Genomic DNA, 54,033 nt, shown 5'->3' with positions numbered 1-54,033 from the left:
CTAACCGTCGTATTGATGCTATGGGGAGCTGCAGCACAGGCCGTCGAACTGATATACTGGGAACGCCTACCCCTCGCGGTCCCTCTGGTCATCAATCAGGAACGAGTGGTCTTTATCGATGAGGATGTTCGAGTCGGCGTGCCCTCAACCCTAACGGGCAAGCTGCGCGTGCAATCAACCGGTGGCACGCTGTACCTGCGCGCATCGGAAGCCATTGCGCCGACTCGACTGCAACTGCAATCGGTCGCAACGGGCGAGATCATCCTGCTGGATATCGCGGCCACTCCCGGCGATCAACCGCTGGAGCCCGTGCGTATTCTCAAGAATGCTCAGGTGCAAACTACCGAGGCTGAATCTAGCAGCGTCCCTGTTCCAGAACGCACGCCGATCCCGGTCGCTTTGACGCGCTACGCCGCGCAAAGCCTGTACGCGCCTCTGCGCACCGTGGAGTCCCTGCCCGGTGTACGCCGCGTCCCGCTCAAGCTGCGCACCGAACTGCCAACCTTGCTGCCGACCGAAAACGTGTCCAGCACACCTATCGCCGCCTGGCGACTCGGTGATTATCGGGTGACGGCAGTGAAGTTGCGCAATCGTGGTTCAGAGACGGTGCAACTCGATCCGCGTCGGCTTCAGGCCAAGCTGTTCGCCGCGACCTTCCAGCATGCTTTCCTCGGACCGATTGGCAGTGCCGAAGACACCACGATCGCCTACCTCGTCACCCGCGGTGCCGGCCTCGAACAAGCCGTGCTGCTCCCGCTCGTTGCGCGAGGTGCAGATGATGAAAGCTAACGCCTTGCTCAAATGGCTGGTACCGGCTGTGCTGCTGGCCGTGGTGCTGATCATCCTGAAAACCTGGGTCGCGGGTAGTAACACTCCCTCCCCAGAGAACCCAGTTGATCAGGGCAATATTCATTTATCCGCCGAGCAAGCCAAGTCGCTCGGCATTGCTGGCGATACCCCACGCGACACGGTCGCCACCCTGGTCGGGCAGGTGAAGGCCATGCGCAGCGACATGCTCGGTTTGAAGAAACACAACGATTCACTGCAGACGGAGAACAACCGCCTGCGCGAGCGGGAAAACAGCGTCGATTCGCGTATCCAGACGGCGCTTGGCAGCGTGACCCAGCAGGTCGACGAAGGCCGCCGCCAAGCCAACGAGGCCCGACTCAAAGCGGAACAAGACAGTCGTCAGGCTCGCGGTCTGCTGACGCAATTGCAGGATCAGTTGTCGGGGCTGACCGGCAAAGGCAAGGATATGCCAATCGGATTGGGGCTTGAGCCCGGCGACGGTGCTCAGTTTGAAGGGCGGCACTCTGCCAATGATGCGCTGCAGTGGATTGAACCCTCGGATGCTCTGTCCACCAACGCCCGAGGCAAAACCAAGACCTCCCCCGCACTGAGTCTGCCTACCGCCTTCAACTCACTGGAAGGCTTGAAAGATAACACTATTGATCGCAGCCAGAAACAGCTAGGGGCAGTCACCAAGGGTGAGCGTGACCCGACACGATCCGCTGATCGTACCGAAGGCGCGAAGCCGGTCTACACCATTCCCGAAAACGCGACATTGATGGGCTCGGTCGCCATGACCGCGCTGATCGGCCGAGTCCCGGTGGACGGCACAGTGAATGATCCCTATCCCTTCAAGGTGCTGGTCGGTCCGGAGAACCTGACTGCCAACGGCATCGACCTACCGGACGTCGCGGGGGCCGTGATGAGCGGCACAGCCTCCGGTGACTGGACCCTGTCTTGCGTACGCGGACAGGTCGAGTCGATCACCTTTGTGTTTACCGATGGCACCATCCGCACGGTGCCTCAGCCGAAGGCGGTAGCCAGCCGCAATGCCTCCACCACCCAGAGCTCAAACACCGACAAGATCCGCGGTGGACTCGGTTACCTGTCCGATCCCTATGGCATTCCTTGCATTGCCGGCGAGCGCCGCTCGAACGCCCAGCAATACCTCAGCAGCCAGAGCCTGATCACTGCCGCCGGCGCGGGTGTCGCTGCCTTGCTCGGGAATGAGCAAAACAACAGCAGTGTGATCAGTTCGGGCGGCAGTACGCTCGGAGTCACCAGCAGCAGTGGCAATAGCGCACTGAATTCAATTCTCAGTGGTGGGGTCAGCGACATCCGCGAGTGGGTGAACAAACTGTATGGCGAAGCCTTTGCTGCCGTGTACGTACCACCTGCAGCACAGGTCGCACTGCACCTCGACCATGAGATAACCATCGACTACGAGCCCAAGGGCCGGAGCGTTCGCCATGAAAAAGACCATGCTTCTCTGCCTGACCTGGATTAGCTTGCTCTGCTGGGTCCTGACGGGGTGTTCCACCGACAAGGAAACGCTTCTGCCCCATGGCGAGCAAACCATGCTGGACATCTGGAACGGCGCCGCTTCACAAGGCACTCAGCAGCAACTGTTGGAGGCTCGGCAACAGTTACGCCGCCCGCTGGCTCAGGCATATTTCTCTTCTTCTCTCCAGGAACCGTACACTCGCACAGCGACGAATGAGATCCGCAACCTGTTCCCTCGCCTGCCCAATCCCGATCTAGTGCTGTACGTGTATCCGCACCTGAGCGGTACCGAGCAAGCACCGGTCCCGGGTTACTCAACCGTCTTTCCGTTCTACCAACGAGTGCAGTACGCATTACCTGGTGAACGTCAGGAAGACTTGTAGTGCGTACCGGCGATTCGGGCAACCGCACTCCCGCGTGGAAAGCTTGGCGCAACCCGTCGCGCCCGCGCGTGACCTTAGCCGATGAAACCGCACTGTATGCGCACAACCCCAGCTTCACCGATCACCTGCCTTGGGTCGAGTACCTCGACACTGAGCAGTGTTTTCTGCTCGATGACAATCGTTCGGTGGGCGCGGTGTTCGAGTTGCTGCCCATCGGCACCGAAGGGCGCGAACCCGATTGGCTGATGGCGGCCCGCGATGCCCTCGAGGATGCCCTGCAGGATAGCTTTGACGAGTTGGATCAAGCGCCTTGGATAGCGCAGTTTTTCTGCCAGGACGACAACGACTTCACCCCCTATCTGACCCGACTCACCGACTATATCCGGGACAGCGCGCGAGGCACGGTCTTCACCCAGGCATATTTGGAGCTCAGCCGTCGTCATCTGAAGGCCATCACCAAGCCCGGTGGTCTGTTTGAGGATAAGGTGGTTACGCACCTATCCTGGCGTGGCAATAACCGACGGGTGCGCCTGGTGATCTATCGCTGGCTTGAGTCTGACGCTGAGGAGACGGGACTCACTCCAGTGCAATCCCTGCAACAGGCTTGCGAACGTATCCGTGCTTCGTTGCAGGCGTGCGGGGTGCAATCAACGCGAGTCGATGGTCGAGGTCTTTATGCCTGGTTATTGCCCTGGTTCAATCCAGCCCCCAGGCTCACCGATGAAGCGCCCGAGGAGTTCTACCGCTGCGTGGCCTATCCAGAGTCGGGCGACGGTGAGTCGCTGGAACTGCCCTTCGATCATGACTTTGCCGAGCGGCTGTTCTTCAACGAACCGCGTTCGGATGTGCAGCACGGACTCTGGTTTTTCGACGATCAACCCCACCGGGTGATGGTGGTGGACAAACTGCGGCGGGCACCATCGATTGGTCAACTCACCGGCGAAACCCGCAAGGGTGACGCGGTGAATGCCCTGTTCGACCAGTTACCTGAATGCACGGTGATGAGCCTGACCCTGGTGGTCAAGCCGCAGGACGTGCTCGAGGACCAATTGAACCGCCTGGCGCGCAAAGCCATCGGTGAAAACCTGGCCTCGACCCAGACCCGCCAGGATGTCGAAGAGGCTCGCGCGATCATCGGCCGTCAGCACAAGCTGTACCGGGGAACCCTGGCGTTTTACGTGCGCGGTTATGATGAACTGCAACTGCACCAGCGCTCGGTCAGCCTGGCTAACGCCCTACTAGGTGCGGGGCTGCAACCGGTACGTGAAGGCGACGAGGTCGCGGCCTGCAACAGCTACCTGCGTTGGTTGCCGATGGCTTACAACCCGGCACGCGACACGCGCAACTGGTACACGCGCCTGATTTTCGCCCAGCACCTGGCGAACCTGGTTCCGGTCTGGGGCCGCAGCACCGGCACCGGCCACCCGGGCATCACCCTGTTCAACCGCGGCGGCTCGCCATTGAGCTTCGACCCATTGTCACGCCTGGATCGGGCCATGAACGGTCATCTGCTGTTGTTCGGCCCCACCGGTGCCGGCAAGTCGGCGACCTTGGTCACCCTACTGATGCAGGTCATGGCCGTGTACCGCCCTCGCCTGTTTATCGTCGAGGCCGGCAACTCATTCGGCTTGCAGGGAGACTACTTCGCGACACAGGGCCTGTCGGTCAACAAGGTCCAATTGAAACCTGGCGCCTCGGTCAGTCTCGCCCCGTTCGCCGATGCTTGGCGCCTGGTCGAGCAGCCGGATCAGGTGGCGAGTCTGTCGATCGATGAGCTGGACGATGAGGTGGTAACCAGTCACGAAGACCAGCGCGATGTTCTCGGCGAACTGGAAATCACTGCCCGCCTGATGATCACCAGCGGCGAGGCCAAAGAAGAGGCGCGCCTGAGTCGAGCCGATCGCAGCTTGATCCGCGAGTGCATTCTCGATGCGGCGCAGACCTGCGTCGCGGCGGGTCGCCAGGTACTGACCCGCGACGTACGCGACGCCTTGCTGGGCGTCGCCGCCGACCCGCACTTGCCGGAGAAACGTCGCGAGCGTGCCCAGGAAATGGGCGAGTCCATCGACCTATTTTGCCAGGGTTTCGAGGGTGAACTGTTCGATCGCGAAGGCACGCCTTGGCCCGAGAGCGATGTGACCATTGTCGACCTTGCCACTTACGCGCGCGAAGGCTACGAGGCACAGATGTCCATCAGCTACATCAGCTTGATGAACACCGTGAACAACCTCGCCGAGCGCGACCAGTACCTGGGCCGACCGATCATCATGGTCACCGACGAGGGTCATATCATCACCAAGAACCCGTTGCTGGCGCCGTTCGTGGTCAAGGGGACGAAGATGTGGCGCAAGCTCGGCGCTTGGTTCTGGCTGGCGACGCAGAACCTTGCTGATTTTCCCACGGCTGCGCAGACCATGCTCAACATGATCGAATGGTGGATTTGTTTGAATATGCCGCCCGCGGAAATCGAAGAAATCGCACGGTTCAAGAAGCTTTCACCGGCGCAGAAAGCCCTGTTGCTCTCCGCCAGCAAAGAGCCGGGGAAATACACCGAGGGAGTGGTGCTGTCGAAAAAGCTCGAGACGCTGTTTCGAGCCGTGCCACCCAGTCTTTACCTCGCCTTGGCCATGACAGAGCCCGAGGAAAAAGCCGAACGCTGGACACTGATGCAGGAGAATGGCTGTTCGGAGTTGGAAGCGGCTTACCGGGTAGCTGAACGGATCGATAGCGCACGAGGAATAGAGCCCATATAAGGGAGGTGTGGCGCTCCCAGCTTTGGCCAATCCGGCAGCTAGCCGTTGGACACCTTTTCAACGTAGGCATCCATGAACCAGTCAGGGACCTCATCAACCTTGAACTCAAGGTCCGTCCCATCCGTAACTTCGGCCAGCAGCACCAGATCGGCACCGGAGTTATCGAAGATGTAGGCCCGGTCCGAAGCAGCAATAGCCACAGGCAGCAGGCTCAGGCAACGGCCGTAGCGCTGTACAATTTTTTCTGTGGGAACTGGGTGCCCACCTGCCGCGACACGGTTCCTGACCCTGTTGATATTGATGTCAGGGTCTTCAGTTGCCACAAAGTACAGGTAGGTTCGGTATCCAGACTCTCTTGCCTTGAGCATAAAAGCGATTTTGTCGTCGCTAGACATCACCGTTTCGAAGGTGAAAGACAGCTGGTCTTCGAGGAGCTTGTTCCGGATGAAGTCAGAGAGCACGGAGGCAAAATAGGAGTTCATCGCGACCGTCTGGAAATTCAAGCCGTTGCTGCTAAAGCCTATGTTGGTCGCCTCCTCATCGAGCCGGGCAGACCTGACCAGCCGATGCTCCCTAATGAAACCGAGGACCTCATCACCCTCAACTTCCAGTTGAAAATCACTGAACTCCAGACGACCGCTGTCTTTGGCAGCCTTCTCGATTTCATCCGGGTTAATGTAGATACCGATCAGGTGGGAAGGGATGGCACTTTTCATCGTGCTCTTGCCGGAGCCGTTGGGTCCAGCAAAGACCCTCAACCGAGGGACAGTCATGAGCAACGGCGCACCTTAATGACGCCACCCAGAGTCACTTTGTGCTTGGGCTTGGCCACCCGAATGACTTTGTGCTTACCGTCAGCAGTCGTTTCAACAAGCATGCCGTTCATGATTTCCATCACACTGCGGCCGGCAGCCAGGGCGTTGATATAGGCGGTATTGATGGCGCCTTCAGCCATGACCGGGATCTTATCCTCCAGTCGGCTCACCAGATCGTCACTCAACACTCGTTTGGCTTTCATATCGCGCTCCACGTTCTCAGAGCGTGCAGAATCTGCACTTAATCAGAATCTTAGCTACGTAAACCTGTTTGTAACAGGGCGAAAGCTACTTCTGTCAGCCTCCATTCTAGAGGAATGGCGTCTGGAACCATACCTTTCAAGAGATTTTCACGTTCGATGCATGACCGGTGGCATTTGAAGCAAGTGCCGCCCTTGGTGCAGCGCCCAAATAAGGGAAGCACAATCCCCCACCGAGTTGTTCAGCCGGTGGAAAAAACGCGCCAGCGAAGCGGCAATCGTTCTTAAACTGCATGGTCTGTGTCGATGCAGCCAGGTTGAGTGCAAACGGGCGATCAAGACGATGCAATCGCCCATAAGCAACAGGGTTACTGTGACACGCTCCGAAGCCGTTGCTGAATTCTCAACAGAAAACCGGCTTCGAAGGCATCTTGGCAGTCACCGACAGGAAAGGTCTTGCGCGTTTGCGCCAGTTCCCACCACAAAGGAATATCGGTCGTTGCCTCAAGCCAAGCCTGGGCACATTGCACACCACGCTCGATCATCGGCGAAAATTCGCTGCCCCAAGGTGTCAGAAGATTTGGGCAATCATCCGCCGCGGGAATTGAAATGTAGTTTTCGTCCATACGCACCCTAGATTTCTGATTTTATTGTTAGACACTGGACCCAGCCTCGAAATCTTAACGACACCAAATGAACGCTCGATAACAGGCATGGGCACCAAATGGCCTAATTCAATGCCAATGTAGACTATATCCCGTGGATTGAGAGTCCCTCAAGGCGCAATTTGCGCGCATGACTCAAGACTACGAACAACTTCGTCTGCAACTGGCGGAGAACATCCGCTGGATGCGGCGCGTAAAGAACCTTACCCAGGAGCAGCTGGCGCTCATGGCCGAGGTGGATCGCACCTACGTCAGCCAAATCGAACGATGCGCGGGCAACCCCTCGCTGTTGGTCCTGTGCAAACTCGCCAATATTTTCGAAATCACAACAGATCAACTACTTGTAGACCCCGATACGCTGCGCAGCTCCCTTCACGTCAAATAATTGTCCCAGGCCTCACAAATCCGATAGATCCGCCTTCATAATTCCCACTGACAGTCTTCAGTCCCTAACCGAACCTGCCCAGGCCATACACCGAGAGCCTGGATAATGCCTGTTGCCTGCTCGTCACTTCCGCCCACAAAACTACGGCCCTTGGCGCTAAGCATTCTGCTGGCGTGCGGCCCAAGCATGGCGCTGGACACCGTCAGCATCACCTCCTCCGTGCTTTCGCCAAACTGTCTCGAATACAGGGTCGTCGGCATTTGTTTCTGGCTCCTCTGCACGCCCTTCGGCTGCACAGTCAAAACCTCGACCAAGGTTCGTCATTTCATTCCTGAACTGGTCGTCTCGAGCTACGCCACCACCGGCAATAACCCCTGGACCGAGATGACCACCCTCTCCGCTCCCATCAGCGGTGCAGAAGGTGGCGGCAACCTGATCACGCCGAACGCCCGCCGCGACAACCTGCCTCGATTCAAGAACGTTGATGGCATCGGCCACCCCGGTGGCTGGGTCGCAACGCAACTGGCTTCGCAATCCGGCTATGCCTGCGCCAGCGGTGCAACTGCATTAATGCCTTACTACCTGAGTACCCTGGACTCACTGGCCTGGCGCCATGGCATCCCAGAAAGTTTCTACCCCGAATCGCTCATGCCGGGGATCCGTGAAATTGGTCGTCAGGTCTCGGGAAACATGTGGGGCAACGTTTATCCCCGGCAGGGCTTTCTGGTACAGCCCGACGATTTCAAGGCGGCCGCAGTCATGGCGCAACGCGCCGGCGATGTGATTACCCACAACTGGCAGCCGCATGTGTACTTACCACTCACGCCCGCCAAACGCGACGGCTACTGGCCGCCTGGCCCGATCGTTGAAAACGACGCTTCGACCCACAAATGGCAATTGCTCTACCCCCAGGTGCAGCCCACGTGCGCCATCTTCCCCAGCGATCCGGTACAGAGCGCGGATGGCGGCTACGCCTGGTCGCTGTGGCGTCCCTATAGCTGCTGCAAACGTGAGGGACAGACCTTCCTGTTCAGCATCGACTTCGAAGGAGGTGCTTCATGAGTCGGCTTCTCGCGCGGCCCTGGTTGGGCACGATGAGTCTGTTGCTCTGTGGACTGCTCGCCATTGCCACACATGCCTACGCCGCCGAGGGCGATTACCGTCTGGGTACTCAAGGTGAAGTACTCGACGACCGAGTGATGTACACCATTGGTGGCGGCTCGGCAGTCGGCTCACCGAGCTCGCTCTACCGACCCAGTGGTCTCGGTGTCGGCGGGTCATGGCGAGCGAACATGATGTGCGGAAACATGAGCCTCACCAACACCCTGCAAAACCAGCTGAACGGCGTCACCGAAGGTTTCCAGCAGATCATGGGCAGCATCGTGCAGAACGCGACCCAAGCCGTGATGTCGCTGCCGGCGTTGATCATCCAACGCGCCAACCCCGGCCTCTATGAGTTGTTGAGCAACGGGGTGATGCAGGGGCGTATCGACTTCGACCGCTCGAAGCTGACCTGCCAGGCCATGGCCGAGAAGATGGCGGACAAGGTCGGTCAAGCCGGCTGGGGCGCGCTGGCCAAGAACCAGGAGATGCAGGGCAATCTGGAGCAAACCGGCGGTGATGCGGTGGCCGCGGTGAAAAACACCGAGGCCCATAACGGCAACAAGGGGGTGTCCTGGGTCGGCGGCTCGAAGGCTGGTGGTGATGGGCAGACGCCCATTCGGGTGACCGCCGACGTAGTGCGCGCGGGCTACAACCTGCTGCATAACCGGTCGATGGATGACAATGCCTCGATTAGTAATAGCGATTGCCTGGGTGGGGCCATTTGCCAGACCTGGGCTTCGCCCCAGGAGGAATCCGAATGGGCCGTTCGCGTGCTGGGCGAAACTGAAGTCACGACCTGCGATACCTGCGAAACCCTGCGTGCGACCGCTGGCAGCGGATTGACGCCGCTGATCCAGGAGGCCTACAGCGAACGTCTCAAGGCCCTGCAAGGGCTGCTGTCCGGCTCACTGTCGCCTACCCCTGACAACCTGGCGAAAGCCTCGAGCCCTATGCTGCCGGTAACCCGTGGCGTAGTCGAAGCCCTGCGCGACGACCCCGATCAGGATCTGTTGGCGCGGCGCCTGGCCAGTGAGACGGCCTTGTCCAGTGTGCTCGACAAAGCGTTGCTGCTATTGCGTACTCTGCTGGCGGGCAGTCACGAACCGAACATCGCCTCAGCCGAGCCGGCTCAGAGCGCCTTGACGAAAAACATCGACGCTCTAGAGCGCGAAATACGCCTGCTACAAACCGAACTGCAGGTCCGGCAGATGCTCGCCACCAATACCGCCAGCCTGGTGCTCGATCGGCATGCCGGCGGTGCCGATGCTTCGCGCACCGTCGAGCAAGGCGACCCTGAGCCGGGCCGGCTCAATGACGCTGACGCCAGGCGCAAGTGAGCCATGAAACGCTCACCGCTATTCACTTTGCTTTCGAGCCTGGGGATTGCCGCGGTGATGATCCTGACCGCCGCACTGGTCGCATGGATCGGCCGCGCTGCGCTGAGTAGTTTCGAGGCCTGGCAGCACGCATTCGAATCCGCACGGCCTTATCTGCGGTGGTGGCGCGCTCTGCTCTACGCCGCCCTCTTTGCGCTCTGGTGGGATCTGCTTCGGCGCTACCGACATCGGCCACAGGATCAACTGCGTGTGAAGTGCATCGGGGCAATGGGGATCGTACTCTTTACCTGTGTAGAGCTCACCCGACTGTGAGGTCACCACCATGCTCATGAGCACCAACAGCTACCTGGAGTTTTACCTCTCGCTGCTGGCCTGGATCATCAACAACGGCCTCTGGAGCGTCCTGTCCGACACCGGGCTATTCGCCGCGCCCTTTGGTGCAATCATCTTGCAGGAATGGTTGTCGGCCCGTCAGCAAGGCGCAGATGAAGGCTACAAGGGACTATTGTCGGTACCGCGGATTGAGAACCGGTTGTGGCTGGCCTACATCGTCGTGTTGTTCGGCTGCGCGCCTGTCTTTCCGTTGAGCCTCGCCTCAATGGCACTCGATGATGCGGCCAGCCAGCGCTGCGGAGTCAGTGTGGCTAAGCCAGCAGAAACCGCCTGGGGGATCACCTTCAATACCATCGGTGAACGCTCCGCCAATGTGCCGATCTGGTGGTTTCTGGTGCATGCCTTGAGCAAAGGCGTGACCGCCGCGGCCACCGCTTCCATCCCCTGCGCACCGGATATCCGGCAGATGCGCATGGAGATCGACAGTTCGCGCATCGACAGCCAGGTACTGCTGCAGGAAGTCGCCGACTTCACTCGCGACTGCTATGGCTATTCCCGTTCTCGGTTGTTCACCGACCGTCCGCAGTTGGACAAGGCACAAAGTCACGACGTGTCCTGGATCGGCTCAAGCTATTTTCTCGACACACGGGGCTACTACGATACGGATCGCTCACGCACACCGCGAGTCAGCTGGCCGTATGACGAAAGCCGCGATGTCTCCTTGCCTCGACTAGAAAATGGTGCGGGCTACCCCACCTGCAAGCAGTGGTGGAGTGATAGCGGTGTTGGGTTGCGCGAGCGCTTGATCCAGCAGGTTGACCCCTCGCTGCTGACTCAGATGAAAGGTTGGTTGACTGGTCGTTCGAGCAACGAGATCGAGGATGCCACCTTGCGCGAACTGGTCAGCCCGCGCCAGCAATCGATGTCCATGTCGCCCGGACAGGTGTACCAGGACTATGGCTCTAGCGCTCGTGGCGGCTCGATCAATCAGGGGCTCAATAACCTGGCCACCAACACCGGGCTGGCCCTCGGCTCCTTCAGCAACTTCCCGGCGATGAATGCGCTACGCGCCGCTCTGCCAATGGTGCAGGCCTTCCTGATCATGGGCGTCATCATCAGCTTGCCGTTGATCCTGTTGGTCAGTACTTACCAGCTGAAAACCGTCATGACGGTGACGTTCGCGCTGTTCACGCTGCACATGTTGAGCTTCTGGTGGGAGTTAGCACGCTGGGTCGACTCCAGCATGCTCGACACCTTGTACAACCAAGTTTCGACTTCCAATCAAGTGTTGTTATCGCTTCCCACATCCGGCTTCATGGAGGGGACAGTTACGGCGCAGGTAATTGAGTATGTGATGGGGGCGATGTTCATCGTGCTGCCGATGGTTTTTCTAGCCGCCATGAGTTGGGCCGGATATAGCGTAGGTTCCATAGCAGAAGGCATGTTAGGAAAAGGGACACTCAGTGCACAAAATGCGGGTTCGAAAGGTACTGATGCTCTGATTTCTGCAGGTACTTCAATCAGAAAAAGCTAACGACAACCCACTAATGCTCGTCCAGGTCAGGCTGTCCCGGTGCACGATTGAGTTCGTACTCACCATAAGGATCGCCGAATGCCTGAGCCCCGTAAAAGTCATTTGAGGCGTTGGTTCGGCGATGGACGATTACCCAATACAAACCCATTAGAGTCATCAACGACAGGAACAGCCAAAAACTTACAAAAAGCAACGCTCCCACCATAGTGAACTTGGCGATCAGAAAGCTCCCGCGAACGAGTAAATTACCCGCAGGCACACCTGCCACCATCGCGCGCTCAGCTAAGCGGGTCTCGAATGCTTTCAGTATGCGATACCCGCGCTTTATCGATATGCCACAGGTATATGCCCAGCGGTGGGCGCGGGAAATCTGAACAGGGTTCTGCGTCGGCATGGTCTCGCCCTCTTCTGAGCGTTTTCATGGTTGAGACAGGAGTAACAGCCTACTACTGAAAACTGTCCGTGCCTGACCGCTTATCAGTTTGCCCAGTCGAAAAATCTTCACTGGAAGACAGAAGACAAGCCCCGTAAAACAGCTTCTCTACAGTGATTGACCCATGTAAATCGTCCGGTTAAATACTAGGTACGGATCGCTGTTACCGACAGCACCCTTCCCAGATAGTCAGGACCTTCAAGACTACGTCACCTCGGTGATGGTTCTCCCCAAGTGCGATTAGCGTTCGGTAGCTCGCACGGTCACCGTTTCTATGGTGATGAACGCCTACTGCTCTCCTGAGTGCCTTTCGAGCTCTGCTCGCCAGGCAAACCTTCTTGTTTTTCTTCAACCCACCGCGGGGAAATTCTTTCCCGCACGGGACAGGTTTCTTCGCGCTTTCAGCGGAGGCACACCATGTCCGACTCACTTACACCGGAAGCACTGAGCACCCTTCAGTTGCCAATTGTGTTCACTCCTGGCGCTTGGCAACGCGCAGTACTGCTCGAGCTCTCAGGTCACCCTGAGAAGTTGCCGGTCGATCGGCTGAGCTACGTATTGCGCGCAGCCTTCGAGGCTCACCTGGCGTATCCACACGAGCCACATATGGTGTTCGAGGTAGCCCACATCGCGTCAACGGGTCATCCACACCATGACCTGTTACTGAAATTACGCCTTGGCCTGCTCCAAGAGCCGGACCAGCCTGACGCCTTGCTGATAGCTCTTGTAGGAGAGTACCAGCGCTAAACGCATACGACCGTGCTCGGCGCCCACACCCACATGCGGACGGTATGCAAGTCCTGCATCAATCCAACCCATCACCCACCGGGGAACCCTCCCCGACGGGCACGGCGTTCCTCCGTTTTCTCTCGAGGAAAATGCCATGCGCGATATCTACCAAGACGTGACTGACAAGATCGTTACTGCTTTAGATCAAGGCGTTGCCCCCTGGATCAAACCCTGGTCCTCAAGTGGCTCAGCTTACGCCGGTCATCATCAACCCTACCCCATTAACGCCATCACGCAGCGCCCCTATTCAGGGATCAACTTGCCGCTGCTCTGGGCTGAGGCCAGGTTGCAGGGATTCACTCAAGATCGTTGGTTGACCTTCAACCAAGCCAAAAAGGCCGGTGGGCACATCCGTAAGGGTGAGCACAGCACTCTGGCGGTGCTCTACAAGCCGATGGAGCGCGAGGAACAGACCGAGTCAGGCCAACCCCTACTTGATGAACATGGTCAGCCCAAGGTCGCTCACTTTGGCATTCTCAGGACGCATTTTCTGTTCAACATCGAGCAAACGGAGGGACTCGAAATGCTCAATGAAACCCTGCTCGAGACGGAACAGAGTGATCCCTTCCAGCCCAACAGCGCTGCGGAAAATCTGCTGTTAAGTTCGGGTGCACACATCGTTCATCGATCTGCAGACGAAGCCTTTTACCATCCGATCAGGGATCTCATCCAACTGCCGACAAAAGCGCAATTTCACGATGAAGGTGGGTACTACGCCACCGCGCTGCATGAGCTGACGCACTGGACCGGGCATCATTCTCGGTTGCAGCGCGAAGGTGTGACGTCCGCCTGTCCGCTCGGCTCGCCAGGCTACGCGTTTGAGGAGTTGATCGCCGAAATGGGCGCTGCGTTTTTATGTGCCTACACCGGTATACAGGGAGAGTTGCGGCACGAGGGCTACATCGCCTCCTGGCTCGGCCTGCTCAAGGCTGACAAACGCGCGATCTTTCGCGCCAGTGGTCACGCCCGAAGCGCCTCTGAATATGTACTCAACCTGGAGCAGCAACTGAAGCGAGCGGTCTTGGACGACTCACTCTGCATGAACGATGGAGCTTAATCGTTACCTCTCCGCTGCAAACGCTTCACAGGGTCCAACACGAGTTGGGCCCTTTTTTCTGCGCCCAGCCCCCCATGCCGCGGGGCTCTGATGCAAAGAGTCAGGGATGGGCACACACCCGCAGAATGTCATTCCGCATCCAGGTTCTGCGCCAGAAAATCCACCAGTTCGAGCGGGCTTCGGCTATCGATCACCTTGTAGATTAGATCGCGTTTACTGCGCGGCAACTTCTTGACCACGCTCTTCGCCGAGGCCCTGACGGCTTCGTCTGTCCCATGGATACGTGCCGCGAGCAGCAGCACGAGCGTGGCGTCAGTGAGGTTCATGGCAAGACCCAAAAAATATGCACCGCAGTGTACCGACTCTTTTCTTTTCCGTACTAGCCCCCAACAAAACGATGTCTAGCAAAATCAATATCCCGATTGCCGCACAAAGGGACACGAGCCAAAAGGACGGGTAAGGGTTGGAAGGGAATGGGCACTCAAGGGTAAGAGCGCTATCCGAAAAGGCTAAAAGGCCACTGACCCAGCCACTTCCCGGAGGTCACGATGCTCAGTCTGTTTCGCCACAAAAGGCAGAAGCCCCCTCCGCCACCGACCGTCAACGTCGCCGAAGGTTACCTGTCCATCGAGTCAGCCCATACCCTCTTAGCAGTGGAGCACCGCCGCCAGTTGCTCGATCGCATCTGGCAATACACCGCCCTCTCCCACGTCCAATTCACCCAGCTCTACTTAAATCCGATCCATCGCTACGCCGAACAGGTCCAGCAACTCCCGGCCAGCGAGACGCACCACCATGCGTATCTCGGCGGGATGCTCGACCATGGCCTGGAGCTGGTCGCTTGCAGTTTGAAACTGCGCCAGTCGTATCTGCTTCCCACCGGCGCCGCACCCGAAGACCAGTCCGCCCAGACCGATGCCTGGTCGGCGGGTATTGCTTATGGCGCCCTGCTGCATGACATCGGCAAGATCGCCGTGGACCTGGTGGTCGAACGCCAGGATGGCCGTCTTTGGCATCCTTGGCAGGGTTCCCTGGATCAACCCTACCGTTTTCGCTACCTCAAAGGCCGCGACTATCACCTGCACGGCGCCGCCGCAGGCTTGCTCTACACCCAGATTCTCGACCGCACGATCCTGGACTGGCTCAGTGGCTTTCCGCCGCTATGGGCCAGTCTGCTGTATGTCCTGGCCGGTCAGTACGAACGTGCTGGCGTGCTCGGTGAGTTGGTGATGCAGGCCGACCGTGTCTCCACCGCGCAAAACATCGGTGGCAACCCAAGCAAGGCGCTGCAGGCCCCGATTCATTCGCTGCAACATCACTTGATCAGCGGACTGCGTCATCTGGTTCAGCACGAGCTGAAACTCAACCAGCCAGGTGCCGCAGGATGGCTGACCCAGGACGCACTCTGGCTCGTCAGCAAGACGGTCACGGACAAGCTGCGAGCCTATCTGCTGTCGCAATCGATTGAGGGCATTCCCACGTCCAACATTGCCGTGTTCGACGAACTGCAGTCGCATGGTCTGGTCGAGTCGACTCCAGAAGGCAAAGCTATCTGGACTGCGCTCGTGGCGCAGGGAAACTGGCAGCAGAGATTTACCTTTCTGCGCCTTCAACCGGCGTTGATTTGGGGGAGCGAAATTCGGCCTGAGGCCTTCAGCGGAACGGTGGGCGTTATAGCTGATGACCACTCGAATGACACTTCGGCATCACCACCGGCGCCGAAGATTGTCAGTACAGGATCGCGTCAGAGCTCTTCGCCGAGAGATCCCATGCCGATGGAAGATACCGACTACCTCGGAACTCTGCTCAATATGTTCGAGTTGGAGGAGCCAGAGGACAGTGACTCGCCGTCAGAAAGCCCGCCCAAAACCTCCCCCCTCCCATCGGATGACCCTGGCCAGGCATTCCTAAATTGGGTCAGAGAAGGCATCCAGAATCACAAGCTGATGATCAATGACAGCAAGGCTAAAATCCACACGGTGAGCGGTACTTTGTTTCTAGTAACACCGGGGCTTTTCCAACGTTATGCCCAGGAGTTTCCGGGCATCTCAATGGGGGCAGACTCCCAAGGTGAAGAATGGCGTTGGGTGCAGAAGCAGTTCGAAAAACTGAAGATCCACAAGAAGCGTGACAACGGCTTAAACATCTGGATATGCAACGTGCAAGGGCCCAGGAAGAAATCGACTTTGAAGGGGTACCTGATTGGGGAGTCGACGTTACTTTTACCATCGATACCACCAAACAACCCTTTCCTCGCGGTTGATGATGGCTAGCGACCTAGCATCGATAGCCCAGGTCCGACTGGTTTCTTGGGTATTGCTTTGGCAAGAAAACGTCCAAGATCCCTCTGTTTTTTGCCACCTACAATTCAGACTGCCGATCTTTCAGTACATGGAGCTCATTTTAACTGCACCTCGTGCAAGATCGGGACACGCTTTCGAGGGTGGCCACAACATCCTCCACCGACCTGTCTGCCCTTGCTTCTCTTGCTGCAGGCGAGGACACCTTGAACAGCAAAGTGCCGCGATCTTCTACACAAGAACTGTTGCTGATGGTTTCATTCGCTGACGCAACAGACCGGCACCCTGGATGGCTCAAGCAAACAGCGCCACGAGCAAGGAAACAACATTCACCGAAAGGACTCAGCAATGAGCACAAAACGCCAATACAGGACATTTGACAAGCAAAACGAAGCCTTGGATTTCACCTTTTCCTACAATGATGAAGAGACCGCAGCACTGCACGCACAGTTGAACAATTCGAGCGCTATCACCGAGAACGAATTGCGCCGCGTATCTCTGTGGAAATCCAACAGAGTACTCTCGGTACCGCCTGCAACCCTTGAAAAACTCAATGCCCTCGCGACCACCCCAGATATTTCCCTGAAAGATCCACTCGTAAAGGACGTCATCGACCAGCTCGTCCTCGCACAGGGCATCGGCTTCCCGATGGCGAGTTCGATACTCAAGTTCATCAGGCCAGACCTGTTTCCCATCATCGACGTCAGAGCCTACAGAGCATTGACTGGCACAAAGCTTTACTACGGGACCTACAACTACAAGAAATACATCGCCTATGCCGAGCAACTGAGTGACCTGGCCCGGCAGCTTAATCGCCCGCTGAGGGAGATTGACGAGCAGCTGTATTGCTATGACGAAAAATATAACGGAAAAATCTGAAACAGCCTTGATCGCCCCACAGCGAGCACAATGAATGGATGCAACGCTTAGCCCGCGCACTCTGGGAAAAGCCTCAGCTCAAAGCACGCCTTGAAATACGCCTGAAAAAGTGACCGCAATGGACGCGACGCGGACTTCGACGATTCAGCGGTCGCAACCTCGGTGTCTCAGGGCCTGACGACAGCAGCCAGCAACCCCCGTTGAGTCAAATGCTCAACCCGACGAAAAAGCCAGATTGCCCGGATCAATACAAAGCAACTGCTGGTCGCCAATGATCCAAACCAGGCTAAGTCGCCGACATCGGTGCCTCGGTGCCACAGATAATTCGCTGAAATATGCCGAGTCAATGCGGTGCCTCACAACACTCCTCCAGATGTCGAAGCCAACTAGATCCAGAATATCCGTGGGAGTAAATGTAGGGGTATTTTTTCGGACATGAAAAAGCCCAATCGGTGAAGATTGGGCTAAGTCATTGAATAATATGGTCGGGACGGAGTGATTCGAACACTCGACCCCTAGCACCCCATGCTAGTGCGCTACCGGACTGCGCTACGCCCCGACTAGGCGTGTTACTGGGTTCGCTTCTTAACGAAGCGAACCGGAATATACCGCAAGCTTTTGAAATGTGGAAGTATTTTTAAAGCTTGAATCATTTTTTCAGCACCACCAGTACATCTTCCAATTCGGAGATCATCTGGCGGATCAGTTGCTTGTATTGGGTGGTGTCGTCTTTGGCTTCATCACCGGACATACGCTGGCGTGCGCCGCTGATGGTGAACCCCTGGTCGTACAGCAACGCGCGGATCTGTCGGATCATCAGCACGTCCTGGCGCTGATAATACCGACGGTTCCCGGTGCGTTTGACGGGGTTGAGTTGAGGAAACTCCTGCTCCCAATAGCGCAGCACGTGCGGTTTTACCGCACACAGTTCGCTGACTTCACCGATGGTGAAGTAGCGCTTGCCTGGGATGACGGGTAGCTCGTCGTTATGACTTGGTTCCAGCATAAGCCTCAACTCGGGCCTTCAACTTCTGCCCTGGACGAAAGGTGACCACACGGCGAGCCGTGATCGGGATTTCTTCTCCCGTTTTTGGATTGCGGCCAGGCCGCTGGCGTTTGTCTCGCAGGTCAAAATTGCCGAAACCGGACAATTTGACCTGTTCGTTGTCTTCCAGAGCGTGTCTGATCTCTTCAAAAAACAGCTCGACCAATTCCTTGGCCTCGCGCTTGTTCAGACCCAACTCTTCGTACAGACGTTCCGCCATCTCAGCTTTCGTCAAAGCCCCCATACGTCACTTCCTTAACGTGGCGTTCAACCTTTGTTCGAGCGAGGTGAGGATATTTTGCGTCGTGGTATTCACCTCATCGTCATTAAGAGTGCGCGATGGATGCTGCCAGGTCAAGCCAACTGCAAGGCTTTTTCTATGCGGATCAATGCCTTTACCCTGATAGACGTCAAATAGCCTGAGGTCTGTCAGCCATTCCCCTGCATTTTCACGGATTACATCCAGAACCGCAGTGGCGGCGACTTCACGGTCGGCGATCAGGGCCAGGTCGCGACGCACTTCAGGGAAGCGCGACAACTCGCTGAATTTAGGCATCTTGCCCGACGCAACTTCAGCCAAGACTAGCTCAAACACAAAGACTGGACGGTCCAGACCCAAGGTTTTCGACAGTTCTGGGTGAATGGCGCCCACGAAGCCTACCAGGCGACCTTCACGCTCTATACGTGCAGTCTGGCCTGGATGCAAGGCTGGGTGGCTACCCGACACGAACGTAAAGGCGTCCAACGCACCGGCAAAACCGAGCACCGCTTCCACGTCTGCCTTGACGTCGAAGAAGTCCACGACCTCACGGCCTTGCGCCCAGCCTTCCGGCAGACGGCTGCCGCAGACAACACCCGCCAGCATCGGCTCTTGCTTCAAGCCATCGAGCTGGCCGACGAAACGCAAGCCGCTTTCGAACAGACGCACGCGGTCTTGCTGGCGGTTCAGGTTGTGGGAAAGTGCCTTTACCAGGCCCGGCCACAGCGACGAACGCATGGCAGCCATATCGTTGGAGATCGGGTTGGCCAGCAGCAACGGCTCAACGCCGGGGTTGAACAGTTCGAACTGCTTTGGATCGATGAAGCTATAGGTCACAGCTTCCTGATAACCACGGGCCACCAGCAGGCGGCGCAGTTCAGGCAGGTGCGCACGCGCTTCGGCCTTGGGTTGCGGTGCCAGGCGTGCTTGCGGATAGCGAACCGGCAGGCGGTTGTAGCCGTACAGGCGCGCCAGCTCTTCGATCAGGTCGACTTCCAGGCTGATGTCGAAGCGATGGCTAGGTACTGCAACTTGCCACTGCCCTTCCCCGCCCGCAGAAATACCCAGGCCGAGCGCGGACAGCAGTTGCTCGATTTCAGCCGGCTCGATGACCAGGCCGAGCATTTGCTCAACGCTTTTGGCACGCAAGGTAATCGGTGCAATCGACGGCAGGAACTGTTCGTTGACGGTTTCGGTAATCGGGCCGGCTTCACCACCGGTGATTTCCAGCAGCAGGCCGGTAGCGCGCTCCATGGCTTCACGGGCGAGTTTCCAATCCACGCCACGCTCGTAGCGGTGCGACGCATCGGTGTGCAAGCCATAGGAACGAGCCTTGCCAGCGATCGCGATCTGGTCGAAGAACGCGCTTTCAAGGAATACGTCACGAGTGGTCTCGGATACACCGCTGTGCTCACCACCCATCACGCCGGCAATTGCCAGGGCGCGAGCGTGGTCGGCGATGACCAGAGTGTCGGCACGCAGGCTGACTTCCTGGCCATCGAGCAGCACCAGCTTCTCGCCTTCTTCGGCCATACGCACGCGGATGCCGCCATTGATTTCGGCAAGATCAAACGCATGCAACGGCTGGCCGAGTTCCAGCATCACGTAGTTGGTGATGTCGACGGCGGCGTCGATGCTGCGTACATCGGCACGACGCAGGCGCTCGACCATCCACAGCGGGGTTGGCTTGGACAGGTCCACGTTACGGATCACACGCCCCAGGTAACGCGGGCAGGCGTTTGGTGCCAGTACCTCAATCGAGCGCACTTCGTCGTGTACCGCCGGTACGGCAGCGACCACTGGACGAGTGACAGGTGCGTTGTACAGCGCGCCCACTTCACGGGCCAGCCCAGCCAGGGACAGGCAGTCGCCGCGGTTGGGGGTCAGGTCGACCTCGATGCTGGCGTCTTCGAGTTCCAGGTAAACACGGATGTCCTGACCCACTGGCGCGTCGGCCGGCAGCTCCATCAGGCCATCATTGCCCTCACCCACTTGCAGCTCGGCCTGGGAGCACAGCATGCCGTTGGATTCAACGCCACGCAGCTTGGCCTTCTTGATCTTGAAGTCGCCCGGCAACTGGGCACCAATCATGGCGAACGGGATCTTCAGGCCCGGGCGCACATTAGGCGCTCCGCACACGACCTGAAAGGTTTCCGAACCGTTGCTGACCTGGCAAACACGCAATTTGTCGGCATCCGGGTGCTGCTCGGTGCTCAACACCTCGCCCACCACCACGCCACTGAAAACACCGGCGGCCGGCGTAACGCTATCGACCTCAAGACCGGCCATCGACAGGCGAGCAACCAGCTCGTCGCGATCTACCTGCGGGCTTACCCAGCCACGCAGCCATTGTTCACTGAATTTCATCCTGCTCTCCTAAAGATTCGTTACGACTAGCGAAATTGCGCGAGGAACCGCAAGTCGTTGTCGAAGAACAGACGCAAGTCGTTCACGCCGTAACGCAGCATGGCCAGACGCTCAACGCCCATGCCGAAGGCAAAGCCCGAGAACTCTTCCGGGTCGATCCCGGACATGCGCAGCACGTTGGGGTGAACCATGCCGCAACCCATCACTTCCAGCCAGCCGGTCTGCTTGCACACGCGGCAGCCTTTACCGCTGCACATCACGCATTCCATGTCGACTTCGGCGGATGGCTCGGTGAACGGGAAGAACGAAGGACGGAAACGTACCGCCAACTCTTTTTCGAAGAACACCCGCAGGAATTCCTCGATGGTGCCTTTGAGGTCGGCGAAATTGATATCGCGATCAACCAGCAGGCCTTCGACCTGGTGGAACATCGGCGAATGGGTGATATCCGAGTCGCTACGGTACACACGGCCTGGGCAGACAATGCGGATCGGCGGCTTGTTCGCTTCCATGGTGCGGACCTGTACCGGCGAGGTATGGGTGCGCAGCAGCATGTTGGCGTTGAAATAGAAGGTGTCGTGCATCGACCGGGCCGGGTGATGGCCTGGGATGTTGAGCGCCTCGAAGTTGTGGTAGTCGTCTTCGACCTCAGGGCCTTCGGCAATGCCGTAGCCGATGTGGGTGAAGAACTGTTCGATACGTTCCAGAGTCCGGGTGATCGGATGCAGACCGCCCGAGGCCTGGCCACGACCAGGCAAGGTCACGTCAATGGACTCGGCGGCGAGCTTGGCCGCAAGATCGGCCTCCTCGAGCGACGCCTTGCGCGCATTGAGAACCTCTGTGACACGCTCCTTGGCGACGTTGATCAGCGCACCGACTTGCGGACGCTCTTCAGCGGGCAGATTTCCCAGGGTCTTCATCACCTGAGTCAATTCACCTTTCTTGCCAAGGTAGTGAACCCGGATTTGCTCCAGGGCATTTACATCTTCAGCGCTTTGCACAGCCTCAAGGGCTTGGGCGACGAGCGCGTCCAGGTTTTCCATGTACAGACTCCAGATACAAAATAGGGGAAGAGCTTGAAGGCTCTTCCCCTATTTATGACGTTTACCACCTTGGGCTACAGGAGTAGCCCAAGGTGACTGTCGGGGGTACTTAAGCCAAAGAGGCTTTAGCTTTCTCGACAATCGCAGCAAACACCGCTTTTTCGTTCACGGCCAGTTCAGCCAGAACCTTACGGTCGATTTCGATGGACGCTTTTTTCAGGCCAGCGATGAAACGGCTGTAGGACAGACCGTTAACACGTGCACCAGCATTGATACGAGCGATCCACAGAGCGCGGAACTGACGTTTTTTCTGACGACGGTCGCGGTAGGCGTATTGGCCTGCCTTGATTACCGCTTGCTTGGCAACACGGAATACGCGTGAACGCGCGCCGTAGTAGCCTTTAGCAAGTTTCAGAATTTTTTTGTGACGCTTACGGGCCATGACGCCACGCTTTACACGAGCCATGAGTTACTTCCTCTATTCTTGAACCAAAATTAACGAAGGCGCAGCATGCGCTCGACTTTTGCCACGTCAGACGGATGCAGCAAGCTGCTACCGCGCAGTTGACGCTTACGCTTGGTCGACATTTTGGTCAGGATGTGGCTCTTGAAAGCGTGCTTGTGCTTGATGCCGTTAGCAGTTTTCAGAAACCGCTTAGCAGCACCACTTTTAGTTTTCATCTTTGGCATGTTCGGTACTCCGCATTCAGTTGATAAACATAATCAGAAGGCCTGCCGTGCCCTGTTGATTACTTCTTCTTTTTCGGGGCGATGACCATAATAAGCTGGCGTCCTTCCATCTTAGGATGCTGTTCGACCGAACCGTACTCCAGCAGGTCAGCTTCAACCCGCTTGAGGAGTTCCATCCCCAGCTCCTGGTGGGCCATCTCACGGCCGCGGAATCGCAAGGATACCTTGGCCCTGTCCCCATCACTCAGGAAACGTACCAGGTTGCGCAGTTTTACCTGGTAATCCCCTTCCTCCGTCCCTGGACGAAACTTGATTTCTTTTACTTGAATCTGCTTCTGGTTCTTCTTCGCTGCGGCAACCTGCTTCTTCTTTTCGAAGATCGATTTACCGTAGTCCATCACCCGACAAACAGGTGGGATTGCATCGGCGGAGATTTCCACCAGGTCCAGCTTGGACTCTTCTGCAATACGAAGCGCTTCATCAATCGAGACGATGCCAATCTGCTCGCCATCAGCGCCAATTAACCGAACCTCGCGTGCCGAGATATTCTCGTTGATCGGGGCTTTCGGTGCAGCTCGTTTATCTTGTCTCATTTCACGCTTAATAATAATTACTCCGAATCTGGGCGACCACGCCGGGAAACCGCTTGCGCGAGGAACTCAGCGAACTGGGCGACGGGCATCGAGCCCAGGTCAGCACCTTCACGAGTACGCACAGCGACAGTCTGCATCTCGACTTCCCGATCTCCGATAACCAAGAGATAGGGAACCTTGAGCAAGGTATGCTCGCGGATTTTAAAGCCGATCTTTTCATTTCTCAAGTCGGACTTGGCACGAAACCCGCTTTCGTTGAGAGTTTTTTCAACTTCAGCGGCAAAATCTGCCTGTTTATCAGTGATATTCATGATCACTGCCTGGGTCGGAGCCAGCCACGCAGGGAACGCGCCCTCGTAGTGCTCGATCAGGATACCGACGAACCGTTCGAACGAACCGAGGATCGCCCGGTGCAGCATAACCGGGTGTTTACGGCTGTTGTCTTCGGAGACGTATTCGGCTCCCAGACGGATCGGCAGGTTAAAATCGAGCTGCAGGGTACCACACTGCCAGACACGGCCAAGGCAATCTTTGAGCGAGAACTCGATCTTCGGACCGTAGAAGGCGCCCTCACCCGGCTGCAGATCGTACGCAAGGCCCGCACTGTCGAGCGCAGCGGCCAGTGCCGCTTCGGCGCGATCCCATAGCTCGTCGGAACCGACGCGTTTTTCCGGACGAGTGGACAGCTTCATCTCGACTTCGGTAAAGCCGAAATCGCGATAAACGTCCATGGTCAGCTTGATGAACGCTGCGGACTCGGCCTGCATCTGCTCTTCGGTGCAGAAGATATGGGCGTCGTCCTGGGTGAAGCCACGCACTCGCATGATGCCGTGCAGCGCACCCGATGGTTCGTTACGGTGGCAGGCACCGAACTCGGCGAGGCGCATCGGCAACTCGCGGTAGCTCTTCAGGCCCTGATTGAATACCTGCACGTGGCATGGGCAGTTCATCGGTTTGATGGCGTAGTCGCGGTTTTCCGACTGGGTGGTGAACATGTTGTCGGCGTAGTTGGCCCAGTGCCCGGATTTCTCCCACAGGCTGCGATCAACCACTTGTGGAGTCTTGATCTCCAGGTAACCGTTTTCGCGCTGCACCTTGCGCATGTACTGCTCAAGCACCTGGTACAGGGTCCAGCCATTCGGGTGCCAGAACACCATGCCCGGCGCTTCTTCCTGAAGGTGGAACAGGTTCAGGCGCTTGCCGATCTTGCGGTGGTCGCGTTTTTCAGCTTCTTCGATGCGCTGGATATAGGCGGCCAGTTGCTTCTTGTCAGCCCAGGCCGTGCCGTAGATCCGTTGCAGTTGCTCGTTCTTTGCATCGCCGCGCCAGTAGGCACCGGACAGCTTGGTCAGCTTGAACGATTTGAGAAAGCGCGTGTTCGGCACGTGCGGGCCACGGCACATATCCACGTATTCTTCGTGGTAGTACAGCCCCATGGCCTGCTCGTCCGGCATGTCTTCTACCAGACGCAGCTTGTAGTCCTCGCCACGTGCAGTAAATACGTCGATCACTTCGGCACGCGGGGTGACTTTCTTGATGACGTCGTAATCTTTTTCGATCAGCGCGTGCATGCGCTGCTCGATGGCCGCCAGGTCGTCCGGAGTAAAAGGACGCTCATAGGCGATGTCGTAATAGAAGCCTTCTTCAATGACCGGGCCGATCACCATCTTGGCGGTTGGATACAGTTGCTTGACCGCATGGCCAATCAAGTGCGCGCAAGAGTGGCGAATGATCTCCAGCCCCTCTTGATCCTTGGGCGTGATGATTTGCAGGCTGGCGTCGCTGGTGATCAGGTCGCTGGCGTCAACCAGCTTGCCGTCGACCTTGCCGGCCACGGTGGCCTTGGCCAGGCCAGCACCGATGGATGCGGCGACCTCGGCTACGGAAACCGGATGATCGAATGAACGCTGACTGCCGTCGGGAAGAGTAATAGTTGGCATGGCGCCTCCTCTCCTAGTGGTGACCCCTACCAAAGGTCACGTGGGTTGGGATGAGCCAGTACAAGATCCAACACCAGGCCGCTCAATAATGAACGCCTGCCTTACAGCGGCAGGAGCCTTTCGGCCAACCGATAATCGAACCAGAGTGACTGGAGTGAACAAAAAGAACCTGGCAAGGCGGCAAATGGCGCGCCCGGAAATAGCCAGGCAAAGATGCTAGCACAGATGAACGGTCATCGCGTTGGTCAAGCGCTGGGTAAAGAGCAATTCATGGCTTTATAGCTGCAAAAGTGAACTTGAGCTGTACGCAGGGCCTCAAAGCCACTGAGAATCGCCGTTCGTCCTCGACCCAAAGGAGCATCCCATGATGCGTTTTACCTCTACCCTCGCTGTCGCCGCTACCCTGAGCCTCCTTTCCCTCGGCGCACAGGCTGCAGCCCCTTCCAACTGGCCAGCTGGCGCCCGTGACGCCTTCGTCAACGACTGCAGTGCCGCCGCCAGCCAGAACGTGGACGTCAAAACTGCCAAAGCCCACTGTGAATGTGGCGCTGACAAGATCAATGCCGAATTGAGCACTGCCGAGATCAAGGAATTGATGACCAACCAGAACGCCAGCCCGGAGCTTAAAAACAAAGCGGTCGCGGCTATTTCGTCCTGCAAAGTGGTGAAGAAAAAGTAAGATTGGCTGACGATTCGACGGTCATTTCGCTGAAAAAACAGCCTGAAAACTGCCATTTCACACAAATTATGCAGGTTTTACGGCTTTTTTTAACAGCTGATATTTCGTCGCAAAGCCCCGTAAATCGGGGCTTTCAGCCCAATGATGGATCAAACGCAAAGCGATTGATTAGCAAACAGTGCCTTGGGGGGGCTCCCAAGCCGAACATTTCGACTATGATAGCCCTGTGTGCCCAGTTGGCCTGAGCAGCACAGCACTACTGAAAATATATGTTTCTTGGAGATACACCATGTCTAATCGCCAAACCGGCACCGTTAAATGGTTCAACGATGAAAAAGGCTTCGGCTTCATCACTCCTCAAGGTGGCGGTGACGACCTGTTCGTACACTTCAAAGCTATCGAAAGCGACGGTTTCAAAAGCCTGAAAGAAGGCCAAACCGTTTCCTTCGTGGCTGAGAAAGGCCAAAAGGGTATGCAAGCTGCACAGGTTCGCGGCGAGTAATTCTCCGCTGAGCTAAAAAAACCCCGTCCATGTGACGGGGTTTTTTATGGGCGATGCAAAAGCCGTATCAGCCGCAGTTAACCCGGTTGATCACCAGATTGTCGTCGGTGTTCAGGTTCAGGCGGTCAGAGCGATACTCCAGCGTGACCATGTCGTTGGGCTTGAGGATGCGTGCATTCTGCGCGCCAGCACGCGTGCGTGCCTGCTCCAGCAACTGGGGCGAGGCTTTCTGGCCGATGGCGAACTCTGCGGCCTTCGACTCACAGCGGCTATGACCGGCATCGGTCACAGTTGCAGCTTTGCCTGGCTCAGAGGCACCCGGGGTACTGCAACCCGCCAATGCGAGCGCAGCCAACAAAGTACCGAATGATGCGAGCTTCCAAGGCATGAAGCCTCCTATGATAAAAAGTGGACAGAGATCGTGCGACAGCATTCAAAGCGATTGGTTTCAAGACGTTAACCGCCTGCGGGCAAGTCTGCCTGAGTCACGACGTGCAATCGCTCGGTGAATCGTGACTAGATATGAACGTATTCAGTAGATATCGATGTAGTCCGACGAAGGAGTAGGCCAATTCTGCTTCAGCGCGTTGAAAATCTGCATGACCCAGACGTCATCGCTGGCCGCCACATTGCCGACATAGCCGGAACCTTTGGCCCAGGTCTCCAGGCGAAACACCAGGCCACCGATATCAGCCCCCCCCACTACGCCGGAAGAAATGTAGGCGATGCCTTCTTTGGTCACCCGCAACTGGGTATGTTCGTCGTCACTGGCGCTACCAAGCAATTGCCGCACGGCGTCCAGCGTCAGGTTGTCGGGCTTGTTCAAATCGATTTGCACGCGGTGTTTTCCGGCCATTTAACAGGCCAACAGTGTCGCACAGCCGCTGCTTCATGCCTAAGTAGCAGTGCCAAATGCCGTACAAAATGCTTAACTGCGCCCCTCTGGAACGGCGTTCCAGTGCATTGCCCTGCATTTTTCAGCCCGTGAGATTTCCATGACCACCGTAACGCTTCAAGCCGACATCAAAGCCAAGTGGCCCCAAGGGCAAAGCTCCTACAGCCCCGGAAGCCCGGAAGAACTGGCGATCATTGGTATCGACCTGCTGGTCAAGGAGCTGGGCACCCAGGCGGCACAAGCGTTCATCGGCCAGATATTCGAGAAATACCCGGCCGACTACATGGGCGCCCAAGAGCGCGAATAGAACCGGGCGACGAGCGCCGCCCGCTCACTTACTTCAGACGCGCCAGGCGCTCGGTCAGCAGATCGAAGAAGCCCTGGGCGTCGCCGTTCTCGACCCAGAACACATTCTTCTCCTGCTTGAGACCGTCGTACCAGTCGACGATGGTCTGGCCGAAGGTCGGGCCTTCGCGGCTGTCGACCACCATATTGGCCTCACGACCGCTGAACAGCGAAGGCTTGAGCAGGTACGCCACCACGGTAGCGTCATGGACCGGGCCACCCGGAATGCCGTAGTGCTCCATATCGCCTTTGACGTACTCATTCAGAATACTGCTGACGACCTTGCTCGCGTTGTTGTTCAGATCCGCAATCTTCTTCAGGCGGGCGTCGCTGGTGAGGACTTTATGGGTCACGTCCAACGGCAGGTAGGTCAACTTCACACCGCTTTTGAGCACGATCTCCGCCGCCACCGGATCGGCGAACAGGTTGAACTCGGCCACTGGGGTGATATTGCCGCCGTTGAAGTGGGCGCCGCCCATCACGACCACTTCCTTGATGCCCTGGGTGATTTCGGGCGCTTGAGTCAGCGCCAGTGCCAGGTTGGTCTGCGGGCCGAGCATGGCGATGGTGATGCTGTGCGGCTTGGCGCTGCTCAGGGTCTTGATCAGGTAGTCGACTGCATTGCCTTCGGCCAGGCCTTTTTTCGGTTCATGCACCGTGACGCCCGAGATGCCTTCCTTGCCATGGATATTCTCGGCGTAGATCGGTTTGCGCAACAACGGCGCTGGCGCACCTGCGTACACCGGGATGTCCTCGCGCCCTGCCCACTCGCGCGCCAGGCGCGCGTTGCGGGAGGTCTTGTCCAGGCGCACATTGCCGGCGACGGTGGTCAGCGCACGAATGCTCAACTCCTCCGGCGAGGCCATGGCGAACAGCAAGGCCACCACGTCATCGGCACCCGGGTCGGTATCGATGATCAGGTCGATTTTTTCCGCCGCTTGGGCGCTTGCAGCAGTGAGCGCGGACAAAAGCAGAACACTCCGGAACAGGTTTTTCAGGGTAGGTAGACCACGTTGCATAAAGCACTCCTTGTCATAGGGGGGACGCTAGAACGTTACGCCGGACACCAGCGCGATATTGCAGTACGGCTGGCACTCGCCAGTGCGCACAACAGCGCGGGCATTGCGGCTCAATTGCTTGAATTGGTCATGGCTGAGCAGGCGTCGCTCGCCCAGTTCAGCTTGCTCTGTGAGCGTATTTAACGAGGTCAGCGCGGGCGGCTGCTTCAGCAGGATCTCTTCTGCCAGAACATGGCTTTCCACCTGCATTTCGCTAAGCACGATGCGCAAGGTGCTGATGAAGTCCGGGATGCCCTGGGTCAGTGCCAGGTCGATCAATTCGACGCCGGGAGGTACCGGCAGGCCGGCATCGCCGATGACCAGAATGTCACCGTGGCCCAGGGACGCGATCACGCGCGACAGGGCGATATTCAGCAAAGGTGTCTTTTTCATGCAGGCACAAAACCTTGTACGTCGTGCAGCGTAGGAATGGAAGGCTGAGCGCCGGCGCGGGTCACTGACAACGCCGCCGCCACCTGGCCAAAACGGATCGCCCGGGCTTCGCTCTGGCCCGCGGCCAGCGCGGCGGCAAAGCCACCGACAAAGGTATCGCCAGCAGCGGTGGTATCCACCGCCTTGACCTTCGGCGCCACCAGGTGCTCAAAGCTCTTGCCGTCGGCAAACAGCGCGCCATGGGCGCCCAGGGTGATGATGACCTTGCCGGCACCCGCCCGGATCAGCGCGGTCGCGGCGACCTTGGCGCTGTCGAGGGAGTCGACCGTCACGCCGCTCAGAGCACTGGCCTCGCTTTCATTGGGGATCAGATAATCGATCGAGGCATACCAGTCAGCGGGCAACGGCCCGCTTGCCGGGGCCGGGTTGAGGATGACGGTCTTGCCCAGCTCGCGACCCCGCTTGAGCGCATACCCAACGGTTTCCATCGGCACCTCAAGCTGGCAGATGATCACGTCTGCCGCCTGCAGCACAGCGTCGCACGTTCGCAGCGACGCAGGCGTCAGCTCACCGTTGCTGCCGGCCACAATGACAATGGCGTTCTGGCTGCTATCATCGACCACGATCAACGCCACACCGCTGGAGCCATCCACGGTGCTGACTGCCTGGCAATCGATCCCTTCCACCAGCAGCGCATCGCGCAATTGGCTGCCATAGGCGTCGGTACCGATGCACCCCACCATTGCGACACTCGCCCCCAGGCGTGCCGAGGCGACGGCCTGGTTGGCGCCCTTGCCGCCGGGCACAGTGGAGAACGTCTGGCCGATCAGGGTTTCACCGGCACGCGGCAAGCGACTGGCGCGGGTGACCAGGTCCATGTTCAAGCTGCCTATTACCACTACTTTTGCTGGCATACATCAGTACTCATCAATTCGGTTCAGCGGTATTGGGCGAACACATCAGCCAATGGCGCGGTCGACTCACGCAAAACAATACTGGGCGTCACGATACGTTGATCGATCGGCAGTTGGGGTGTTGCTATTCGTTGCAGTAATAATTCGGCCGCAGTCTCACCCAACTGCAGGATCGACTGGCCGACCGTCGTCAGCGCCGGATAGACGTAGCGCCCCATCTGGATGTCATCGAAACCGATGACCGACAGCTCGCCCGGCACCCGCACATTGCGCTCGGCGGCGGCGCGCAGCACGCCAAAACCAATCATATCGTTGCTGGCGAAAATCGCGCTGGGCGGGTGTTGCGATAATAACTGTACAGCTGCGGCATACCCGCCCGTGCTGGTGAAATCGCTTTCCAGGGTACGACTAGCCAACACCTCGATGCCCGCCTCGCGCAATGCACGCTGGTAACCCGCCAGGCGCATCTGCGCCACGCGGGTATGCCCAGGGCCGCCGATACAGGCGATGTCCCGGTGCCCCAGTTCAAGCAAGTGCCGGGTCGCCAGGTAAGCGCCCTCTTCGTGATCGATGCGCACCAGGTCCACATCAATCCCATCCAGCGCCCGGTCGACAATCACCATGGGCGTGCGCACTGCACTCAAGCCCGCGGCAAGGCCACTGTCATCGCCGCCCACGGATGTCACGATCAAGCCGTCGACGCGCTTTTCCAGCAACACGCGCAAGTAACTGCGCTGTTTCTCTGCGTCGTCATCCGAGTTGCAGAGGATCACGCAATAGCCATTACGCTCGCAGTAATCCTCGATACCCCGAGCCAGTTCGGCAAAATACGGGTTGAGGCTATTGGGCACCAGCAGGCCGATGGTGGCCGTGGTCTTGGCCTTGAGCGAGCGTGCGACGGCGCTGGGCACGTAGTCCAGTTGCTTGATCGCCGCCTCGACCTTGATGCGTACCGGCTCGCTGACTGGGCGCGTCTTGTTCACCACATGGGACACGGTGGTGTAGGAAATACCTGCAAGCGCTGCCACATCCTTGATCGTTGCCATGGTTCAGCCCCGCCGACTGGCGCGCTGGCTGCGATAAGTATCGAGGACCACGGCAATCACGATCACGGCGCCGGTAATGATGCGTTTAGTCGGTTCCGTCGCGCCGATCTGTGCCAGTCCGGCGGCCAGGACCGAAATAATCAACACCCCGAAGAACGTACTGATGACCGAGCCACGTCCGCCCATCAGGCTGGTGCCGCCGATCACCACGGCGGCGATCACTTGCAGCTCCAGGCCCGAACCGGCATTCGGGTCCGCCGCTTCCAGGCGCGAAATCTGGAACAGCGCCGCCACACCGGCCAACAGGCCCATCAGGCTGAACACCAGAATCTTGTATGGCTTGGGGTTAATACCCGCCAGGCGCACCGCTTCTTCGTTGGTACCGATGCCGATCAGGTAACGCCCGAACACAGTACGGGTCAGTACCAACTGGGCCGCGATGATCACCAGCAAGGCGATGATGAACGACGGAGAAATACCGAAGGCAATCGGGTTGGACAGCCAGGCAAACGAGTCACCGATATAAGCGGTGCGCGAGCCCGTCATCTGGTAGGCCACGCCGCGGGCCATCTCCAGCACGCCGAGGGATACGATAAATGACGGAATGCGCCAGGCCACCGTGATGGAACCGGTGATGGTGCCGGCCAACGCCGCGCAGCCCATGCCCAACAGAGCGGCAGGCAACACGCTCCAGCCCCAGCCCAGGATCGCCACGCTGACTGCCGAGGCCGCCAATGCCAGTACCGATCCCACAGACAGGTCGATGCCGCCAATGATCAGGATGAAGGTCATGCCCACCGCCAGCACCATCAGGTCTGGAATCTGGTTGGCCAGGGTGCTGAAGGTGTCATAGGACAGAAAGTGATCGCTGAGCATCGAGAACAGCGCAATCATCGCCAGCAAGGCACCTGCCAGCCCCAGGTAAGTACCCAGGCCATAGAAGTTGCCGCCAGTTTTACCGGGGGAAATGTTTGTTTTCATAGGGTATTCCTAGGCGCGGCTTCGTTGAGCAGCGCATCACGTTTCTGATAGCCGGCAAAGGCGGCGGCGAGCAATTCGTCCTGGGTCCAGCTGTCACGCTCGAAGGTCTCGATCAGCCGCCCGGCGGACAACACACCGATGCGGTCACAGATCAGCATCAGCTCACGCAGGTCACTGGACACCACTACCAGCGCTTTGCCCTGACGGGTCAATTCACCGAGCAAAGCGTAGATGTCGAACTTGGCACCGACGTCGATACCACGGGTGGGCTCATCGAACAGCATCACCGCGCAATCGCGCTCCAGCCAGCGGCCAATCACCACCTTCTGCTGGTTACCACCCGACAGCTCGGACACCAGTTGCGTCGGACTGGAACTGCGGATACGCATGGCGTCGATCTGGCGCTTGGCCAGAGCGGTTTCGTTGCGACTGTTGACGACGCCACCGCCGGAAATTTCCGGCATGTTGCCCAGGGCGATGTTGGCGCTGATGGACTGGGTCAGCAGCAGGCCTTCACCCTTGCGGTCTTCGGTGATCAAGGCAATACCATGACCGACCGCGTCGACCGGCGAGCGAATGCTCACCACCTTGGCCGGCGACCCCAAGGCCACGGTGCCGCTGTCAGCCGGGTCGGCGCCGAAGATCAGGCGCAGCAATTCGGTGCGGCCGGCGCCGATCAGGCCGGAAATGCCATAGATTTCACCGGCGCGCACTTCAAAGGACACATCGCGGACCTTGTCCGAACGGGTCAGGCCCGTCACTGTCAAGGCCGGGCCTCCGATGGTGCGCGGGCCTAAATCGATGTGTTCACCCAGTTCGCGACCGACCATCAAGGTCACCAACTGCTCACTGTTGTAATTGGCCATCGGCTCGACGCAGACCAGCTTGCCGTCGCGCAATACCGCAATGCGCTGGGCGACACGGGCCAACTCTTCGAGCCGGTGCGAAATATAAATGATCGCCACGCCTCGAGCCTGCAGGCGCGTGATTTGTTCAAACAGCATCTCGACTTCACGAGCAGTAAGCATCGCCGTGGGCTCGTCGAGGATCAATACATGGCAGTCGCCGATCAGGTTACGAGCGATCTCGACCATTTGCTGATGACCAATGCCCAGGCTGCCTACCAGTGTGTCCGGGTCGATCGCGTCCAGGCCGACTTGGGCCATGGCTTCGATCGCGGCTTTGCGCAGTTGTTTGCGGCTGATCCAGCCACAGCGGCTCGGCAGGTTATCCAGGAACAGGTTTTCAGCCACGGTCAGCGTCGGCAGCAGGTTGAGTTCCTGCATGACCATGCGCACGCCCAAGGCTTCGGCCTGGGTGCGGCTGGCGGGGCGATAATCTTGACCGTTGAATTGCATGTGCCCGGTGGTGGGCGTGACCAGGCCGCCGATGATCTTCGACAAGGTACTTTTGCCTGCGCCGTTCTCACCGGTCAGCGCCAACACTTCCCCGCGATTGAGCGTCAGGGTGATGTCGGACAGAACCGGTTGGGCATAGGTCTTACCGATACCGCTGACCGAGAGGACAGCGTTCGGGGCGGAAGATGACATAGGAAAATCTCCAGGCGCCCGCTCAGGACGAGCGGGCGCTGTTGGGTACTGCCAGGATTACTGCTTGATGACGAGTTCGACCGGGGTTTCGATCACGCCATCTTTGGCATCGACTTTCTCACCCTTGACTAGCTTCAGCGCGTTCTGGATACCGAACACGGCTTGCTGGGCGGCGGCCTGGTCAGCGGTGGCCAACACGCGGCCGTCCTTGAGCATTGGCTTGATCGCGTCAATGTTGTCGTAACCTACCACCAACACCTTGCCGGCCTTGCCTGCCGCACGCACGGCGGAAACAGCGCCCAGGGCCATGTTGTCGTTACCGGCCAACAGCGCCTTGATATCCGGCGTTTCGCTCAGCATCGCTGCCGCGATCTTGTTGCCTTGGTCGATTTCCCAGTTACCGGATTGGGTGGAAACAATCTTCATGCCTGCCGCGTCCATCGCATCCTTGAAGCCTGCGGTGCGCTGCTGGGCATTGGTGGTAGTGGGTACGCCCTCGATGATGCCGACCTTGTCACCGGCGGCCAGTTGCTTGGCCAGGTAGTCGCCCACCAGCTTGGAGCCTTTGCGGTTATCCGGGCCTACAAACGGAATATCGAGGTTTTTGCTTTTGAGTACTTCCGGGTCCAGGCGATTGTCGATGTTGACCACCTTGATACCGGCATCGGAAGCCTTTTTCAGCACACTGGCGAGAGCCTTGGAGTCGGCGGGAGCAATGACAAGCGCATCAACCTTGGCGTTGATCATTTCGTTGACAATGGCGATCTGCGCGCTGGTATCGGTTTCGTTCTTGATGCCGTTGGAGATCAACTTGAATTCTGTTGGGTGCGCTTTCTGGTAATCCTTCGCACCGTCGGTCATGGTGACGAAAAACTCATTAGCAAGGGACTTCATGACCAAACCCACGGTAGGCGTTTTGGCAGCGTCATCGGCAAATGCAGAAGAGAGAGGCAAAGCGGCGGATGCGGCAGCAAGCACAGCAACAGCAAGAAGACGTCCAGCAAATGGCAGCTTCATGGGTTCACTCCGATCTTATGATTATTGTGAGCAACGCTTGCACCGAAGAGCCCTTCGGCAGCCCTCCCACCTGGGCGGCTGATACGAGCTGTCACGATGCGCCAAGGGCGCAGTGAAACATCTCGCAAACGTTTGCGTTGAGCAAACTATGAGAACCTTGTCGAGATTTGTCAACGGTAGCAGCAAGCCTTTCATTGGCGCCCTCCAAGCTCTCCCTTGAGCTGCTGACTGCTGATACGTTTAAGCCAGCTCGCCCATTCGGCCGCTCGCTGAAACGACAGGCTGCACTGCGAATGATCGACCACAGCGCTCGGACAAATCGTGATCGCTTTCGGACAACCGAACACCACAACCCTTCGCGTTCGGAAAGCCGGACAGCGCCAAGCCCCACGAAACTAAAATATTAGGTTAAGTTGTTTTAAATCAACAAGTTAATTTATAAAAACCAACATGCTTAGTCTGGTACAAATCCTGCTCTTTCTCAGCACCTCGCGGCGTTCAGAACCGCCCGGGTGTTCTAGATGAACCTGCTACAGCACTCATCAAAAACCAGAGAGAAAAATAATGAAATCTGCATTGAAGAACGTCATTCCGGGCGCCCTGGCCCTTCTGCTGCTGTTCCCCGTTGCCGCCCAGGCAAAGGAAGTCGAAAGCAAGACCAAACTGTCCAACGTAGTCATCCTCGCCACCGGCGGTACCATCGCTGGCGCCGGCGCCAGTGCGGCCAACAGTGCCACCTACCAGGCGGCTAAAGTCGGTATCGAACAACTGATCGCCGGCGTTCCTGAGCTTAGCCAGATCGCCAATGTTCGCGGCGAACAAGTGATGCAAATTGCGTCGGAAAGCATCAATAACGAAAACCTTCTGCAACTGGGTCGCCGTGTCGCCGAATTGGCCGACAGCAAGGACGTGGACGGCATCGTGATCACCCACGGCACCGACACCCTTGAAGAAACTGCCTACTTCCTGAACCTGGTGGAAAAAACCGACAAGCCTATCGTGGTCGTCGGCTCCATGCGCCCAGGCACCGCCATGTCGGCAGACGGCATGCTCAACCTGTACAACGCGGTTGCGGTCGCGGGCAGCAAGGATGCACGGGGCAAAGGCGTGCTGGTGACAATGAACGACGAGATCCAATCTGGCCGCGACGTCAGCAAGATGATCAACATCAAGACCGAAGCGTTCAAGAGCCCATGGGGCCCTCTGGGCATGGTCGTCGAGGGCAAATCCTACTGGTTCCGCCTGCCGGCCAAGCGTCACACCATGGATTCCGAGTTCGACATCAAGACCATCAAAAGCCTGCCTGACGTTGAAATTGCCTACGGCTATGGCAACGTAAGCGACACTGCCGTCAAGGCCCTGGCCCAAGCTGGCGCCAAAGCCATTATCCATGCAGGTACTGGCAATGGTTCGGTATCGGCCAAGGTGGTCCCGGCCCTGCAGGAACTGCGCAAGCAAGGCGTGCAGATCATTCGTTCTTCCCACGTCAATGCCGGCGGTTTCGTTCTGCGTAACGCGGAACAACCGGACGACAAATACGACTGGGTTGCCGCCCATGACCTGAACCCGCAGAAAGCTCGCATCCTGGCCATGGTCGCCCTGACCAAGACCCAGGACAGCAAAGAGCTGCAACGCATGTTCTGGGAATACTGATCCCGGCTGATTCACCCGTAAAATATGCTTTTGTGGCGAGGGAGCTTGCTCCCGCTGGGCTGCGAAGCGGCCCCAACTACTTGCGGGCGCTACGCACCCGAGCGGGAGCAAGCTCCCTCGCCACATTCAGCCCCTCTCCCCCCGAACCTCAACAAACTCCCTGATTCGCTGTCAGACGAACTTCTTGAAATTTAAGCAGTTGCGAAATTGCCTACAGTTAAATACTGTATGTGCGTACAGCCAATTAAGGAATGCTCTGTGGCAAAGCCCTCTTCCGCAGCACCTGCAGCGCCTGACGCCTATCAGCGCCTGGCTATCCGCGTGCAAAAAATCATCAATTCGACCAACGCGCAGAAAGCCAAGGCGGCGTTGATCTTCCGTTTACCCGAGGAACCGGAGAACGATTGGCAACGTTTACTGGAAGAGATTGCAGAGAATGACAACGTCACCCTCGCCTATCGGGACGACGGTGGCGTGCAGATTTTTTGGGTTGTGCCGAAGGAAGATTGATTGTGAGTGCCCGTTTTATTGCTGTGTGCTGTCTGTTTTTAACCTTCACCGCCAACGCCCAAGCCCCTCGCACCTTCAGTGAAGCCAAGAAGATCGCCTGGAAGCTCTACGCACCGCAATCCACCGAATTTTATTGCGGCTGCAAATACACCGGTAACCGGGTGAACCTGAAAGCCTGCGGTTACATCCCCCGCAAAAACGCCAACCGCGCCGCACGCATTGAGTGGGAACACATCGTGCCGGCCTGGCAAATCGGACATCAGCGCCAATGCTGGCAAAATGGCGGGCGAAAAAACTGCACGCGCCATGATGAGGTGTTCAAGCGTGCCGAGGCAGACCTGCACAACCTGGTGCCGAGCATCGGCGAAGTGAATGGCGACCGTAACAACTTCAGCTTTGGCTGGCTGCCTGTGCAAAGCGGGCAGTACGGCTCATGCCTGACCCAAGTGGACTTCAAGGCGAAGAAAGTCATGCCGCGCCCGTCCATTCGCGGGATGATCGCACGCACGTATTTTTATATGAGCAAGCAGTATGGCCTGCGCCTGTCGAAGCAGGACCGGCAATTGTATGAAGCCTGGAACAAGACCTATCCGGTGCAAACCTGGGAGCGCCAGCGCAACCAGACAGTGGCGTGCGTGATGGGACGTGGTAATGAATTCGTAGGCCCGGTCAACCTGAAGGCCTGCGGCTGACTGTGGGCGGGGTGCCCGCCCACTTCGCCTGCTACTGCGCAGCCTTGTGTTCGATAATCTCCGACACAGTGTCGTTTTTCTTGGCCCGCGCCATTTTTTCGTTTAGCAGCGCCTGCTTGGCTTCGGCCTCGGCTTTGGTCGCGAACGGCCCCAATAGCACCTCATCCTTGCCGTCGGCTTTCACGATATAGAAATTGAACCCGTGTTCCAGCAACCAGGCGGTCAGGTCGGTGATCGCCTGCAGCTTATGGTCCGGCGGGCCGACCCGTATATCCCATTCCTGAGCGGCAATCGCACCGGTTTGCGGCAGGCTTTCGGTCACGGCAGGCTTGGCCTTGGGGGCGTCGACCGACTTACCTTCACCGCATCCGGCCAACGCCAACACCACAATTGCCATCGCTACTTTACGCACTGCCCTGCTCCTTTGAGGATCAAAGAGGCAACTTTACCATTCACTGTCTATTCTGGCCGTCATAAACGTTGGCTTAAACAATGCGAATCATGTATCGCGACCTGTATGATACCGCCATGGGAATTAATGTCGCCTCTATGCGTCCTAGAAAGAGGCAGTCACAGGGAAGCGCTTCGCAGTAAGCTACACACATCCGACACCTACCCTGTCTGAAACATGTGTCCTTAAAAGTAATTCAAGGAGAAGTCCATGCTTATACTCACCCGCAAAGTCGGTGAAAGCATAAACATCGGTGATGACATTACGATCACCATCCTGGGCGTTAGCGGCCAGCAAGTACGAATCGGCATCAACGCACCTAAGGATGTTGCCGTGCATCGCGAGGAGATTTACCAGCGTATCCAGGCCGGCCTGACTGCACCTGACAAAAACCAGACGCCTTGAAACGCCTCCAGTAGCCAGCCTTTTCGTTCACTGTAACGGCTGGCGAAAACCCAATTGGCCTGTTCGCGCTTCCCCGCGTGACCAGCGCGCCTTGAGCTTTCCCTTCGCTGCAAGATGAAACTGTCAGGGTATCCGGAACTTGTCGCGCTATTGGCAGCCCAACTTCTGACACTTTATCCTGCCGTCCGAGTGCATTTCGGGAACACGTCGATGAGGCCAGCCGCGTCGCAACCGCTTGTTTCAAAATCCTGGATGATCGCCCTACTGATAGGGCTGGTCTTCGTGGCACTCGGGTGCTGCTTGAGAATGGAAGTGGAAGGGGCCGATCCCGACACCCATTCCTGGTTGGATCTTGCGCTTCTGCTCTGTGGCTACCTGCTTGCGTTCTGCCTCAAGCCCATCCAGAAGGTGATCTTGCGCAAGCTGCGTCAGCGCGCCGCTCATCGCACCCATGGAAAAACCGCACGCTGAGGGCGTTTACCTGTTATCGGATCGCCGGTATTTACAGCGCCGCCGCACCACCTATCATTGGGCTTGCGCAGTCAGTCAAAGGTGCAGATACAGATGGATACCCTCGGTAAAGCCCAGATCGAGTCAGCACTGGCAGCGCGCCTGCCCAGCTATACCGTTGAGTGCACGCTGCATGCCGACGGTACTCTCTCAGCCGTTCTCAGCGGCCCGGGAACCGATCACTTCGCGATTACCGGCATCGTGCGCGCGCATTATCACGGTACAGAAGCCATCAACCGGCTCGCCACCGAGATACTCAGGGAAATGGTGGTGTCGCGCCAGGGGATGAAAAACAGCCGACTGCAGGCACTGTCCGATCCCATCGACTGCATGGAAGGCCGAGACCGGTAACGGGCTCGGCCTTCCACGTGTCATGGCGCCAACGAACTTAAGGACAGCAAACCATCAGCCCCACGCTCGGCTTTCAACGCACCGTATTGCTCGATGCAAGCATGGGCGGTCACCATCGGCGCCACGTGTGTCGAGGTCACCACCATGATATCCGCCCCCGCCGCTTCCCCAGCCTGAATACCCACTGTGGCGTCCTCGAACACCAGGCAGTCCTGCATCGGCACGCCCAGGCGCCGAGCACCCAGCACATAACAGGCCGGATCGGGCTTGCCCGTCTTCACATCTTCGGCTGTCACCAGTACCGCCGGCACGGGGATGCCCGCTGCTTGCAGCCGGCGCACGGCCAATGCCTTTGGCGCTGAGGTGACCAATGCCCATTGATCGACGGGCAGGCTCGCCAAAAACGCCACCGCGCCGGGAATCGCCACGATGCCTTCGACATCGTCCAGCTCAGCCTCGGTGATCCATTGGGCTTCTACCTGTGGATCGACGCCCGGCAATGCCTGGCGGGTGATCGTATCAATCGCGCGGGCGCCATGAATGGTGTGCAGAAACGCTTCCACATCCAAGCCATGCCGTGCAGCCCAGATGCCCCAGACGCGCTCCGCAGCGGCAATGGAGTTGAGCAGGGTCCCGTCCATATCGAACAGAAAGGCGCGGTAACGCCGAGTAAATACATTTGGAGTTGGGCTGGACACTGCGCGGCTTCCTCATGGGCTGGGCCCTGCAATCTACGGATCACCTTGACGCTTGTAAACGCCGAGTCCTGGCCCGTCACCTCCAAGTAAAAAATGACGAACTTGTCATGATCCTGTTGGTTGGCTGTTGGGGTCGCCTGGTTACCGTGAGCTCACTACCCACCCGGAACGTGAGACACCACCATGAAACTGATTGCCTTGGGCTTCGCCGCTTTGCTCGCCACTGGCTCGGTATTCGCTGCCGATACCGCCCCCGCCACCAACGTGATCCACGACAAAACCGGCTTCTTCGTGCACCTGGATGTCGCCAAGGTGCTGTCGAGCACCGACACCTACGGCCAATGCGGGGTTGTGCCGGCGCAACTGCGCTACCTGGACCACCAAGACCGCGAACATGTGCTGGATTACCAAGTCCAGGGCACCGGTTGCGCCAATGACAATTGATCGGGCTACACTGGCGCAACTTATTGAAGCAGAGCACTTCCCATGAACATCCTTGTAGTCGAAGACGAACCCAAGGCCGGCAATTATCTGCTCAATGGCCTGCAGGAACTGGGGCATTGTGTGAGCCTGGCCCGCGATGGCGTGGACGGTTTGCACCAGGCCCTGGAGACGCCGTTCGACGTAATCGTACTCGACGTGATGATGCCGAAAATGGATGGCTGGGAAGTGCTGCGTCGCCTGCGCAAAGAGGCCGATACGCCGGTGCTGTTCCTCACCGCCCGCGATGACATCGCCGACCGCATCAAAGGCCTTGAACTGGGTGCCGATGACTACCTCATCAAGCCCTTTTCGTTCGCCGAACTGGTGGCGCGCCTGCGTACCCTCAACCGTCGTGGCCCGAGCCGGGATGAAGAGCAACTGCACATCGCCGACCTGCACATTGACGTACTCAAACGTCGGGTCACCCGCGCCGGCACGCGCATTACCCTGACCAACAAAGAGTTCGCCCTTCTGCATCTGTTCGCGACGCACCAGGACCAAGTGCTGTCCCGCTCGCTGATTGCTTCGCGGGTGTGGGACATGAACTTCGACAGCGACACCAATGTGGTGGATGTCGCCGTGCGCCGCCTGCGCCTGAAAATCGACGACCCGTTCCAGCTCAAGCTGATCCACAGCGTGCGGGGCATTGGCTACCGCTTCGATACCCAGCCATGAGCCGCCAGCACCCTTACTCCCTGACCCTGCGCCTGGCATTGATCTTCGCCCTACTCGCCTTCGCCCTGCTGGCAACCCTGGGCGTGGCGCTGTACCGGGAACTGGAGCGCGAACTGATCCGCCGCGACGACGCCGCGCTGATATCCCGGGTGGATCAGCTGCGCAACCTGCTCAACGACAGCAATACCCTGGACCTGATCAAGACCAAGCCAGAGCTGTTCCAGAACATGCTGGGCAATCGCGAATCCGCGCTGAGCATTGCCGCCCCCGGCAAACAGCCACTGCTGCTGGTAAACCCGGGGAATATTGAGTTGCCGTCGATCCAGCCGCTGCCCAAGGATCACAAACTCATGTTGAGCGACGTGCAACATTTGCCAGGCCTGAACGGTATTCCCTTCTCGCTGGTGGCCGTGGCTATCGACTCCGGCGACCTGGGCAGCCTGCAAATCACCAGCGGCCGCCTGATGACCGAGCGCACCGCGGTGCTCGCCAGTTATCGACTTAGCGTATACATCCTGGCGAGTATCGCCGCGATCATCCTGGCGCTGGTGGGTTACCTGCTGGTTCATCGCGGCTTGCTGCCATTGCGCCGCCTGGCCCGGCATGCCCAAGGGATCGGCGTCAGCAACCTGGCCGAACGGCTCGACAGCCACGGCGCACCGAAAGAATTGCTGCCCATGATCGACTCGTTCAACACCATGCTTGAACGCCTGGCCAAAGGCTTTGTACAACTGGGCCAAGTGTCCACCGACATGGCCCATGAACTGCGCACCCCGATCAACAACCTGCTCGGCGAAACCCAGGTGGCCCTGCAGCAGCAGCGCAGCATCGAGAGCTACCAGCAACTACTGGCCTCCAATGTCGAAGAGCTGGAGCGCCTGGCGCGGATGCTCGACAACATGCTGTTCCTGGCTCGCACCGACCCCGCCAGCGCACTGCGCCAACGCCAGGCGCTGGACGCAGCGGATGAAGTGGAACGCATCGCGGATTACTTCGAGGGGCTGGCCGGTGATGTGGACATGCACATCACCGCCTTGGGCGAAGGGGTGATCTGGGCTGAACCGATGTTGCTGCGCCGTGCCCTGGCCAACCTGTGCGCCAACGCCATCAAATATGGCGCGCCGGGCTCGGAACTGAGTATCCAGGCAGTGCCGGATGGTGCGGGCATCAACCTGAGGGTCAGCAACCACGGCCAGACGATCCCGGCCGAGCACCTGTCGCGGCTGTTCGAACGGTTCTACCGGGTGGATGAATCCCGCGAGCGGTCATCCCAGTCCAACGGCCTGGGACTCTCGATCGTGGCGACCATCATGCAGCTGCATAACGGGCGGTACCGTGTAAGCAGTGAAGATGGCGTGACCTGTTTTGAGTTGTTTTTCCCCGGCCGTGAAGCCTGAGGGCGCTGCGACTCAATCAAACGCGCCGTTCAGAACTTCGTAGATGATACCGGTCGCGATGGCCACCAATATCAAGTCGGTCCCCGCTTGCTGCCACTCGTAACCGTCGTAGCGAGGCAACTGCCCCAGCAAGCGGCCGTCCAGCTTCTTGGCAATACCGGGCGGCAGGGGCTTGCCGCGTGCCAGGTTTTTCTGAATGCCAGGCGGCAAGGCCGGGCCAGGGCGCCAATAATCGCGGTGACCGCCCAATACATTCAGTATAAGACCGCGATCAACGCTGAAGTCATTTCTGGATTGGCCGCCCTTGTCTTTGGCCTTACCCGGCCCGCCCTGGGCGTTACCTTTGTTATTACCGTGACCTTTGCCGTTGTCCTGCCCACCATAGGCATCACCCTTGCTATTGCCTTGGCCTTTGCCCTGCCCACCGTAGACATCACCTTTATTGTTACCCTGGCCTTTGCCATTCCCTGGATCTGCAAAGGCAAGGCCACTGGTCACGGACAGTGCAAGGGACAACGCAACCGACACGAACTTCGTACGCTTTAACATGGCGACTTCCCAAGGCAAATATGTCCTTGAACTGTAGTTGAAATCGCAACACAGCGTACCCAAACAACAGCGCCTGCCGTCAGCTCACCTGACCACCACTCAAGGCGATATCTACCTGGGTTTGCCAGGCTGCCAATGCCGCCACACGCAACCCCTCGACTATTGTCGATAGCGCCATCGAATGCTCGCCCGCGTCAGGCAAACCAGGTACGTGAATAAACCCACTGCGCACCCCAGTCCCCACCAAGGCATGCTGCAAACGATAAAACACCTGGTTGCACACAAACGTCCCCGCCGTCTGCGATACCGAAGCCGCAATGCCCGCCTCACGTACCGCCTTGACCATGGTCTTGATCGGCAACGTCGAGAAGTACGCCGCCGGGCCGCCATCCACTACCGCAATATCAATCGGCTGCGCCCCCAGATTGTCGGGGATACGCGCATCGTTTACGTTGATCGCAACGCGCTCGACGGAAATATCACTGCGCCCAGGCCCCAGGCCCGTGGCGATGACCATTGCCGGCCGCAGTTCATTGATCAACTGGAGCAAGGTTTCGGCAGCGGTGGCAAATGCGCAGGGCAAGCAACGCGAAACCATTTGCACCCCCTCGCACAACTGCACACCGTCCAACTGGCGCACGGCCTCCCAAGAAGGGTTTACCGCCGCCTTATCAAAGGGCTCGAAGCCCGTCAGCAATACGTTTTGCACAATGGCCTCACATCAACAGATAGAGCAGCACGATATTGACCACCAGCATCATCAGCGCCGTGGGTAGTTGGGCTTTGATCACCGCATTTTTATCCGGCAGCTCCAGTAGCGCCGCCGGTACGATATTGAAGTTGGCCGCCATCGGCGTCATCAACGTACCGCAATAGCCAGAGAACATGCCAATCGCCGCCATCACCGCAGGGTTGCCGCCGTAAATCCCCACCAGCACCGGCACGCCGACGCCACCGGTCATCACCGGAAAGGCCGCAAAACCATTGCCCATGATCACGGTAAACAAGGCCATGCCCAACACATACACCATCACCGCCACCAACTTGTAGTCCAGGTTGATGTAGGTGGTAGTGACATGGGCGACCGCCGTGCCCACCCCGGCCTCATTGAACAACAGCCCGAGCATCGCCAGCATTTGCGGAAGCACCATGGCCCAGCCCAGGGCTTCGGTCAGGCGACGGGATTCGCGTAACGCTTGTACCGGCGTATCCCGGGTCAGCCAGCAGGCCAGGCCAAGAGCGATCAGGCAACCGATCCCGAGGGAGACAAAGGTGGTGTTCTTCGGGTCCAGCAGCGGTACACCACCGATTTCGGTGTGTTTGAGCAACACTGAGCCAATCACCGTGGTCAGCGGAATCGCCAACGCCGGGATGAACAATTTGTGGCCCAGGCGCCCGGCACTGGCGCGGGACGCCTTGTCGTGCAATTCGGCATGCTGGCCACGACCAACGCCGCCCAAGCCCGCAATCAATGCCATCACCACCACACCCACTCCGATGACCACCGAAGGCAGGCGCTCGCCTATAAGGAACGGTACGGCAAACAACAACCAGAACAGCGCACTGGACCAGCGCTTGGGGTGGGAACGGTCGAGCAGGATCATGCCGGCGGTGATCAGCAACAGCACGCCCGCCAGCCAGTACAGGTATTGAATGGAAATAATCATTGAGCAGCCTCCACCGGAGCGGTGGCCGAGCTCATTTCGTGGGTCAAGCGCCGGTCGAAACGATGCAGCCGGATAGCGTGAATGATGAAGGCACAGATCGCCGTCGGGATGCCCCACACCGCAATGTGCAGCGGCTCCACATCAATCCCCGAGCCAAGCAGGAAGGTGTGCATCAACGCAATCGCACCAAAGGCCACGAAGATGTCCTCACCAAAGAACAACCCGACGTTGTCGGTGGCAGCGCACATGGCCAGTACCTTGTGGCGCAGCTTGTCAGGCAGCTTGCCATAACGTTTTTCTGCAGCGCCCTCGGCCATCGGCGCCAGCAGCGGCCGCACCATCTGCGGATGCCCACCCAGGCTGGTCAACCCCATGGCAGCCGTGGACTCACGCACAAACAGATAGATGATCAACAAGCGCCCGACCGTGGCGCGTTCAAAGCGTGCGATCCAGTTCTGCGCATGCAGGCGCAGGCCATGGCGCTCCAACAGGCCAATCACCGCCAGCGGTAATAGCAGGATCAATTGCAGGGCGCGGGTCTGAAGGAAACCATCGCCCATGGTGGCGAGAATTTTTCCCAGCGGGAACTGGGCGGCAAGCCCGGTGGCGATGGCGGCGGCCGTGACCACCAACAGCGGATTGAAGCGCAATACAAAGCCGACCACGATGACAAGTACGCCGATCAACGGCCATAAGTTCACAACAGTTTGCATGGCGGGGAGGTCCTTTAGTGCGCGCTGCGGCGCCATTACAGCAGGATGTGGGCAAAGGGCTCACAGCTTGAAAGTGGCGTGCAGTCGGCTCGGTTTTTTATTGTTGACCTGGAAGGTCGAGCGTCAGTGGCGCAACTTTGCTGCCTGGGCCCAGGGGTGTCCAACAAGAAAAATTGTTGCTGCAAACCAATAATTTTTGTGGGGGGAATGGCATCGGGCGGTACGGTGCCATGCAGAGATTCAGCGCAGTTTTTTGGAAAAGTCGTGAAGATGAACTCGCTAGGGCGTCGGCAGGGAAAATTTCTGATCAGCGCCTATACTCCACGATGCAACTGTGTGTACTTGGAGTTCATTCACGGTGTCACGCCGACAATGAGGGTTCCCGCTATGTATGCCGGACAAATGAGTAATATGGCGACCACACTTGGCGAAATACGCTGCCAGCTGTTCGCCCAGGTAATTTGCCTGCTGGCGGTGGCGACGCTTTTCGCCTGATTGGACATCAAGCCCTGAAAGGACGCCGCCCCGGCGTCATGACTTTCCTTTGCCTAAATTCCAGACAACAAAAAAGGGCCCACCTTTCGGTGAGCCCTTCTAGACCGCCCAGCAGAGCGGATTTTGTTTGGTAGGCGCGATTGGACTCGAACCAACGACCCCCACCATGTCAAGGTGGTGCTCTAACCAACTGAGCTACGTGCCTGCTGTGAGGCGGCATTCTACGGAATTCCGAAGGGGTGTCAACATCTTTTTTGCAGCTAACCCTATGAATATGCGAATTTTTTATTTGCGCCGGGTACACCCGTGATTTTCGGGTGGCTGGCAGGCAATTTTCAACTCAGGTAGGATCGGCGCACTCGTAAAAAATATAAAACAGAGGTTCCAGGATGGCGAACACCCCCTACCCCCAGTCGTATTACGCCGCTTCTGCGAATGCAGTTCCGCCCCGTCCTGTGTTGCAAGGTGAAGTCGAGACCGATGTGTGTGTGATCGGGGCCGGCTATACCGGGCTTTCCAGTGCGCTGTTTCTGCTGGAGAACGGCTTTCGCGTTACGGTGCTGGAAGCCGCCAAGGTCGGTTTTGGTGCCTCGGGCCGCAACGGTGGGCAGATCGTCAACAGTTACAGCCGCGATATCGACGTGATCGAGCGCAGCGTCGGGCCTCAGCAGGCGCAGTTGTTGGGGCAGATGGCGTTTGAAGGCGGCAGGATCATCCGTGAGCGCGTGGCCAAGTACCAGATCCAGTGCGACTTGAAGGACGGTGGCGTGTTCGCCGCCCTCAACAGCAAGCACATGGGCCACTTGGAGTCGCAGAAGCGTCTGTGGGAGCGCTACGGCCATACGCAACTGGAGTTGCTGGACGAGCGCCGCATCCGCGAGGTGGTGGCCTGTGACAACTATGTGGGGGGCTTGCTGGACATGAGCGGTGGCCATATCCACCCGCTCAACCTGGCGCTCGGTGAAGCCGCGGCTGTGGAATCCCTGGGCGGCACGATCTATGAGCAATCGGCAGCGGTGCGCATTGAGCGCGGCGCCAATCCGGTGGTGCACACTGCTGAAGGCAGGATCAGGGCCAAGTTCATTATCGTCGCGGGGAACGCTTACCTGGGCAACCTGGTGCCGGAGCTGGCGGCCAAGTCGATGCCGTGCGGTACCCAAGTGATCACCACGGCACCACTGGGCGATGAAGTAGCCAAGACGCTGTTGCCCCAGGATTACTGTGTCGAGGACTGCAACTACCTGCTCGACTACTACCGCCTCACCAGCGACAAGCGCCTGATCTTCGGCGGCGGCGTGGTCTATGGCGCGCGGGACCCGGCGAATATCGAAGCGATCATCCGGCCGAAAATGCTCAAGGCATTTCCGCAACTGAAGAACGTGAAGATCGACTACGCCTGGACCGGCAATTTCCTGCTCACCCTGTCGCGCTTGCCGCAGGTTGGTCGCCTGGGTGACAACATCTATTACTCCCAGGGCTGTAGCGGCCATGGCGTGACGTATACGCACTTGGCAGGCAAAGTACTGGCGGAGGCCTTGCGAGGTCAGGCTGAGCGTTTTGATGCGTTTGCGGGCTTGCCGCATTACCCGTTCCCGGGTGGGCAAATGTTGCGCACACCGTTTGCGGCGCTGGGGGCTTGGTACTACGGGTTGCGGGATAAATTCGGGATGTAAACACAGGCAGACTGTGGCGAGGGAGCTTGCTCCCGCTGGGCTGCGAAGCGGCCCCAAAAGCCTGGGAGCGCTACGCACTCCAGCGGGAGCAAGCTCCCTCGCCACATTTACATCAAGCCTTCAAGCAAAGATGCGCTCAGAGCTGGTCGCGAGCAATCCCGCTACGAATCCGTACGATATCCGCCAATACCGCCAACGCGATTTCCGACGGCGTCCTGCTCCCCAGGTTAAGCCCGATGGGCGCGTGTATCCGCGCCAGTTCAGGCTCCCCCAACCCACCGATGCGGCGCAGTCGCTCAAAGCGCTTCTGCGAGGTCTGCAACGACCCCATCACGCCAATGTAGAACGCGTCGGTACGCACCGCTTCCATCATCGCCAGATCGTCGATACGCGGGTCATGCGTCAGCGCAACCACCGCCGTATCCCGGTGACAGCCGCCGTCGGCAATAAACACCGACGGCAACTGGCGACGAATCTCCACGCCATTGAGCACCACGCCTTCCAGCACCTCCTCGCGTGGGTCGCAGAGAATCACTTCAAACCCAAGGCCGACCGCAAACTCGGCACACGCCTGCGCCACGCTGGAGTACCCGGCCAGCAATAGACGCTGAGCCGCACCGACGCGGATGCGCACCCGCGCACTGTCACGCTCGATGCGCGCGCCCTGCTCACAATCAGCGACCAGGCTGCGCGCCCCGCTGGCCAGGTCGACCTGGCGAATCAAGCGGCGCTGCCCGAGCAGCGCCGACTCCACTTCACGCAGGTGCGCCTGCACTTCGCAGTCAGGCTCGAACTTCTCAACCAATACATCGAGAATGCCGCCGCAGGGCAGGCTGACCCGCGAACGCGGATCGTCCCCTGCGCCGTAGCGCACCACGTTGACCGCCTCGAAAAACGCACCTTCGGCGACGCGTTCGAGAAAGTCTTCCTCGACGCAACCACCCGACAACGACCCAATCCACTGCCCAGCGGCGTTCACCGCCAGCAGCGAACCCGGCGCCCGCGGCGCCGAGCCGTAGGTGGCCAGCACCGTACAGAGCCAAATGCGCTGCCCCGCCACCGACCACGCCAGCGCCCGTCGTATCACCTGCAGATCCAGATGCTGCATGTCAGTGCGCCTTGTGCTCGATGGACGGCGCCTCAGCCTGCAGCTTCTGCACATCGCTCACCGCCAGCTCCGCCGATTGCCCGCCCCAGCCCTGGCGCAAGTAATTGATCAGATCGGTGAGTTGTTCCGGGCTGAGTTTTCCCGCGAAGCCCGGCATCGGTTGCATGTGCTCGAACCCGGAGAACTTCTGCTCGCCAATCCCGTCCTCGATCACCCGCACCAGGTTGCGCGGGTCTTCCAGACGCAGCGTGGTGTTGCCGCGCATCGCCACCGCGATGTGCGGCTTGCCTTCACCATCGGCGGCATGGCAACCGGCACAGACGTTCAGGTATTCCTGGCGGCCGCGCTGAGCGCTCGGGCCAAGGTGTTCCACCGGCACTTCGACCAGCGCCTTGGCTGCGGGCGGTTTATCACCGAGCAGGAAGGTCGCCATCGCGGCCAGGTCCGTATCGCTCAGGCCCTGGGTGCTGTTGTGGAACACCGGGAACATCTCGTTGAACATCGTCCCTTGGGCGCTCATGCCGTGCTTGAGGAACGTGGCCAGGTCCTGCTCATTCCAGCCGCGCGCGGCCAGGTCGGTGGCGAGCAAGCTGGGCGCCAGATAGCCATTGAGGATGCCGCCGGTCAGGCGCTTGTCCAGCTCCATCGCACCGGGCAGGCCACGTGGGGTGTGGCATTCGCCGCAGTGGCCGAGCACTTCGACCATGTACTGGCCGCGCTTCCAGGCTTCGCTCTTGCCTTCGGCCGGTTCCAGTTTCAGCGCTTTGCCGTACAACACGTTCCAGCCCATCAGGCCCAGGCGCACGTTGAAGGGAAAGCTCAGGCTCGTGACCGGCGCTGCGCGCTCGATCGGCTCGATGGTTTTGAGGTACGCATGAATGGCGTCCGAGTCTTCACGCGGCATCAGGTGGTACGAGGTGTAGGGCATCGCCGGGTACAAGTACGCACCGTCGCGACGCTTGCCTTCGGTCAACGCAGCGAAGAACTCGTCATCGCTGTACAAGCCGATGCCGTGTTCTTTGCTTGGCGTGATATTGGTGCCATAGATGGTGCCAAACGGCGAGACAATCGGCAGGCCGCCGGCAAACGGCGCGCCGCCCGGTGCAGTGTGGCAGGCCATGCAGTCAGCGGCGCGGGCGAGGTATTCGCCGCGCTTGGCTTGATCATCAGCGTGGGCAAACAATACCGGCGCGGCCAGGCCGACCGCCAAGGCCAGGCGGGTCAGAAAAAGCTTCATGCTTAACCCTCCTTGACCAGGCCGAGATCGGTCAGCACGTTGCGGGTGGCGTTGTAATAACGCACGTACCCGGTACAACGGCAGACGTGATGACCGAGGCTGTCCTCGATGATTTGTTCCAGCTTGCTGTACACGGTCGGCTGGCGTTGCAGTTTCTCCACCAACACGGTCGCCGCATTGACGAAGCCCGGCGCGCAATAGCTGCACTGAAAGGCGAACTCATCCACGAAGCGCTGCTGGATCGGGTTGAGCTCAGTGACCTGGCCCGACTCATCGCGCTTGGCGTGACCTTCGATAGTGCGCACTTGCTTGCCTTCAAAGTAATGCGCGCCAGTGATGCAGGTGCGCACTTCTTCGCTGGTGCCGTCCGGGTTGTCGACGATCACCACGCAGGCGTGGCAAATGCCCTGGCCGCAGCCCAGTCGCGAGCCGGTGAGGTTCTTGTACTCGTGCAGGTAGTCAATCATCGGCAGGTCATCAGGGATGTCCACCGGGCCGACGGGTTGACCATTGAGGGTCAGTTGAAGCGGACGGTTAGCCATTGAGGGCCTCCTTGATGCGTGCAGCCGTGATTGGCAGGTCGCGAACACGTTTACCGATGGCGTGTGCCACCGCATTACCAATGGCCCCGACAATCGGGATCATCACCACTTCAGCGATACCTTTGGACGGGTCGCTTGGCGACAGCGCCGGCAGAATCTCCGAGGTCTGTTTCCACACGGCAACGTGACGCGCCATCGGCAGACGGTAGCGGTTGAAGTTCCAGTCACCCTCCCCCGGCCCGCCTTCGTACAACGGCATTTCTTCCATCAAGGCGTGACCGATGCCCATGGCCACTCCACCTTCGAGTTGGCCCTTGACCAACTCTTCAACCAGCACACGCCCGCACTCGACCCATGAATGGTGATTGAGCACTTCGACCTGCGCCGAACCCTTGTTGACCTTCAACTCGACCAACGTGGCGACGGGGCTGTAGTACGTCACCGCAGCGTTATTCAACTGTGTGGCGGGATAGCTGACGTTCTGGCGATCGAGCAGGTGGAAACCGGCAGTGCTCATCAGCGCCTGCTTGGCTTTCGGCGCGCCGTCGCCGTATTTCACCGCCAGACCGTCGAGCGGCAGGCGCTCGCGCACGCCGTCGATGCTGTACTCAGCCTCGGCCCAGCTCCAGCGGTTGAACCCGTGGACCGTGGCAGCGGTGACCAGGCCGCGCTCATGAGCGCGCTTGGCCAGTTCTTCAAAGCTCAATGGCTGCATGCCGTTGGCGGTGAGCTTGCCGTCCACCCAATGTGCGTCTTCGCGGCGCACCACATAGGGGTTGGCCTGGCCGCCGAACGGGCCCTGGCGCCAGATCTCCAGCGCTGCCGGCCACAAGCCGTGGTTGAACAGCACACGCGCCGCTTCACGGGTGGCGTGGCTGAAGTAGTACGCCGAGTTGGTCGCGGACGACGCCGACGCGAGCTTGCCCACCCAACGCGGGTTGCGCAGCAGGCTGTCCTGCTCGGCCTGGCTCATGGTGTAGGGGTTGCCGCCGGTGACCAGTTGCATTTCCTGCCATTGTGTTTCGCCGGTCTTCACTTCGTGGGCCGGGCTGCCAAGGAAGTCGGCGACCACCAGCGATTGCGAAGTGGACATGCCGGTGCCGATTTCGATCCCGATGTGGCGCAGGCTGATGCGGCCGTCAGCGCTGAATTCAACACTGGCCATCGGCGCTTCGGAACCGGTGCCGAAGTCTTTCTGGCAGATGGCAAAACCGACGCCATACCAGTTATCCGGGTCTGCGGCTTCGCGCTGTTGCTTGATCGCGTCGCGGTTTTTCCACACGTCGTGCACAGCGGCCTTGTCGAGAATTTCGTGCAGCCGCAACGCACCGGCAGGGATCGCGCCCTGGGTGTTCTTCATGCCCGAACGCAGTGCGTTCTTGCGCCGCAGCTCAATGGCATCCACACCGAGACGACCGGCGATTTCGTCGACCATCATTTCGGTCGCCGCCATGCTTTGCAGGGTGCCGTAGCCCCGCATCGAACCGGCTTCAACGCCACGGGAATGGTACGCGGTGACTTGCAGGTCGTTCTGCGGCATGTAGTAGATCGACTGCGCCGCCGTGGCGCCGACCGCAGCCACCGACGGGCTGTAGTTGATCCGGCCACCGCCGTCGACGCTCATGTCGGCGAGGAAGATTTTGAAGCTGTGGTCGTTCTTGTCGACCGCCAACTGATAGCGGATATCGAACGGGTGACGCTTGATGCCGCTCTGGAATTGCTCGTAACGGTCGTTGGCCAGGCGCACCGGCACACCGGCGCCATACAACGCAGCGAGGGCGGCGTAGTAGACGAAAATGTTGTGGTCTTTGGAACCGTAACCCACGGTATAACCCGGATGCATGTTCAGGTTGGCCAGGCCGAAGCGCGACGGCGAGATCATCTTGGCGGTCTCGGTCGCAACTTCCAATGGGCACTGGGTGGCCACCACAAAGTGCAGGGTCTTGGTTGCTGGATCGTACCAACCGTTGCCGTTGTCCGGCTCCATGGCGGCCGGTTCGATCGATGGGGTTTTGTAGCGCTCGTCAAACACTAGCCAGTTGTCCGGTGGCGTGTTGATCTGGCTCTTCATGCGCTCGGCGTAGAACAGCCCGCGCTCGGTCAGGTTGCCGTGCAGGTTCGGCTGGGAATTCCACACTGGGCGACGGTTTTTCAGCATCGGGAACAGGATCGAATCCTTGAGGCTGGCGAATTCGTCTTCGTCGGCCGAGGTCGGGCCACCCACGCGCACGTAGCGGAAGCTACCGTAGGGGTCACCTTCGTAATACGGCACTTTGGCGCCGTAACGAATCGCCTTGTCATTGAACTTGAGTTTGTTCTTGGCCTGACGGAAACGTTCGAAGTCGTTCCAGATCAGGATCGCCACCGGGTGACCGATGAACATCGGCACTTTGCCCTCGGGCAACAACGGGTCCGGCGCATGTTCTTCCGGGAAGACGATACCGTCTTTGTCCAGGTCGGCAGCGGTGACGATACGGTCCGGCTGCAGCTCGGCGCCAAGCCACGACAGGTCGTAGCCCGCGTAGATGTGGTCGGCCTTGATGGTTTTGAGCAACATGGCGTGACCTTGCTGCTGGGGCCAGCCAGGCATGTCCTTGGAACGGATGTCGCGGGCAAACACCTTGCTGCCGCAGACTTTCGACAAGGCATCGTTACGCTGGCGCGCCTTGCCGTTATGGCCAAGCCACTTTTCAGACGGCACGGTCACGCTGTTTTCCATCAAGGCAGCCAGCGCCTGGGTGCTGAGCGGCGTGAGCGTGACACTCACACCCGCCACCAGCCCGCCCTGGAGGAACGAGCGCCGGGTTATTTCACGGTTGGACATGGATCATCCTCTGAGCGGTTATAAATCCGCCCTTATGGTTAAGTACACCGAATCTGGAGACTTGCAGAAGCCTTTCTCGACGAATCAAAAGGCCATGATGACAGTGCAAAGTTGACCGAAGGGTTAACTTTAAAGGTTTCTGCGCCTGCGGCAAATAACCACATTGAAATTTTTTGACACAAGAACGCAAAAACGGCCGACAGAATCGAAATGATCTGTCGGCCGTTTGCCGATAATGAGCGCTGTTGGCAGCGAAGAAGATGAGGTTTTTTCAAACCCCAGACACAAAAAACCCCGGCCTTTCGACCAGGGTCTTTGCTATCGGATCAAGGTGAGCCAGTGGCTTTCCTTGTGCTTCAAGGCGTTCAGTGGGCCTTGAGGCAGATATGGCGCAGCGGACGGGACTCGAACCCGCGACCCCCGGCGTGACAGGCCGGTATTCTAACCGACTGAACTACCGCTGCGTATCGCTTGGCTGATTGAGCATGAACCCTCAACCACCTTTAAACATCTGATCGATCAGCCTTGGCTGTTCAATCTCAAGCCCGATATATCGAACCTGGAAAATATGGCGCAGCGGACGGGACTCGAACCCGCGACCCCCGGCGTGACAGGCCGGTATTCTAACCGACTGAACTACCGCTGCGTATCGCTTGGCTGATTGAGCATGAACCCTCAACCACCTTTAAACATCTGATCGATCAGCCTTGGCTGTTCAATCTCAAGCCCGATATATCGAACCTGGAAAATATGGCGCAGCGGACGGGACTCGAACCCGCGACCCCCGGCGTGACAGGCCGGTATTGTAACCGACTGAACTACCG

At 58.6% G+C, this 54,033-nt stretch carries 58 protein-coding genes and 4 tRNA genes (1 of these 62 only partly in view); 26 read left to right on the top strand and 36 right to left on the bottom strand.

Annotation, left to right across the window (positions count from 1 at the left end; translation table 11 throughout):
- The 4 genes in view from AC07S6_RS08890 to AC07S6_RS08875 are tightly spaced (each overlapping or abutting the next) and all read left to right on the top strand, a layout consistent with a single transcriptional unit that may run on beyond the window.
- On the top strand, window positions 1-789 hold the 3' portion of the coding sequence (locus AC07S6_RS08890; RefSeq protein ID WP_495112116.1) for a TIGR03749 family integrating conjugative element protein. Its footprint begins 24 nt before the window's first position; only the last 789 of its 813 coding nucleotides appear in the window; the start codon falls outside the window, past its left edge; its stop codon occupies window positions 787-789.
- Window positions 779-2,296, top strand: coding sequence for a TIGR03752 family integrating conjugative element protein (locus AC07S6_RS08885; protein ID WP_495112115.1), 1,518 nt, complete (start codon window positions 779-781; stop codon window positions 2,294-2,296). The genes AC07S6_RS08890 and AC07S6_RS08885 overlap by 11 nt, the downstream gene beginning before the upstream one ends.
- Window positions 2,259-2,675 (top strand): TIGR03751 family conjugal transfer lipoprotein, encoded by a 417-nt coding sequence (locus tag AC07S6_RS08880; RefSeq protein WP_123532898.1) that lies wholly within the window; start codon window positions 2,259-2,261, stop codon window positions 2,673-2,675. Before AC07S6_RS08885 ends, AC07S6_RS08880 begins: the two co-directional genes overlap by 38 nt.
- Complete coding sequence (locus tag AC07S6_RS08875) at window positions 2,675-5,428, top strand: conjugative transfer ATPase (RefSeq protein ID WP_495112114.1); 2,754 nt, start codon at window positions 2,675-2,677, stop codon at window positions 5,426-5,428. The genes AC07S6_RS08880 and AC07S6_RS08875 overlap by 1 nt, the downstream gene beginning before the upstream one ends.
- Window positions 5,429-5,466: 38 nt before the next feature.
- On the opposite strand, the gene AC07S6_RS08870 is transcribed toward AC07S6_RS08875, so the two are convergent.
- From AC07S6_RS08870 to AC07S6_RS08860, 3 genes are all read right to left on the bottom strand, one after another.
- Complete coding sequence (locus AC07S6_RS08870) at window positions 5,467-6,201, bottom strand: ATPase (RefSeq protein ID WP_020300911.1); 735 nt, start codon at window positions 6,199-6,201, stop codon at window positions 5,467-5,469.
- On the bottom strand, window positions 6,198-6,446 hold the full coding sequence (locus AC07S6_RS08865; protein WP_123532903.1) for a hypothetical protein: 249 nt from the start codon (window positions 6,444-6,446) through the stop codon (window positions 6,198-6,200). Before AC07S6_RS08865 ends, AC07S6_RS08870 begins: the two co-directional genes overlap by 4 nt.
- Window positions 6,447-6,811: 365 nt before the next feature.
- The gene (locus tag AC07S6_RS08860) at window positions 6,812-7,069 is read right to left on the bottom strand and encodes a LasR-specific antiactivator QslA (RefSeq protein WP_495112113.1); all 258 of its coding nucleotides are present in this window, start codon (window positions 7,067-7,069) and stop codon (window positions 6,812-6,814) included.
- Between the two features lie 169 nt (window positions 7,070-7,238).
- Here AC07S6_RS08860 and AC07S6_RS08855 point away from each other — a divergent pair, with 169 nt between their 5' ends.
- The 5 genes from AC07S6_RS08855 (at window position 7,239) to AC07S6_RS08835 (ending at window position 11,801) form a co-directional block, all read left to right on the top strand.
- Entirely contained in the window at window positions 7,239-7,493 is a 255-nt protein-coding gene (locus tag AC07S6_RS08855; protein WP_096116161.1) for a helix-turn-helix domain-containing protein, read from the top strand.
- A gap of 105 nt (window positions 7,494-7,598) precedes the next feature.
- Window positions 7,599-8,555, top strand: a complete 957-nt coding sequence (locus AC07S6_RS08850; RefSeq protein ID WP_032903622.1) for a TIGR03756 family integrating conjugative element protein — start codon at window positions 7,599-7,601, stop codon at window positions 8,553-8,555.
- Entirely contained in the window at window positions 8,552-9,934 is a 1,383-nt protein-coding gene (locus AC07S6_RS08845) for an integrating conjugative element protein (protein ID WP_464001118.1), read from the top strand. Before AC07S6_RS08850 ends, AC07S6_RS08845 begins: the two co-directional genes overlap by 4 nt.
- Before the next feature lie 3 nt (window positions 9,935-9,937).
- Entirely contained in the window at window positions 9,938-10,246 is a 309-nt protein-coding gene (locus tag AC07S6_RS08840; protein WP_123532909.1) for a hypothetical protein, read from the top strand.
- Between the two features lie 10 nt (window positions 10,247-10,256).
- Window positions 10,257-11,801 (top strand): conjugal transfer protein TraG N-terminal domain-containing protein, encoded by a 1,545-nt coding sequence (locus tag AC07S6_RS08835; RefSeq protein ID WP_495112112.1) that lies wholly within the window; start codon window positions 10,257-10,259, stop codon window positions 11,799-11,801.
- Window positions 11,802-11,811: 10 nt separating this feature from the next.
- On the opposite strand, the gene AC07S6_RS08830 is transcribed toward AC07S6_RS08835, so the two are convergent.
- Entirely contained in the window at window positions 11,812-12,195 is a 384-nt protein-coding gene (locus AC07S6_RS08830) for a DUF3742 family protein (RefSeq protein ID WP_495112111.1), read from the bottom strand.
- A gap of 456 nt (window positions 12,196-12,651) precedes the next feature.
- On the opposite strand from AC07S6_RS08830, the gene AC07S6_RS08825 reads away from it, so the two are divergent.
- Window positions 12,652-12,981: a hypothetical protein gene (locus AC07S6_RS08825; protein WP_495112110.1), complete on the top strand. Its 330-nt coding sequence runs from the start codon at window positions 12,652-12,654 to the stop codon at window positions 12,979-12,981.
- A gap of 136 nt (window positions 12,982-13,117) precedes the next feature.
- Window positions 13,118-14,080 (top strand): ArdC family protein, encoded by a 963-nt coding sequence (locus tag AC07S6_RS08820; protein ID WP_495112109.1) that lies wholly within the window; start codon window positions 13,118-13,120, stop codon window positions 14,078-14,080.
- A 128-nt stretch (window positions 14,081-14,208) separates the two neighbouring features.
- On the opposite strand, the gene AC07S6_RS08815 is transcribed toward AC07S6_RS08820, so the two are convergent.
- Window positions 14,209-14,406, bottom strand: coding sequence for a DUF7740 domain-containing protein (locus AC07S6_RS08815; protein WP_007901093.1), 198 nt, complete (start codon window positions 14,404-14,406; stop codon window positions 14,209-14,211).
- A gap of 222 nt (window positions 14,407-14,628) precedes the next feature.
- On the opposite strand from AC07S6_RS08815, the gene mobH reads away from it, so the two are divergent.
- Both mobH and AC07S6_RS08805 read left to right on the top strand, forming a co-directional pair.
- Entirely contained in the window at window positions 14,629-16,353 is a 1,725-nt protein-coding gene (mobH, locus tag AC07S6_RS08810) for a MobH family relaxase (protein ID WP_495112108.1), read from the top strand.
- Between the two features lie 375 nt (window positions 16,354-16,728).
- Window positions 16,729-17,259 (top strand): hypothetical protein, encoded by a 531-nt coding sequence (locus AC07S6_RS08805; protein WP_495112107.1) that lies wholly within the window; start codon window positions 16,729-16,731, stop codon window positions 17,257-17,259.
- Between the two features lie 482 nt (window positions 17,260-17,741).
- On the opposite strand, the gene AC07S6_RS08800 is transcribed toward AC07S6_RS08805, so the two are convergent.
- From AC07S6_RS08800 to thrS, 9 genes are all read right to left on the bottom strand, one after another.
- Window positions 17,742-17,818 (bottom strand) — tRNA-Pro (locus AC07S6_RS08800).
- Between the two features lie 90 nt (window positions 17,819-17,908).
- Window positions 17,909-18,265 carry a MerR family transcriptional regulator gene (locus AC07S6_RS08795; protein ID WP_003174972.1) on the bottom strand — a complete coding sequence of 119 codons (357 nt, stop codon included), beginning with the start codon at window positions 18,263-18,265 and terminating at the stop codon, window positions 17,909-17,911.
- On the bottom strand, window positions 18,246-18,548 hold the full coding sequence (ihfA, locus tag AC07S6_RS08790) for an integration host factor subunit alpha (RefSeq protein WP_002553164.1): 303 nt from the start codon (window positions 18,546-18,548) through the stop codon (window positions 18,246-18,248). Before ihfA ends, AC07S6_RS08795 begins: the two co-directional genes overlap by 20 nt.
- Window positions 18,549-18,551: 3 nt before the next feature.
- Window positions 18,552-20,930 (bottom strand): phenylalanine--tRNA ligase subunit beta, encoded by a 2,379-nt coding sequence (gene pheT / locus AC07S6_RS08785; protein WP_495112106.1) that lies wholly within the window; start codon window positions 20,928-20,930, stop codon window positions 18,552-18,554.
- 26 nt (window positions 20,931-20,956) lie between these two features.
- Window positions 20,957-21,973 (bottom strand): phenylalanine--tRNA ligase subunit alpha, encoded by a 1,017-nt coding sequence (gene pheS, locus AC07S6_RS08780; RefSeq protein ID WP_003192486.1) that lies wholly within the window; start codon window positions 21,971-21,973, stop codon window positions 20,957-20,959.
- A gap of 109 nt (window positions 21,974-22,082) precedes the next feature.
- Window positions 22,083-22,439, bottom strand: coding sequence for a 50S ribosomal protein L20 (rplT, locus tag AC07S6_RS08775; RefSeq protein ID WP_003192488.1), 357 nt, complete (start codon window positions 22,437-22,439; stop codon window positions 22,083-22,085).
- 29 nt (window positions 22,440-22,468) lie between these two features.
- Complete coding sequence (gene rpmI, locus AC07S6_RS08770) at window positions 22,469-22,663, bottom strand: 50S ribosomal protein L35 (RefSeq protein ID WP_002553160.1); 195 nt, start codon at window positions 22,661-22,663, stop codon at window positions 22,469-22,471.
- 59 nt (window positions 22,664-22,722) lie between these two features.
- Window positions 22,723-23,274 carry a translation initiation factor IF-3 gene (gene infC / locus AC07S6_RS08765; protein WP_015884933.1) on the bottom strand — a complete coding sequence of 184 codons (552 nt, stop codon included), beginning with the start codon at window positions 23,272-23,274 and terminating at the stop codon, window positions 22,723-22,725.
- Window positions 23,274-25,196, bottom strand: coding sequence for a threonine--tRNA ligase (thrS, locus tag AC07S6_RS08760; protein ID WP_003192490.1), 1,923 nt, complete (start codon window positions 25,194-25,196; stop codon window positions 23,274-23,276). Before thrS ends, infC begins: the two co-directional genes overlap by 1 nt.
- A 364-nt stretch (window positions 25,197-25,560) precedes the next feature.
- On the opposite strand from thrS, the gene AC07S6_RS08755 reads away from it, so the two are divergent.
- Together AC07S6_RS08755 and AC07S6_RS08750 are read left to right on the top strand one after the other, a co-directional pair.
- Window positions 25,561-25,875 carry a hypothetical protein gene (locus AC07S6_RS08755; RefSeq protein ID WP_019820908.1) on the top strand — a complete coding sequence of 105 codons (315 nt, stop codon included), beginning with the start codon at window positions 25,561-25,563 and terminating at the stop codon, window positions 25,873-25,875.
- 289 nt (window positions 25,876-26,164) lie between these two features.
- Complete coding sequence (locus tag AC07S6_RS08750) at window positions 26,165-26,377, top strand: cold-shock protein (protein WP_003234260.1); 213 nt, start codon at window positions 26,165-26,167, stop codon at window positions 26,375-26,377.
- A gap of 67 nt (window positions 26,378-26,444) precedes the next feature.
- Here the strand turns inward: AC07S6_RS08750 and AC07S6_RS08745 are convergent, their stop codons facing one another.
- Window positions 26,445-26,765 carry an I78 family peptidase inhibitor gene (locus AC07S6_RS08745; RefSeq protein WP_054898318.1) on the bottom strand — a complete coding sequence of 107 codons (321 nt, stop codon included), beginning with the start codon at window positions 26,763-26,765 and terminating at the stop codon, window positions 26,445-26,447.
- A 144-nt stretch (window positions 26,766-26,909) separates the two neighbouring features.
- A complete protein-coding gene (locus tag AC07S6_RS08740) occupies window positions 26,910-27,215 on the bottom strand; it encodes a hypothetical protein (protein ID WP_197882428.1) in 306 nt (101 codons plus the stop codon).
- Between the two features lie 157 nt (window positions 27,216-27,372).
- On the opposite strand from AC07S6_RS08740, the gene AC07S6_RS08735 reads away from it, so the two are divergent.
- On the top strand, window positions 27,373-27,579 hold the full coding sequence (locus AC07S6_RS08735; protein ID WP_003192496.1) for a hypothetical protein: 207 nt from the start codon (window positions 27,373-27,375) through the stop codon (window positions 27,577-27,579).
- A gap of 28 nt (window positions 27,580-27,607) precedes the next feature.
- On the opposite strand, the gene AC07S6_RS08730 is transcribed toward AC07S6_RS08735, so the two are convergent.
- From AC07S6_RS08730 to AC07S6_RS08700, 7 genes are read right to left on the bottom strand one after another with little or no spacing between them, the layout of a single operon-like run.
- The gene (locus AC07S6_RS08730; RefSeq protein WP_495112105.1) at window positions 27,608-28,636 is read right to left on the bottom strand and encodes a nucleoside hydrolase; all 1,029 of its coding nucleotides are present in this window, start codon (window positions 28,634-28,636) and stop codon (window positions 27,608-27,610) included.
- A 27-nt stretch (window positions 28,637-28,663) separates the two neighbouring features.
- On the bottom strand, window positions 28,664-29,068 hold the full coding sequence (rbsD, locus tag AC07S6_RS08725; protein ID WP_197882432.1) for a D-ribose pyranase: 405 nt from the start codon (window positions 29,066-29,068) through the stop codon (window positions 28,664-28,666).
- Window positions 29,065-29,982, bottom strand: a complete 918-nt coding sequence (rbsK, locus tag AC07S6_RS08720; RefSeq protein WP_495112104.1) for a ribokinase — start codon at window positions 29,980-29,982, stop codon at window positions 29,065-29,067. The genes rbsD and rbsK overlap by 4 nt, the downstream gene beginning before the upstream one ends.
- A gap of 23 nt (window positions 29,983-30,005) precedes the next feature.
- Window positions 30,006-31,028, bottom strand: coding sequence for a LacI family DNA-binding transcriptional regulator (locus AC07S6_RS08715; protein ID WP_003192500.1), 1,023 nt, complete (start codon window positions 31,026-31,028; stop codon window positions 30,006-30,008).
- Window positions 31,029-31,031: 3 nt separating this feature from the next.
- Window positions 31,032-32,009, bottom strand: a complete 978-nt coding sequence (locus tag AC07S6_RS08710) for an ABC transporter permease (RefSeq protein ID WP_197882436.1) — start codon at window positions 32,007-32,009, stop codon at window positions 31,032-31,034.
- Window positions 32,006-33,559 (bottom strand): sugar ABC transporter ATP-binding protein, encoded by a 1,554-nt coding sequence (locus AC07S6_RS08705; protein WP_197882438.1) that lies wholly within the window; start codon window positions 33,557-33,559, stop codon window positions 32,006-32,008. The genes AC07S6_RS08710 and AC07S6_RS08705 overlap by 4 nt, the downstream gene beginning before the upstream one ends.
- A gap of 57 nt (window positions 33,560-33,616) precedes the next feature.
- The gene (locus AC07S6_RS08700) at window positions 33,617-34,576 is read right to left on the bottom strand and encodes a sugar ABC transporter substrate-binding protein (RefSeq protein ID WP_003192504.1); all 960 of its coding nucleotides are present in this window, start codon (window positions 34,574-34,576) and stop codon (window positions 33,617-33,619) included.
- Between the two features lie 564 nt (window positions 34,577-35,140).
- On the opposite strand from AC07S6_RS08700, the gene AC07S6_RS08695 reads away from it, so the two are divergent.
- The 3 genes from AC07S6_RS08695 to AC07S6_RS08685 all read left to right on the top strand — a co-directional run bounded on the left by AC07S6_RS08695 (window position 35,141) and on the right by AC07S6_RS08685 (window position 37,431).
- Window positions 35,141-36,229, top strand: a complete 1,089-nt coding sequence (locus AC07S6_RS08695) for an asparaginase (RefSeq protein WP_495112103.1) — start codon at window positions 35,141-35,143, stop codon at window positions 36,227-36,229.
- Between the two features lie 258 nt (window positions 36,230-36,487).
- Window positions 36,488-36,739, top strand: coding sequence for a DUF1654 domain-containing protein (locus tag AC07S6_RS08690; protein ID WP_034128242.1), 252 nt, complete (start codon window positions 36,488-36,490; stop codon window positions 36,737-36,739).
- Between the two features lie 2 nt (window positions 36,740-36,741).
- Window positions 36,742-37,431 carry an endonuclease gene (locus tag AC07S6_RS08685; RefSeq protein WP_052199994.1) on the top strand — a complete coding sequence of 230 codons (690 nt, stop codon included), beginning with the start codon at window positions 36,742-36,744 and terminating at the stop codon, window positions 37,429-37,431.
- A 31-nt stretch (window positions 37,432-37,462) separates the two neighbouring features.
- On the opposite strand, the gene AC07S6_RS08680 is transcribed toward AC07S6_RS08685, so the two are convergent.
- Complete coding sequence (locus AC07S6_RS08680) at window positions 37,463-37,828, bottom strand: SPOR domain-containing protein (RefSeq protein WP_197882471.1); 366 nt, start codon at window positions 37,826-37,828, stop codon at window positions 37,463-37,465.
- A 264-nt stretch (window positions 37,829-38,092) separates the two neighbouring features.
- Here AC07S6_RS08680 and csrA point away from each other — a divergent pair, with 264 nt between their 5' ends.
- The 3 genes from csrA to AC07S6_RS08665 all read left to right on the top strand — a co-directional run bounded on the left by csrA (window position 38,093) and on the right by AC07S6_RS08665 (window position 39,148).
- The gene (csrA, locus tag AC07S6_RS08675) at window positions 38,093-38,287 is read left to right on the top strand and encodes a carbon storage regulator CsrA (protein WP_003192511.1); all 195 of its coding nucleotides are present in this window, start codon (window positions 38,093-38,095) and stop codon (window positions 38,285-38,287) included.
- 210 nt (window positions 38,288-38,497) lie between these two features.
- Window positions 38,498-38,758 (top strand): hypothetical protein, encoded by a 261-nt coding sequence (locus tag AC07S6_RS08670; RefSeq protein WP_197882440.1) that lies wholly within the window; start codon window positions 38,498-38,500, stop codon window positions 38,756-38,758.
- Between the two features lie 93 nt (window positions 38,759-38,851).
- The gene (locus AC07S6_RS08665; protein WP_495112102.1) at window positions 38,852-39,148 is read left to right on the top strand and encodes a hypothetical protein; all 297 of its coding nucleotides are present in this window, start codon (window positions 38,852-38,854) and stop codon (window positions 39,146-39,148) included.
- A 20-nt stretch (window positions 39,149-39,168) separates the two neighbouring features.
- Here the strand turns inward: AC07S6_RS08665 and AC07S6_RS08660 are convergent, their stop codons facing one another.
- Window positions 39,169-39,846 carry an HAD family hydrolase gene (locus AC07S6_RS08660; protein ID WP_252951058.1) on the bottom strand — a complete coding sequence of 226 codons (678 nt, stop codon included), beginning with the start codon at window positions 39,844-39,846 and terminating at the stop codon, window positions 39,169-39,171.
- Between the two features lie 183 nt (window positions 39,847-40,029).
- Here AC07S6_RS08660 and AC07S6_RS08655 point away from each other — a divergent pair, with 183 nt between their 5' ends.
- Genes AC07S6_RS08655 through AC07S6_RS08645 form a run of 3 tightly spaced genes read left to right on the top strand, consistent with a single transcriptional unit; the run spans window position 40,030 to window position 42,401 of the window.
- Window positions 40,030-40,290: a DUF2790 domain-containing protein gene (locus tag AC07S6_RS08655; protein ID WP_020300939.1), complete on the top strand. Its 261-nt coding sequence runs from the start codon at window positions 40,030-40,032 to the stop codon at window positions 40,288-40,290.
- Window positions 40,291-40,332: 42 nt separating this feature from the next.
- Window positions 40,333-41,004 (top strand): heavy metal response regulator transcription factor, encoded by a 672-nt coding sequence (locus AC07S6_RS08650; protein ID WP_003192516.1) that lies wholly within the window; start codon window positions 40,333-40,335, stop codon window positions 41,002-41,004.
- Window positions 41,001-42,401 (top strand): heavy metal sensor histidine kinase, encoded by a 1,401-nt coding sequence (locus tag AC07S6_RS08645; protein WP_495112101.1) that lies wholly within the window; start codon window positions 41,001-41,003, stop codon window positions 42,399-42,401. The genes AC07S6_RS08650 and AC07S6_RS08645 overlap by 4 nt, the downstream gene beginning before the upstream one ends.
- 12 nt (window positions 42,402-42,413) lie before the next feature.
- On the opposite strand, the gene AC07S6_RS08640 is transcribed toward AC07S6_RS08645, so the two are convergent.
- The 5 genes from AC07S6_RS08640 to AC07S6_RS08620 all read right to left on the bottom strand — a co-directional run bounded on the left by AC07S6_RS08640 (window position 42,414) and on the right by AC07S6_RS08620 (window position 46,030).
- Window positions 42,414-42,950 (bottom strand): anti-virulence regulator CigR family protein, encoded by a 537-nt coding sequence (locus tag AC07S6_RS08640; protein WP_495112100.1) that lies wholly within the window; start codon window positions 42,948-42,950, stop codon window positions 42,414-42,416.
- 79 nt (window positions 42,951-43,029) lie between these two features.
- On the bottom strand, window positions 43,030-43,659 hold the full coding sequence (gene pcp, locus AC07S6_RS08635; RefSeq protein ID WP_492616765.1) for a pyroglutamyl-peptidase I: 630 nt from the start codon (window positions 43,657-43,659) through the stop codon (window positions 43,030-43,032).
- A 7-nt stretch (window positions 43,660-43,666) separates the two neighbouring features.
- Window positions 43,667-44,617 carry a DUF979 domain-containing protein gene (locus AC07S6_RS08630; RefSeq protein ID WP_034128251.1) on the bottom strand — a complete coding sequence of 317 codons (951 nt, stop codon included), beginning with the start codon at window positions 44,615-44,617 and terminating at the stop codon, window positions 43,667-43,669.
- Complete coding sequence (locus AC07S6_RS08625; protein ID WP_495112099.1) at window positions 44,614-45,330, bottom strand: DUF969 domain-containing protein; 717 nt, start codon at window positions 45,328-45,330, stop codon at window positions 44,614-44,616. Before AC07S6_RS08625 ends, AC07S6_RS08630 begins: the two co-directional genes overlap by 4 nt.
- Before the next feature lie 623 nt (window positions 45,331-45,953).
- Window positions 45,954-46,030: transfer RNA gene (locus AC07S6_RS08620), tRNA-Val, on the bottom strand.
- A gap of 184 nt (window positions 46,031-46,214) precedes the next feature.
- On the opposite strand from AC07S6_RS08620, the gene AC07S6_RS08615 reads away from it, so the two are divergent.
- A complete protein-coding gene (locus AC07S6_RS08615) occupies window positions 46,215-47,498 on the top strand; it encodes an NAD(P)/FAD-dependent oxidoreductase (protein WP_014719144.1) in 1,284 nt (427 codons plus the stop codon).
- 136 nt (window positions 47,499-47,634) lie between these two features.
- Here AC07S6_RS08615 and AC07S6_RS08610 read toward each other — a convergent pair whose 3' ends face one another.
- The 6 genes from AC07S6_RS08610 to AC07S6_RS08585 form a co-directional block, all read right to left on the bottom strand.
- Window positions 47,635-48,606 carry an XdhC family protein gene (locus AC07S6_RS08610; RefSeq protein WP_127881878.1) on the bottom strand — a complete coding sequence of 324 codons (972 nt, stop codon included), beginning with the start codon at window positions 48,604-48,606 and terminating at the stop codon, window positions 47,635-47,637.
- A gap of 1 nt (window position 48,607) precedes the next feature.
- Window positions 48,608-49,843: a c-type cytochrome gene (locus AC07S6_RS08605; protein WP_034128254.1), complete on the bottom strand. Its 1,236-nt coding sequence runs from the start codon at window positions 49,841-49,843 to the stop codon at window positions 48,608-48,610.
- A 2-nt stretch (window positions 49,844-49,845) separates the two neighbouring features.
- Window positions 49,846-50,385, bottom strand: a complete 540-nt coding sequence (locus tag AC07S6_RS08600) for a (2Fe-2S)-binding protein (protein ID WP_014719147.1) — start codon at window positions 50,383-50,385, stop codon at window positions 49,846-49,848.
- Window positions 50,378-53,209: a xanthine dehydrogenase family protein molybdopterin-binding subunit gene (locus AC07S6_RS08595; RefSeq protein WP_495112098.1), complete on the bottom strand. Its 2,832-nt coding sequence runs from the start codon at window positions 53,207-53,209 to the stop codon at window positions 50,378-50,380. Before AC07S6_RS08595 ends, AC07S6_RS08600 begins: the two co-directional genes overlap by 8 nt.
- A 387-nt stretch (window positions 53,210-53,596) precedes the next feature.
- Window positions 53,597-53,673 (bottom strand) — tRNA-Asp (locus AC07S6_RS08590).
- Window positions 53,674-53,778: 105 nt separating this feature from the next.
- Window positions 53,779-53,855 (bottom strand) — tRNA-Asp (locus AC07S6_RS08585).
- Window positions 53,856-54,033: the final 178 nt, after the last annotated feature.

It is taken from the genome of Pseudomonas sp. GW821-FHT07B01 (genome assembly GCF_059419065.1).
This window is presented reverse-complemented; position numbering and strand designations above follow the sequence as displayed.

Excerpts from the sequence above, each read along its gene's own strand:
- AC07S6_RS08885 (WP_495112115.1), top strand. The coding sequence starts at position 779 with ATGAAAGCTAACGCCTTGCTCAAATGGCTGGTACCGGCTGTGCTGCTG.
- AC07S6_RS08880 (WP_123532898.1), top strand. The coding sequence starts at position 2,259 with ATGAAAAAGACCATGCTTCTCTGCCTGACCTGGATTAGCTTGCTCTGC.
- AC07S6_RS08870 (WP_020300911.1), bottom strand. The coding sequence starts at position 6,201 with ATGACTGTCCCTCGGTTGAGGGTCTTTGCTGGACCCAACGGCTCCGGC.
- AC07S6_RS08865 (WP_123532903.1), bottom strand. The coding sequence starts at position 6,446 with ATGAAAGCCAAACGAGTGTTGAGTGACGATCTGGTGAGCCGACTGGAG.
- AC07S6_RS08860 (WP_495112113.1), bottom strand. The coding sequence starts at position 7,069 with ATGGACGAAAACTACATTTCAATTCCCGCGGCGGATGATTGCCCAAAT.
- AC07S6_RS08855 (WP_096116161.1), top strand. The coding sequence starts at position 7,239 with ATGACTCAAGACTACGAACAACTTCGTCTGCAACTGGCGGAGAACATC.
- AC07S6_RS08850 (WP_032903622.1), top strand. The coding sequence starts at position 7,599 with ATGCCTGTTGCCTGCTCGTCACTTCCGCCCACAAAACTACGGCCCTTG.
- AC07S6_RS08845 (WP_464001118.1), top strand. The coding sequence starts at position 8,552 with ATGAGTCGGCTTCTCGCGCGGCCCTGGTTGGGCACGATGAGTCTGTTG.
- AC07S6_RS08840 (WP_123532909.1), top strand. The coding sequence starts at position 9,938 with ATGAAACGCTCACCGCTATTCACTTTGCTTTCGAGCCTGGGGATTGCC.
- AC07S6_RS08835 (WP_495112112.1), top strand. The coding sequence starts at position 10,257 with ATGCTCATGAGCACCAACAGCTACCTGGAGTTTTACCTCTCGCTGCTG.
- AC07S6_RS08830 (WP_495112111.1), bottom strand. The coding sequence starts at position 12,195 with ATGCCGACGCAGAACCCTGTTCAGATTTCCCGCGCCCACCGCTGGGCA.
- AC07S6_RS08825 (WP_495112110.1), top strand. The coding sequence starts at position 12,652 with ATGTCCGACTCACTTACACCGGAAGCACTGAGCACCCTTCAGTTGCCA.
- AC07S6_RS08820 (WP_495112109.1), top strand. The coding sequence starts at position 13,118 with ATGCGCGATATCTACCAAGACGTGACTGACAAGATCGTTACTGCTTTA.
- AC07S6_RS08815 (WP_007901093.1), bottom strand. The coding sequence starts at position 14,406 with ATGAACCTCACTGACGCCACGCTCGTGCTGCTGCTCGCGGCACGTATC.
- mobH (WP_495112108.1), top strand. The coding sequence starts at position 14,629 with ATGCTCAGTCTGTTTCGCCACAAAAGGCAGAAGCCCCCTCCGCCACCG.
- AC07S6_RS08805 (WP_495112107.1), top strand. The coding sequence starts at position 16,729 with ATGAGCACAAAACGCCAATACAGGACATTTGACAAGCAAAACGAAGCC.
- AC07S6_RS08795 (WP_003174972.1), bottom strand. The coding sequence starts at position 18,265 with ATGCTGGAACCAAGTCATAACGACGAGCTACCCGTCATCCCAGGCAAG.
- ihfA (WP_002553164.1), bottom strand. The coding sequence starts at position 18,548 with ATGGGGGCTTTGACGAAAGCTGAGATGGCGGAACGTCTGTACGAAGAG.
- pheT (WP_495112106.1), bottom strand. The coding sequence starts at position 20,930 with ATGAAATTCAGTGAACAATGGCTGCGTGGCTGGGTAAGCCCGCAGGTA.
- pheS (WP_003192486.1), bottom strand. The coding sequence starts at position 21,973 with ATGGAAAACCTGGACGCGCTCGTCGCCCAAGCCCTTGAGGCTGTGCAA.
- rplT (WP_003192488.1), bottom strand. The coding sequence starts at position 22,439 with ATGGCTCGTGTAAAGCGTGGCGTCATGGCCCGTAAGCGTCACAAAAAA.
- rpmI (WP_002553160.1), bottom strand. The coding sequence starts at position 22,663 with ATGCCAAAGATGAAAACTAAAAGTGGTGCTGCTAAGCGGTTTCTGAAA.
- thrS (WP_003192490.1), bottom strand. The coding sequence starts at position 25,196 with ATGCCAACTATTACTCTTCCCGACGGCAGTCAGCGTTCATTCGATCAT.
- AC07S6_RS08755 (WP_019820908.1), top strand. The coding sequence starts at position 25,561 with ATGATGCGTTTTACCTCTACCCTCGCTGTCGCCGCTACCCTGAGCCTC.
- AC07S6_RS08750 (WP_003234260.1), top strand. The coding sequence starts at position 26,165 with ATGTCTAATCGCCAAACCGGCACCGTTAAATGGTTCAACGATGAAAAA.
- AC07S6_RS08745 (WP_054898318.1), bottom strand. The coding sequence starts at position 26,765 with ATGCCTTGGAAGCTCGCATCATTCGGTACTTTGTTGGCTGCGCTCGCA.
- AC07S6_RS08735 (WP_003192496.1), top strand. The coding sequence starts at position 27,373 with ATGACCACCGTAACGCTTCAAGCCGACATCAAAGCCAAGTGGCCCCAA.
- AC07S6_RS08730 (WP_495112105.1), bottom strand. The coding sequence starts at position 28,636 with ATGCAACGTGGTCTACCTACCCTGAAAAACCTGTTCCGGAGTGTTCTG.
- rbsD (WP_197882432.1), bottom strand. The coding sequence starts at position 29,068 with ATGAAAAAGACACCTTTGCTGAATATCGCCCTGTCGCGCGTGATCGCG.
- rbsK (WP_495112104.1), bottom strand. The coding sequence starts at position 29,982 with ATGCCAGCAAAAGTAGTGGTAATAGGCAGCTTGAACATGGACCTGGTC.
- AC07S6_RS08715 (WP_003192500.1), bottom strand. The coding sequence starts at position 31,028 with ATGGCAACGATCAAGGATGTGGCAGCGCTTGCAGGTATTTCCTACACC.
- AC07S6_RS08710 (WP_197882436.1), bottom strand. The coding sequence starts at position 32,009 with ATGAAAACAAACATTTCCCCCGGTAAAACTGGCGGCAACTTCTATGGC.
- AC07S6_RS08705 (WP_197882438.1), bottom strand. The coding sequence starts at position 33,559 with ATGTCATCTTCCGCCCCGAACGCTGTCCTCTCGGTCAGCGGTATCGGT.
- AC07S6_RS08700 (WP_003192504.1), bottom strand. The coding sequence starts at position 34,576 with ATGAAGCTGCCATTTGCTGGACGTCTTCTTGCTGTTGCTGTGCTTGCT.
- AC07S6_RS08695 (WP_495112103.1), top strand. The coding sequence starts at position 35,141 with ATGAAATCTGCATTGAAGAACGTCATTCCGGGCGCCCTGGCCCTTCTG.
- AC07S6_RS08680 (WP_197882471.1), bottom strand. The coding sequence starts at position 37,828 with ATGGCAATTGTGGTGTTGGCGTTGGCCGGATGCGGTGAAGGTAAGTCG.
- csrA (WP_003192511.1), top strand. The coding sequence starts at position 38,093 with ATGCTTATACTCACCCGCAAAGTCGGTGAAAGCATAAACATCGGTGAT.
- AC07S6_RS08670 (WP_197882440.1), top strand. The coding sequence starts at position 38,498 with ATGAGGCCAGCCGCGTCGCAACCGCTTGTTTCAAAATCCTGGATGATC.
- AC07S6_RS08665 (WP_495112102.1), top strand. The coding sequence starts at position 38,852 with ATGGATACCCTCGGTAAAGCCCAGATCGAGTCAGCACTGGCAGCGCGC.
- AC07S6_RS08655 (WP_020300939.1), top strand. The coding sequence starts at position 40,030 with ATGAAACTGATTGCCTTGGGCTTCGCCGCTTTGCTCGCCACTGGCTCG.
- AC07S6_RS08650 (WP_003192516.1), top strand. The coding sequence starts at position 40,333 with ATGAACATCCTTGTAGTCGAAGACGAACCCAAGGCCGGCAATTATCTG.
- AC07S6_RS08645 (WP_495112101.1), top strand. The coding sequence starts at position 41,001 with ATGAGCCGCCAGCACCCTTACTCCCTGACCCTGCGCCTGGCATTGATC.
- AC07S6_RS08640 (WP_495112100.1), bottom strand. The coding sequence starts at position 42,950 with ATGTTAAAGCGTACGAAGTTCGTGTCGGTTGCGTTGTCCCTTGCACTG.
- AC07S6_RS08630 (WP_034128251.1), bottom strand. The coding sequence starts at position 44,617 with ATGATTATTTCCATTCAATACCTGTACTGGCTGGCGGGCGTGCTGTTG.
- AC07S6_RS08625 (WP_495112099.1), bottom strand. The coding sequence starts at position 45,330 with ATGCAAACTGTTGTGAACTTATGGCCGTTGATCGGCGTACTTGTCATC.
- AC07S6_RS08615 (WP_014719144.1), top strand. The coding sequence starts at position 46,215 with ATGGCGAACACCCCCTACCCCCAGTCGTATTACGCCGCTTCTGCGAAT.
- AC07S6_RS08610 (WP_127881878.1), bottom strand. The coding sequence starts at position 48,606 with ATGCAGCATCTGGATCTGCAGGTGATACGACGGGCGCTGGCGTGGTCG.
- AC07S6_RS08605 (WP_034128254.1), bottom strand. The coding sequence starts at position 49,843 with ATGAAGCTTTTTCTGACCCGCCTGGCCTTGGCGGTCGGCCTGGCCGCG.
- AC07S6_RS08600 (WP_014719147.1), bottom strand. The coding sequence starts at position 50,385 with ATGGCTAACCGTCCGCTTCAACTGACCCTCAATGGTCAACCCGTCGGC.
- AC07S6_RS08595 (WP_495112098.1), bottom strand. The coding sequence starts at position 53,209 with ATGTCCAACCGTGAAATAACCCGGCGCTCGTTCCTCCAGGGCGGGCTG.